Here is a 57,671-nt window from a genome sequence, read left to right on the forward strand (position 1 = left end):
AACGCCACAGAATCGCTTGAAGGCTTCTGGCTTTAAACTTTGCACTTGTTCGTAAGTCATCAGTTTTTCCTCTCTATAGCAATCCTAAGTGATTTTCTAGATCTGTAAAATCTGAAAGTCTTGCTATACAAGAAGTCTAGGAAGACAAGAGGGCGTTGTGTTGTGAGACTCAGATCGGATTGCTATATCACCTTACTATTGCCCTTATTGGGGACTTTTGCAAGAGGTCTGTTGAATCGGCTCGCATCAGTCCTCGCTCCACCACATAGACCGTGACTAGCTGAATAGCCGGATGAGATTCCGTCGTGCTTGCCGGCGTATCGAGGTTGTACGAACCACGCAACACTTTACCATCCATCGCAATCGTTTCCCCAGCCAACGGCTCGATCACAAAAAAGTCGGCTAAGCAACGGCTATAGGCTTCATAATCAATATTTAATAATACAGGTCGAATCGTGCTGTAGGATGGCAATCGTGATTTGGCTGGACTAAATAACTCAAGTAATTCACGACGGTAGCCTTTGAGCCAATCACTGATTGATAAAAAGCCCCGACATCCGGCACTGATCGCCAATGTAAATAGTGCTATACATAGCGCTTGGTCATGTCGTCGCCCCGCACCACGTCGGGCATCGGGCAATCCGGAAAACGCCGCAACAATCGCTAAACTACTCATACTTATAGCCTTTCTCAGAAAGATGAGGTACAATAACAGCAGTGTGTAAACCAGTTAAAAATATTTAATGATGTAACTTGACTGAACGCCCACTCTATGGCTTTGGCTAATTCTTGATAATTAGTAGTCTTGATAGAACGGAGAATAATTTTAAGCTTTGACCAGAGATTCTCAAAAAGTTAAAAATCTCGTGAATAAGGAGATAAGTATATTAATTTTGCCCCTTTTTTTTCGATCGCTTTTTTCACTTCTTCTCCCAAGTGAATGGGACAATTATCCATGACTACACAAGCACCTTTCCATAGTTTTGGCACAAGTTTTATGATAATAAAAGCTTCAAATGTAATTGCATCAGTTCCGCCTATTAGATTAACCGATGTCAAAATTTCCTTGACTGACATTGCTCCAATTATTGAGACATTTTTGCCACGCGCAAGTTGGTTTTGCCCCCGGGCTCTTTGACCTTTCAAAGCTCTAGCATATAACCTAACCATTGCTAAATTAACTCCAGATTCGTCAATGAATATTAAGTGTTTCAAACCTTACTCTTTAATTGTTTTCCAGAACTCACATCGCAGGAGTTGAACTCGATCTGTGCCTTTGTCCGAGGGGAAGAGAGTTTTTTTTTGACAGTAATATCTAAGAGTTTTATCATTCTTGCTATTGTCGCTCTACTAACGGAAAATCCAATTTTCCCATAAAGTAAATAACGAAGTTCTTCAAGAGTAGCATCATTGTTTAATTCAATCAATTCCCCCAATATGAGTAGTTGCTCTGCATTCAGTTTGCCTTTGACTCCACATCGGTGAGTTCGGGGAGTAATGTTTTTTGTTTCACGATATTGTTTAAGCAATTTTTGTACAAAGCTGAGGGCTACAGAAAAACGCTTAGCTATTGCTTTTTGTGAAATCGGTTCAGTATGATAAGTATCAAGAATTTTTTGCCTAAAATCAATCGAATAAGTTTTCATTTTTAACAATGTATGAAGAGGAGTACAAGTAAACGTGTTGTAAGTCAACCAGATTGTGCTGTCAGAAAAATGCTATTATGTGTGCTATCGCTTTCGCGTGGCTTTACTGAACCATATAATTATAGTTCATTCGATCGTGTGTTCTCTGTTTGACCCTCATGAATGAGTGTCAGTAACATCATACCTCATCTTTCTGAGAAAGGCTATAAGCGTTTAATGGGAATTAGACAAAGGCGGGTTAGTCGCAAGCAAAAGGGAAGCAATAATCGCCGTAAAGCTCAACTTAGGGTGAGTAAATTACATAACAGGATTCAACAGCGACGAGAATCTTATCAATGGGATGTGGCTAATCGAATTGTCCAAAAACCTGATGCTGTTACCGTTGAAGATTTACAAGTTAAAAACATGATGAAACGGTGCAAACCCGTCAAGTCTGATACTGGTAGATTTTTATCTGGCGTTGCTGAATTAGGATATGATGAAGTGGTCGTGCGAGTACCAAAAAATAACACTCATTAAAATAAAATCTTATGCAATGCCCTGAATGTCAGTCAAATAATATTAATAAAAATGGTCATAATAAAGGCCAATAAAATTATATTTTTGTGAGATGTAAGAGACAATTTATAGCTGAGGCTCGACTTCAAAAATGCTACTCCGAAGAAGTGAAACGTGAATGCCTAAAAATGTATGTTAATGGCATGGGTTTTCGAGCAATTGAAAGAGTCAATAATGTGCATCATACTACAATTATTAATTGGGTAAAACAAGCAGGGAAACTCTTGCCAGATTTTTATGAGCCACAAATAAATCCACAAGTGGGAGAATTAGATGAATTACAAACATTTGTCGGTTAAAAAAAACAATACCTGGATCTGGACAGCAGTAGACCACTTTAAGCCAGGTATTTTAGGATGGACTTTAGGCGACCATAGCGCCAAAACTTTTGAACCACTATGGAATCTTATTAGTAAATGGAAATGCTATTTTTATGTGACAGATGGCTGGAAAGTTTACCCAAATTTTATTCCGGAGGGAGAGCAAATTATTAGCAAAACCTATATGACAAGAGTTGAGGGTGAAAATACAAGACTAAGACACTACGCAAGCTCGCTTAAAAAGAAAAACTCTTTGTTATTCTAAGTGTCAACAAATGCTAGGGTATTCAATTAAATTACTAATTCATTATCTAAAATTTGGAGATGTGCCAATTCCCCATCAAAATCCCAGAAATCATTTTCGACTCCCCTCTCGTATTTTTGCCCGTATCATACCCTAATTCAGCAACGCCTTTTATCTAATGGTCAATCAGCTAAACGGGGGGTGAATCGTTCTCTGGCTGATGCAAGTTGGTATGGCTTAACTCAAAAACTTGAATATTTGGCTGCGAAGCTAGGCAAGAAATTGTATAAAGTTAATCCCAAATACACCAGTCAAACTTGTAGTAAATGTAGGCACGTCGATAAAAATAGTCGCAATGGTGAAAAGTTTATTTGCACCAATTGCGGACATACTGATGATGCTAATTTACAAGCTGCCAGGAATGTAAAAACTAAGGCAATAGAAACCTACGGGTTAAATAGTGTCAAAATGATTGAATCGAAAAAGGTAGGGCGGGACTCGTCGAAACCAGTACAAACGACTCTTTTTAATGTCGGAATGTATGAACGCTCGTCAGATAATACGCTGCCTCAAAAAGGCAAACGGCGTGTGGGCGAGAACCCAGAGTAAAAGCAATTGTCTCTTTGGGATATTTAGGGCGAAATTCCTAAAGAATCCCATCCCCTGAAGGGGTGGGAGTGTCAAATGGTGAACACGCTACCTATTACTTGCTCTTTGCCAGATGAATGTCTATTTCCTGCTTCAGTTCTGTCGGTCAAATTCAGCAACCTGTTTTTGATCAAGGGATGTAATTGCTAAGACTAAAACACTTAACGTAAGGCATAAAATCGCATAACTCGGTAGTGAAAAAATAGTTACTTTAAACAAATAAGGCAATTCCCCCCCTTCCAGTTCCACCGCTTTCCTAGAAACACCAACAGCCCGCCATGAATTACAGCGGTTTGCACCATGACACAGCCAACGCCCAATAACCAAACCGACATTCTTTGCCTAGAGAAGGCACAATTTTTAATCTGAAAACATAAATCATTCAGCCAAAAAACCACCGCCGGTGCTAACATCACAGAACTGGTGGGCTGTGAATAGTTGATAGCAATACTCAAAGTAGAAATTAGCACCATTTCAGATAAGTCAACTTTTTTTGACCAAGCATTGCGAGATTGTTTTTTGTAAAAATACCAACTCACTAAACCAACTAGCAACAGAATAATCAAGTCAGAAAATAGCTTCGCCACGAAGGGACTATCGGGGAAAAATCTCGGCCCCATAACCCTTAAATCAAGGCGACTCATAGAAATATAAGCATTATTCGATGGATCGTTGAGCCAGAGTGGAAATCCACGAGTCGCATCCTGTATAAATCCTGTTAAGGAATTGCCCGTTACAGCTAGACCTATAACTGCCAAAAAAGTTACCGTGACTAGACATATAAAAACTAGCTGAAACCGTCTTCTGATTAAAAAATAAGGAATAAATAATATAACTAAAGTGGGTTTTATAATGGCAAGTCCTAATGAAATTTCGGCAATTATATCCTGATTTTTTCTAGCATAAATAAACATCCATAATAGCAAAGCAGCAATAAACGTTGCCACATTTCCAACTTGAAGATCGAAGACAAAACCGTAGAGGAATGCAACTGATATACTACAAATAGTCCTAAAAGCTCGTGAGTGCGACACCAACAAGATATTCGCTCCCCATAAAACAAAACCTGTGGCAATAAGATGCAGCCAAGTCCAGATTGTGAAAGCAGTCTTCATCGGGAAATAGCCCACAAACCACAGCGGAGGAATGATATTAGGTGGATAAACAAAAGATGGAATAAACCCACACACTTTAGTGATGCTACAGAAACCGATGTTAAACACCTCGACATTAAAGGGACTCAAATGCTGATGGGCTAATCTACTCGCTACATAAAACCACTTAAAATCCCAGTAAGGCGGATCGGGCCGAGTAGTCAGATTGTAAACCAACCAACCGGTATAACAGAGAAATCGGGTGACAACTAATACAATAACTGCTTGCAAAATAAAGTTAACGATAGGTTGACTAAAAAACTGAGTCAACCTTTGGATCGAAGGATGTTTTAAAAACAAAGAATCTTGGCCTGCTGCTTTTTCGCCATCTAATCGCCAATTAAAGTTGAGAAACAAAGCGACTGTAATTAGAATAATTACATTCCAGAATCCAAAGCTAATCATAGAAAATAATTTTAATAAAATTACTATTTGATGATATCACAACCAGAAATTATATCATGTCCGATCGATTAACCATAATATCCCGGTCGGGGCGGGTTTTTGAGATGGTCAATTATTGGCAGGTATTGTTAGTGAACCCGCCCCTACAAAAATCGCGGTTGCTCGACCGGACATGATATTATCAACTAAAACTAAGCCTTTAAACCTAGAATCTAGACGTTTATTCCTGGTTTCAACCTAACTCTCTCTTCTCTCTTTTCTCTGCGTCCTCTGCGCCCTCTGCGGTTAGAAAAAAAAATCTTATTCACAAACGAAATAGCATTGCCATCTAAAAGCCCGTGAAGCGCAGCTATCCCGTAGGGAATCGCACATTTGCGCCTTATAATCCTGTTCACCCCCAAACATATGCGTTACCCTAGTTGACTAAAGCTTGTACCGCACTCCCCAACTAAATTCATGCTTCCCCGCATCAAAGAATTAGCCGCCACCCTAGCACCCCGCTTAATAGAAATTCGCCGCCACATCCACTCCCACCCCGAACTCAGCGGCCAAGAATATCAAACTGCCGCCTACGTAGCCGGAGTTCTCGCATCCAGCGGAGTCCGCGCGATCGAAGGAATCGGCAAAACAGGCGTCATCGGCGAACTCAAAGGCAACAGCAGCGAGTCCCGGTGGCTGGCAATTCGCACCGATATGGATGCTTTGCCGATTCAAGAACGCACAAACTTAGAATTTGCCTCCCGCAACGAAGGAGTCATGCACGCCTGCGGCCACGACATCCACACCACCGTCGGTTTGGGCGCAGCAATGATATTGTCTCAGCTAGAGGAAAAACTGCCCGGTCACGTCCGCTTCTTGTTTCAGCCGGCGGAAGAGATTGCCCAAGGTGCTCAATGGATGATTAAAGACGGGGCGATGCAAGATGTTGACGGCATCCTCGGAGTGCACGTTTTTCCGACGATTCCCGGCGGTTGCATCGGTATCCGCCACGGGGCACTGACGGCGGCGGCGGATGACCTAGAATTGATTGTGATGGGCGAATCAGGCCACGGTGCGCGCCCCCACGAGGCGATCGACGCAATTTGGATTGCTTCTCAGATTATTACTACTTTGCAGCAGGCAATTAGCCGCACGCAAAATCCTTTGAGGCCACTGGTTTTGACGATCGGGCAAATTAACGGCGGACGTGCGCCGAACGTAATTGCCGATCGGGTAAAATTATTGGGAACCGTGCGATCGCTGCATCCGCAAACCCACGAAGAACTGCCGGCTTGGATCGAACAAATTGTTTCTAGTGTTTGCGGGACTTACGGCGCTAAGTACGAACTCACCTACAAGCGCGGCGTGCCCGGAGTCCAAAACGACCCAAAACTCACGCAATTGGTCGAAACTGCGGCTTTAGAAGCTTTAGGTCGATCGCGCGTCCAAATTTTACCAGAACCATCCCTCGGCGCGGAAGATTTTTCGATGTACTTAGAACACGCACCGGGAACCATGTTTCGCTTAGGAGTGGGACTGACTGACAAACCGAATTATCCCCTCCATCACCCGCAATTTGAGGTCGATGAAGCAGCTATAGTTACGGGCGCTGTCACCTTGGCCTATGCCGCCTATCAATATTGGAAACAGCATCCAGGTTCACACTAATAGTTTTGGACGTATGGGTGGTCAGCTAACTAACCGTAGGGTGCTTACCCGGAAAATTGTTTTGTCGCTGGTAAAAACATTCAGGCGTGACCCACCCTACAGTAACTACAAAAACTAAATTAGAAAATTTTATGAACCTAGATTTTGATCGATTCTGCGACGCCTGCAACCCCAGTCACTCCCTAATATTGGGCAATGCCGAAGATCAGCGCTACTACATTGATTTTGCTGAGGTGCGCGGCGGAAAAGTTATTAACATACTCAAACGGACAATTACCCGTCTGGCACGAGATAAACCGACTTGCCAATTGTTTACCGGACATATTGGTTGTGGCAAGTCTACTGAATTGTCGCGATTGGAAAAAGAGTTGACAGATGAGGGGTTTCATGTAGTTTACTTCGAGTCAACACAAGACCTCGATGAAATGGATCTCGATTTGACAGATATCATGTTAGCGATCGCACGGCGAGTCACCCAAAGCTTGGAAGAGGGCAAAATTTCCTTGCAGCCCCAGCGCTTTAAAGAATTCTTAAAAAATAGTTGGGATTTTTTACAAACCCCTGTGACCTTAGAAGCTGAAGGAGAACTTTTTGGCAGCAAATATAAGGGCAATACAGACGGAAATCTGGAAGTTTCTCTGCCTTTAGGCATCGCCAAAATTACTGCCAAAATCAAAAGTAATCCCGACTTACGATCTAAACTCAGACAGTACATGGAACCGCAAGCTAATAAAATGTTAGAACTGATTAATCAAGAAATTATTGATGTAGCAATTAATCAGTTAAAGCAGCGGGGTAAAAAAGGATTGGTGGTGATTGTTGACAACTTAGACCGGATAGTTTCTCAATCCAATGCCTCGGGGCGACTGTTGCCAGAATATATCTTTATTGACCGGGGCGATCAGTTGCGGAAACTGAATTGCCATTTAGTTTATACCCTGCCACTGGGATTGATTTTTGGCAATGAAAGTGAAATTTTGAAAAATCGATTGGGGGGCGGAGTTGACCCGAAAGTTTTGCCGATGGTACCAGTAAAGAATAGAGACGGCAGCGAATGTGTTGAGGGGATGAATTTGCTGCGGCGCATGGTGATGTCGCGGGCTTTTCCCGATGTGTCGCCAGAGAAATATATTACATTAATTACCGAAGTTTTTGACAGTCCTGAAACTTTAGATGAATTGTGTCGCGTCAGCGGAGGTCATTTGCGAAACTTGATGGGGATGCTGTTTGGTTGCTTGCAGCAAGATGACCCTCCAATTTCCCAAGATGTGTTGCAATCGGTGATTCGGAATTCCCGCGACAGTCTGAGTCGCGGCATTGATAATGATGAGTGGGAATTACTCTTTAAGGTGGTGAAAGAACAAAAGATTAATGGAGATCGAGAATACCAAGATTTGCTGCGAAATCTGTGGGTTTTTGAATATGTAGACAGTCAAGGAAATTGGTTTGCGCTGAATCCGCTGTTGATGGAAACTGACAAATTTAAGCTGTGGCAGCAGCAAAATTCTTGAGATTATGGTAAACTCAAATCTAGCCGAAGATATTGCAGCAGAAAACGAGCGATCGCTCTCTACTTTAGTACGGACAATCGCCCGCTTTCAAGGAAGTTTTTCTTTAACTATAGTGCGCTGCAATTATGCTAGTTTGCGTTCGGAAATGCTGGAAAAATTGCGCGCCCGATCGACTGTTGAATATCAAGAATTAGTCCTCGAACCTGCGACTAAAACACTTTATCAAACCATTCTCAATACCGTCCAAAAGCAACCGCCGAAAGCTTTGATAGTTGTCGGTATCGAGTCGGTGGTGGCGATTGATGACCTGCTAGCTGGGGCGAATAGAGCGCGAGACCAATTCAAGCAAGATTTTGCTTTTCCTTTGATATTATGGGTGACGGATGCTGTACTGTCTAAATTTAGTCGATCGGCAAATGATCTGAAGTCTTGGGCTCCTTCTCCAATTCAGTTTACTATGCCACCCGATGATTTGATGAATTTGTTGCGGCAAAAAGCAGACCAAGCTTTTGCTAATGTTGATGACTTCAAATTAGATGACTGTGAAATTGAGTCGCTGGAGAATTGCCTGCCAAATTTGGGAGAAGAATTAGACTGGGAACTGAAATCTAGTTTGAAATTTATTCGGGGTTTAGTTGAATATCATAAAAATAAAATAGATTTAGCACTAGAACATTATCAGCAAAGTTTGGCATTTTGGCAGCCAAATTGCCAGTGGGAAAGGCAAGGAATTGTCTGCCACAAAATTGCCCAAGCTTACAACCGCAAAGCTGAATTGCACCGGGCTGGAAGTCAATATAATTGGCAAGAATCTAGAAAGTATTTGCAGCAATCTCTGGAGAGTTTTGAGCAAGCACAGCGACCTGATTTAGCTGCCAAATGTATTAGCCAACTCGGCGAAGTTCTGCGACTTTTACAAAATTGGGAACAGTTACAAAAATTAGCTATTAAAGCCTTAACAATGCACATGACTTGCGGGACTGCGAGTCAAGTAGCTGAAGATTACGGATTTTTGTCTGAGGTGGCGCTGCAAGGTTTTCAGTGGGAAAAAGTTTGCGAATTAACTAAATTAGCACTATCGGTTTTAGAACAAGCAGGAGTATCTCAACAAGAGAATGGTTTATATCTGTTACTTTGGGCAAAAGCGCAGCGAAATCTCAGTCAACAGTCGGATGCTGTTAAGAACTTAGAAGCGGCTAAAGACAATACGCAGCCTCAAGATGATGTGCAGCTTTATCTGAGGATTTTAGAAGAGTTGAGAACGCTTTATTTTGATCGAAGCGAATATTTAAAAGCATTTTACATTAAACTCGAACAACAAGCAGTTAAAAGCAAATATCGATTGCAAGCTTTTATCGGTGCCAGCCGCTTGCAGTCGCCGCAACAAATAATTGATATCGGTTTAGAATCCGGTAAGTCAAAAGCTGAAATTATTGAGGAAATTGAAGCAGCTTCCGGCAGAGCGAGCGATATTAAAGAGATAAGTAAACGGATACGTACACCTGCTTGCAAGCTGACGATCGTTCACGGACAATCTGGGGTTGGAAAAAGTTCGATAATTCAGGCATGGTTAGTTCCGGCACTGCAACTGACAACTTTTGAAGCGCGGGACATATTGCCTATTTTATTGCAATCATATCATGATTGGGTGAGGGATTGCGGTGAGTGTTTGAAAGCAGGAATTGAACAATTAAAAGGTGTGAAATTGTCATGGGCGATCGACACCCCAACAGCTATTTTAAAACAGTTGCGACTGAATCAAGACCGTAATTTATTAACTGTATTAATCTTTGACCAGTTTGAGGAATTTTTCTTTGCTTATCGAGATCCAATTGCTAGGCAAGAGTTATATGATTTTCTGGCTGAATGTTTAAATCAGATTAGCGACCTCAAAATTATCCTGTCGCTGCGGGAAGATTATCTTTTCTACTTGTTAGAGTTCAATCGCGCCACCAATTTATCAATTATTGATAACGACCTTCTCACGAAAAAAATCTGCTATTACTTGGGAAATTTTTCAATTTCAGATGCGAAAGCTATTGTTCAAACTTTAACAAAAGGATCTCAATTTTACTTGGACGATGATTTGGTAAACGCGCTGGTAGAAGATTTAGCAGGTGAAATGCGGGAAGTGCGGCCGATTGAGTTGCAAATTGTGGGAACGCAACTAGAAAAACGGCAGATTACTCGACTGAGTGAATATCAGCAACTTGGCAGTCAGGCTAAGGTCAAACTGGTTAAGGAGTTTTTAGATGAAGTTATCGCAGATTGTGGTAAGGAGAATAAAGATATTGCCAAAGTTGTCTTGTATTTACTGACGGATGAAAAGGAAAATCGTCCTCAGAAAACTTTTGCTGAATTAGCAGCAAATTTACGAATAGAGTTAGTAGAATTAGAGTTAGTTTTAGAGATGATAGTTAAATCGGGACTGGTATTAGAAGTGCCGGGAACTCCGAAACGCTACCAACTTGTTCACGATTATTTAGTGCCTTTTGTCCGCAAATGGGACAAGGCTAAATTACCAGAAATAAGGGAAAAGTTTGAGGAGGTTAAAGCTTTATATCAGAGCGCAAAAGAACTCCAAAAGGACTTAGAACAACAGCACGATCAAATACAAGAGCAATCAGAAGATTTGTTAGCAAGACTAAATAAAAGTGACAAAATACAAGAGCAATCAGAAGAGTTGTTAGCAAGACTAAATAAAGATTACAAAATTCTGGCTATTTTTATTATTATTAATATATTATGTTTGGCATTAGAGTGGTCGATATCATTATAAGGGGAGTAGCGTAACAACAACTAAACCAAGCATAGAAATTGATAAAATTAGAGCGATCTGCAAGTGATGCTTTGAGACTGTTTGAGTTGGGAAATAATCAAATAGAGCGATCTAACACGCAAGCTGATACAAGAATGTGAACTACCCGCCACTAACCGCAAGCGGCTTAATGGGGGCTTCTGTACTCACAGGCGAATGCCTCAAAACAGACTGACGCCCGCTATGAGGTCTTACTTCCCCTCCTACAGCAGAAACGGCTGTTCCATCCGTCTGTAGCATTCTGATTCCTTCTGTTCTAATATTTGCAGCAGCGTTTCCATCTCGATCGTGATGAGTGCCACAATGGGGACAAGTCCAGTCCCTTACATCAAGCGGCATTTCATCTATTTGATAGAAACAATTAGAACAGAGTTTGGAACTAGGGAACCATCTATTTATCTCTACTAACTTTCCACCCTTACGTTCTAATTTATAGGCTAGAAAATTAGTGAATATTCCCCATCCACAATCAGATATTGCTTTCGCTAAGTTATGATTTCGCACCATGCCTTTGACATTAAGATTCTCTACTACGACAACTTGGTTTTCGTTGACTAGCTTATGCGAAAGCTTGTGTAGAAAATCTTGACGTGCGTTTGATACTCGCTCGTATACCCTAGCGGCTATTTTTTTTGCTTTGAACCTTGAGTTACTACCATCTTCTTTTCTGGCTAATTTTTGCTGTTTCCTCTTGAGATTTTTTTCATGCACAGCTAAATGTTTGGGATTGCTATATTTAGATACTTTCTCTCCATCGTGAGTTACTGCAAAGTCCTTAACGCCTAAGTCAATACCTATTACATTGCCCTCAGTTGAACTCCGTGGCTTTTCTCCTTCCGTCTCAAGTAATATGGAGGCAAAATATTTTCCAGCAGGTGTTTTGCTCACGGTAACGGTTTTCACTTTTCCATCAATCTGTCGATGAATCTTAGCTCTCACTTCCCCGACTTCACCAGGAATCTTAATAGTGTTATTGGCTAAGATTTTGACGTTTTGAGGGTATTGAATAGATTGCTTACTTTTCTTTGACTTGAATCTCGGAAATCGGCTTCTACCCTCAAAGAAATTTTTATAAGCTGTAACTAATTTGAGAGTAGTAGCCTGCAATACCTGACTGTAGCAATCAGCCAACCAAGATGTTTCTTCTTGTTTATTGAGTTTGGGCAATATGGCATTTAGCGCTACTTGTCCTATTCCTTTACCTGTTTCTTTGTAAGTCTCGATCGACTTATTTAGGGCAAAATTCCACCACCAACGCGAACACCCAAACGCTTGAGCCAATTTTTGTTCTTGGCTTTGCGTTGGATAGATTCTAACTTTGATAGCTTGGTATTGCACGAGATATTTTGACGACTTCTCTATGTTGAATATAAAATTACTGTGTAGCATTGTCAAGCACAGGGTTGTTTTTCGTTTTTTGGTCGCTCCATACCTTCGTAACTTTGGGGAGATCGGGGAATTAATTCCCTGGCGGTTGTTTGGTTAGAGGTTATTTCTCGGCAGGATTCCCAGACAAAATTTTCATGCCTTTTCATAGATCGATCGCCTTCAATACTCTCTTTAAAGTAGTCGTAGGGTGCATCGCGACAGAAAATCCCCACCTTGCATATCGACTTTTCTAGTAGCGACGCACCTGTGCCTAAAGTTGGGATAGTTTCAGGGCTTCTCATGGGAGGCTAGAAACCGGGTTTCTACGAAATTTTGTGTTTAGTAGCGAGAAATCTACGAAGAAACCCGGTTTCTGAGAGCACAACTATTTTGCAAGGTGCGTCGCTGCGAGATTGTCGCTTTTTTTTAGGGATTTATCGCAGGCGATACACCCTACGGCTAGCCCAAGCTTATTGGCCTATCTTCCGGAATTCCCCTATACCAGCCACCAAATGTGCTAACGTACGATCGCAAATCCCCAAATTTCAACTATCGGGAGATAGATAACTGTGTCCGCTCAAGCACCTCCAACTCCCAATTACAAATGGTTTAGCTGCGTTTCTAGCACTGTTTTCGCCGCATTGTGCCTGTTGCCCCTTTTCAGTGCTGCGGGATACGCCCAAACTCCCCAAAATCGACCCATCAAAATCGGCGTAGTGCAGCGGTTTGGCACCAAAGCAACCGACAAACTGACGCTGAAAGCATTACCGGGTGACAGCTTAACATTGAGTTACAAAACTCCTCAAGGCACAGAAACCAAAACTACTGCCAGCATCAAGCTAGAAATAGCTAATAAACCTCTGGAATCGCCATTAGTAGAAGAACGAGTTGTTCTGAGCTCCCACCGCAGTTTTGAGAGTGCAGAAGATAGCGCCAATCAGTGGCGGGCTAAGGGAATTGATGTGGAAGTTGCTCAACCTTTGCGCTGGCAAGTTTGGGCAAAAAGAGATACTTACAACTCTCCTATAGTGCGACGCTGGCTGTTGCAAAGTTTGCAAGCTCAAGGTAACACAACAGCTTTTTTGGATTCCAAAGTTATCAAACAAATACCCCAGGCATTTTGGGTTTTAAATGGCTTTCGTTTCAACCGCAATGAGTTGGATGTGACTGCTGGTAAAAACGTGATTGAGGTATTGGAACAAACTACCCAAGAGGCGACAGCTACCGAACCTGAAAAAGCTATTCAACAAACTCGCCGTTATGGCGGCAGTTTGCACCTACAAAAAAATGCTTACGGCACTTATACTTTGGTAAATAAAGTGCTGACCGAAACTTATTTGCGGGGTGTTGTTCCTCACGAAATAGGGGCTTTTTCGCCTTATGCTTCGATTGTCGCTCAAACTATTTTGGCGAGAACCTACGCCCTGAGAAATTTGCGCCGGTTTGCTGTGGATAATTATGAGTTGTGCGCTGATGTTAACTGCCAAGTTTATCAAGGTTTGACCGAGGTTTACCCGCAAAGTGATAAGGCGATCGCCCAAACGAGCGGTTTGGTGCTAACTTATCAAAATCAGCTAGTAGACGCGCTCTATTCCGCATCTAGCGGCGGCGTGACAGCGACTTTTGGCGATGTTTGGCATGGCGCGGAACGTCCATATTTGCGATCGATCGTCGATTCCCCTAATAAGGTGTGGGATTTGTCCAAGCAGAGTTTGTCTGACGAAAACAATTTCCGCCGCTTTATCAGTTTGGAAAAAGGGTTTAATGAGGAAAAAGAAGACACATTTCGGTGGCGCGAACCCGCTTCTTTGACCGCGATTGCTGGATTTCTCAAACAGTATCTTCAGAAGAAACAGCACCCGCTGGCTAATATTAAAACTGTCACTCAGGTGGAAGTGGTAGAAAGGTCGCCTGCAGGTCGAGTTTTGCAAATGAAGGTTCAAACTGACTTGGGCCCGATTGATATTGACAAAGACGAGATTCGCAATGCTTTTTACCCGCCGATTAGCACGCTTTTTTACCTAGAACCAATTTACAATCCAGACAAAACTCTCAACGGTTATGCTTTTGTCGGAGGCGGTTTCGGGCACGGGGTGGGAATGAGTCAGACTGGTTCTTACAATTTGGCTAATTTGGGCTGGAATGGATCTCAAATTCTGGGCTTTTATTTTCCCGGCACTCAAGTTGTGCCGCTCAGCGATAACATTACATTTTGGCAACCCGAAAATTAAACTCCCAAAATTCAGTGAGGACTTGCGTAAAAACTATCGAATGCAAGCAGGAGCAATGCAATCTCAATCCCGGATTTTTCCGAATCTTTAGGGCAAGTCCTAAAATTTTGAGATTTGAGATTTTAGATTCTAGAATGATTTTACGAGTTAACTAAAATCTGCTATCTAAAATCTCAAATTATTCGGTCAGCTATCGCCTCAAACTACTATTAATCAATAGCTTGGAGTTAGAGCAGATGGCTGACGGCTCCTTTTTTAGTACAGCTCTTCTTCTTTGTGAGTTTCTATCGTGCAGTCAGACTGGGGATAGGCGACGCAGGTGAGGATCATTCCGGCCTCGATTTGGTCGTCGTCCAAGAAAGATTGGTCGGATTGGTCAACAGTGCCTGATATGATTTTGCCGGCGCAGGTGGAGCAAGCTCCAGCGCGGCAAGAGTAGGGGAGGTCAAGTCCTGCTTCTTCAGCAGCATCGAGAATGTAAGTATCTTCATCAACGTCAATGGTCTGGTTAATTCCTTCGGCTTCGCTGATGAGGGTAACTTTGTAAGTCGCCATGCACTAAATCCTCTCAAAAATTCAACAATATTGATAATTTTTCCTAATGCAACCTTCAAGGCTCTATTAGCTTTGAGGTTAGGCATTAGGTTCGTTCCCTCTATGATAGTAGGGGATAGAAGGGAGGTGGACACACTCATTTACAAAACATTTGAATGGGATTAGTTATAACTTTTTTAAATTTCATCTTGATTACTTATACATACTAAAGTCGGATTTAAATCATCGGCACTACACAAACAAAGTCCGCGCAACGCGAGACTAAATATCAGTCGTAAAACTTTTAGATTTTAGACTTTGGATTCTAGATTGGTTTCACAGTTAATCTAAAATCTGCCATCTAAAATCTAAAATTATTTGGTCAGCTATCTGCTCAAACAGCTACGAATTCATAGATGGGAGTGAGAGACTGCTGGCGGCTTTGTTGCAGTGTTAGACACAGAAACCCGGTTTCTTAACATAATTGCCGTATTTCAGCTTAATTCTGGAAACGAGCAACCGGGTTTCTTAGGGTATCACGCAGAGCGTCCTTTCTTAGTAGAGCTCTTCTTCTTTGTGAGTTTCGATCGTACAGTCAGACTTGGGATAGGCGACGCAGGTGAGGACAAATCCGGCCTCGATTTGGTCATCGTCCAAGAAAGATTGGTCGGATTGGTCAACAGTGCCTGATATGATTTTGCCGGCGCAGGTGGAGCAAGCTCCAGCGCGGCAAGAGTAGGGGAGGTCAAGTCCTGCTTCTTCAGCAGCATCGAGAATGTAAGTATCTTCATCAACGTCAATGGTCTGGTTAATTCCTTCGGCTTCGCTGATGAGGGTAACTTTGTAAGTCGCCATGCACTAAATCCTCTCAAAAATTCAACAATATTGATAATTTTTCCTAATGCAACCTTCAAGGCTCTATTAGCTTTGAGGTTAGCTCTTAGGTTTGTTCCCTCTATGATAGTAGGGGAAAGAAGCAAGGTTGCAACACTTATTTACAAAAAATTTGAATGGGATTAGTTATAACTTTTTCTAATTTCATCTTTATTACTTATACCTATGTTGGGTTCAGCCGTGTGATACTGTTGCCGCAAGACTTGCGCTAAATAATCCGGTTTCTAGGAAAAATCCTGTTTTGAGCCCTACAGCACAAAAACCGGGTTGTGGGTATGCGGTGTGTCGATCGAGTTTCAGCAAGACTTGCTGCAAGGCAAGTCCCAGCAGGCGGTGAAATGTATAGTTAGATCGACATCAAGACTTGGGTGTTGAAGGCTCGATCGCATAAATCGCACCACAACCACAGGTTAAAATCGGGGCCATAGAACCCCTAAACCCCTGCACCGCAAGTCTGTAACTATCTAAAATCTTAAATCTCAAATCCCATGACTAATATTGATACTCGCTTTGGTTTTTCAGTTAATTCTCCAATTCGCGTGGGGATTGTGGGTACTGGTTTTGCCGCTAAGTTGAGGGCCGAGACAATTCAAGCTGATGGGCGATCGCACTTGGTAGCGGTTGCGGGCCACAGCCCGGAGAAAACCGCAGCATTTTGTCAAGGGTTCGGGGCAGAAGCTGCGGTTTCCTGGCGCAAGTTGGTAGAAAGAGACGATTTAGATTTGGTAATTGTCTGTACGGTGAACCGGGATCACGGGGCGATCGTCCTGGCCGCGCTCGAAAATGACAAGCACGTTGTGGTGGAATATCCTCTATCTTTAGATGTATCTGAAGCAGAAAGGGCGATCGAACTTGCCACCCAAAAGCAAAAACTCCTCCACATCGAACACATCGAACTGTTAGGCGGTTTGCACCAAGCGATCAAAGAATCTTTGCCATTAGTCGGTAAAGTTTTTTACGCCCGCTACATTACTATGAGTCCTCAACACCCAGCGCCACAGCGGTGGACTTATCAACATTCCCTCTTTGGCTTTCCGTTAGTTGGTGCAATTTCGCGACTGCACCGATTTACTGATTTGTTCGGGGAAGTGACAAGCGTTAACTGTCAAGCTCAATTTTGGGACAGTCAGCCGGATTTCTACAAAGCTTGTTTGTGCAATGCACAGTTGCGCTTTGCCAATGGCCTTGTCGCTGAAGCTGTTTATGGAAAAGGAGAGACTTTTTGGCAGTCGGAAAACATTTTTACCATCTACGGAGAAGCAGGAACGCTGGTTTTTACTCCCGAATCCGGTCAATTAATTCAGGGAGACAATCGGCGCAACATCAAAGTAGGAACGCGGCGCGGCTTGTTTGCCAAAGACACCGATATGGTGTTGGAATATTTGTCAAACGGTACGCCTTTGTACGTGAATACTGCCAGTAGTTTGTACGCTTTGAAGGTGGCAGATGCTGCGAGGCGATCGAGCGAGATTGGGCAAAATATAGCGATTCGTAACTTACCATCGGACATAATAAGTTTGCAGTAAGGAATTCAGTCCTCAGTTGATGCTTTTAGTCAATTAAGATTCTTCGTACTTACTACGAACAACTTTTATTTATGTGCGATACTAATATATCGAGGTTGATTTTTTACTCGCTCGATCCAAGTTTGAATTGCCGGAAATCTAGTTAAATCAAATCCGCCCTCGCCCGCAACGTGAGTGTAAGCAAATAAACCGATGTCAGCAATAGTATAGCGATCGCCAACAAAAAAAGCATGGTTTGCTAAATGCTGTTCCATCACCCCCAAAGCACCATAACCCGGTGCTTGTTTTTGTTTAAGTGCTTCTTGATATTCTTCAGCTTTACCTGTCAAATACCAAAAACGAGAAGTAGCAATAAAAGGTTCGTGGCTGTACTGTTCAAAAAATAACCACTGCATGACTTGAGCGCGTTCAACTTTATCACTGGGGAAAAACTCTGTTCCTTCGCTCAAATAAAACATAATTGCATTAGATTCAAATAGAAAATGATCCGGTTCTATTTCTAAAACAGGAATACGCCCGTTAGGATTTTTAATCAAAAATTCAGTAGTTCGGCTTTCTCCTTTTATAATATCAATTTCCCGTCGCTCGCAGGGAATGTTAAGCTGAGTTAAAAGCAAGCGGATTTTGTAGCAATTTCCAGAGATAAAATATTCGTAAAGTTTCAACATTAGTTTTTTTTTAGATACCGCAAAGAACACTGAACACGCAGACTTAAGAAAGAAAAAAAACAAAGAAAAAAAGAAGTTCACAACTCATTATTGTAGCAGCATTTGGGGGCAAGAGCAGCATTGCTACCTTCAGAAGTAATATGGGTTAGGTGCAACCCAGAGCACCCTAAATTCATCAATATTGGAGAATCAATGAAATTATACGGGAAAAATCCTCCCTTAAATAGCGTTAGGGAAGGGGCACGGAAATGGAAGATGAGCTTCAATAGTGGTATAAAAGTAATGATGGCGATGGAGCTCGCCGAAACCGCCCTGCGTTATTAATAATCTTCATAACGTTTAAAAGGCTGATGGCTCCTACTGTTCCGACTTGTGGCGGAAGGGTAGGATGGTGCGAATGCCTCGATCGATCTTTCCCCTACAAGTCACGTTCATCCATTCAGCTTCAAGGTGGCGTGATGTTAGAAAGTATGATCTGGATTTTATTAATGGGCTTTTTTGTCGGGCAGATTGCTCGACGGCTGAAAGCTCCAGCACTCGTAGGTATGGTGCTGGTGGGCATTTTATTAGGCCCGCAACTGGGGAATGTCATTAGCCCAGAGGTTTTGGGCGCAGCGAATTCCCTTCGCACCATTGCCGTGATGGTGATTTTAATGAAGGCGGGGTTAGGACTCGATCGCGAAAAGCTATCCCAACAGGGAACCGTGGCGCTGCGATTAGGCTTTCTGCCTGCAGCTTGCGAGGCTATCTCTATTGCTGTCGCTGCGATGTGGCTACTTCAGTTTGATTTTTTGACGGGGCTACTGCTAGGCTGCATCATTGGCGCAGAATCTCCAGCAGTAATTGTTCCCGGAATGCTGCGGTTAAAAAGTCTAGGTTGGGGAGTAAAAAAAGGAATTCCCGATGCGATTCTGACGGGAAGTGCCTTGTCAGATGTATTGCTGTTGCTGGTGTTTAGCCTACTGCTAGCGTTTCTGTCCCAAGGGAAAGCTACAACCATTACCTTACTGGGAGGAATCATCCTCAGCCCTCTGCAATTGCTGCCCTTTCAAATCATCATCCAAATTACCTTGGGGGTGCTTTTGGGATGGGTGACTGCTCGAATTTTGGTATCACTATTAGTCAAGCAAAACTGGACTCAAACTGCGGTTCAGGACTCCCTAGTCGCTGCTGGCTTTGCCCTAGGGCTGGTAGTATCAGCCGAACATATTCCGGTTTTCTCTGGCTATTTGGCTGTCATGGCGGCGGGGTTTTTCCTGATTGAGTTGGATGCACCTTTAGCACGAAGATTGCGGGGTGGCTTTGATAGTTTGTGGACGATCGCGGAAATTATTTTGTTTGTGTTGCTGGGAGCCAGTATTCAACTTAATGTATTAGGCAATACCTTACTGGTTGGTCTGTTGGTGTTGGCGATCGGGACTCTGATTGGGCGATCGCTCGGTTGGTATCTTTCCACCTTGGGTAGTAATTGGACTGGGAAAGAACGGCTGTTTTTGCTAGCAGGAAATTCCGCTAAGGCAACGGTGCAAGCGGCGATTGGGGCGATTCCTCTAGCTCAGGGGATTGCTGGTGGCGAGACGATTTTGGCGATCGCAGCCCTCTCAATTTTAGTAACCGCTCCCTTGGGTGCATGGGCAATTCCCACTTTTGCTCCCAAACTATTAGAAAAAGGCGAAGTTGACCCGACAAAAGTAGCTATTTCCGGTCGTCCAGTTTTTCTCGCCGCCGTAGACACTTCCCCCCTAACAACAGATGTTTTAACTAAGGCCGCAGACTTAGCTCGGCGCAGTGACGGGGATGTGATTGTTTTGTATGTGGATAACCTGGGAGATAAAAAGGCGATCGCCCAATTACAACAACAAGCACAACGAATCTTATCAGATATTCGCTATGAGTTCCTGAGTCTTTCTGGTACAGTGCCAGAGGAGATTATCCGCGTGGCGCAAGCTCGGCAAGTGACATATATTGCGATCGGAAAACGAGGGCATCAACCTTGGGAACAAGTGCTAGTAGGTTCAGTTTCTCAAGCCGTATTAGAAACCAGTCCTCTTCCTGTCATCTTGGTAGAATCTAGTTACAAGTAATCCCAAATATGGGTTTTATATCCCCTTGATCCTCTTCTCCCCTCTCTGTGTCCTCTGCGCCCTCTGCGGTTCATAATCAAGGCGCTATTTAACGCCAATTTAGGCTCGATCGCAGCGAGCCTAAATTTATCCAAAAGAATCATTTCTTATGAAACCTATCCCTCAATTTCAGCAGTTCACAGTCATTCCGCAACTCAGCAAGTGGTTCATTGTCAGTTTAGGCAGACCAAGATTCGCGAAAGTCAGCATAGAGGGTCAATCCACCATCAATATAGAGCGTTTGTCCCGTAATGTAAGCCGCTTCATCTGATGCGAGAAAGGCAACAGATGCCGCCATTTCCTCCGATGTGCCTGCCCGTCCCATTGGGATATGGCTTTCCACTACTGCCTTTTGTTCTGGATTGTCAGTCCAGCTTTCATTAATCGGTGTAATTGTTGCACCGGGCGCAATAGCATTGACGCGGATGCCTCGGTTTGCGTATTCCAACGCTAGGGTTTTGGTTAAATTACCCATGCCACCTTTGCTGATGGAATAGCTGATATACATCGGGCGGGGAATGATTTCATGCACACTGGAAATATTGATAATCACCCCAGGGCGTTGCTGACTCAATAGGTGCTTAATAGTTTCCCGCGCACAGAGATATGCACCTCGCAAATTTACTGCAATCACGCGATCGAATTCATCGGTTGGCACTTCATGGGATGCGCTTTCTGTTTGAATCCCAGCATTATTAATCAGGATATCGAGACTACCAAATTTCTCAATGACAGTATTCAGCATACGAAGGATGTCGTCTTCTTTGGAGACATCTCCCTGAACTAATAGCGTTTCAACCCCGCATTCCGATGCTTGTCCACAGGCTTTTTGCAGAGCAATTTCTTCAGTATCTTCTGCCTCTTCTAAGCTTTTGCGATAGTTAACGGCAATGTTGCAACCTTCTTGGGCGAGACGAATGGCGATCGCCTGCCCAATGCCTGAACTCGCTCCAGTAATGAGTGCGTTTTTTCCCTTTAAACCTTTCATAATTTCTCTTCCAGATATTCACAACAAAATATCTTAACCGAAACCTCAAGCCAACTAGCTTCAACATCAACCAGAAGGTTGTTCTGTCTTTTCGCCACGCATTTCATCAATATCCAGAAGACTGATCACCATGCCCGCGATCGGGAGGGAGCATCTCATATTTGTAAAAACACTTATTCGGGCTCCTTCCTTCTTCCTCTTTCCCCGCAGCAAGAGAGCCTCAAAACTCCTGCCTCAAAACTCCAATTTATAGCTGGGCTGCTTTCATTGAGATGCTCCCAGTGCTAAGCTGTTGTGCATTTAAACTGAATGTCACAAAACAATCCCCTTGGGGTGGGGTGGGCGTCCCGCCCGCCCAGAATATGCAATTTAAATGCGTGACAGCTTATATACCTTCTTGATTTGATTTATGCTTACCTAATTATTGAAGTTTCCCCGCAATTAGACCAACAAGCACAATCAGACCTAATGCTCTACGAAAGTAATTAACGCCTTGAAATAATTCTTCCCAAGCCCAAGTAAACAAAGAGCCAAAGGCGACTAGCTCCAATCCTAGATTAACTTTTCCTGTTGTAACAATGAGCGTTAATAAACTAGCTATAATCCCGACACTCAGTGGTAGATTTGGCATCTGAGCTATAACAATTTGGCCTTCGCTGTCGCGGAATGTGCGATCGAACAATGTGTTTTCCATGAGTTTCTCGTGTCAATGTAATAAATATAACCAGGTTGACATTCAATACAGTTGGTTTTTTGGGGGATGATACTACAAGCTTTAGAGGGCAAGGAACATAAAAAAGTCGAATTAAATGCAAGTCAGGAGTGGAGATGACATTGATTTAATTATCCACCGGGGTTCAAAGTCATAGAAAATTAGCCATTGGGTCCTAGAAAAATAGTCCGCACTATTGAACAGTGCAATATAGGATTTATCCTGGATCAATTTTTTTTTTATTCCCTGTCATGAATTTATTCGGCTTGTTTTTTCCCTTGTTTTAAGTAGTTTTATGTGAGTGGCTAGAGGGTATTATTATAGTAAATTTCCCAAAATCAAAAATCATCTCTCGCTTGGAAGAGTTTAGAGTAAAAGGTGATCTATAATTGGACAGACATCATCGTTTCTCTAGTATCGCATCAAGAGCGATCGACCTCATGCTCAAATCCAAGGTTAGCAATTCACAGGTCTAAACCTTTTCGTCAAGCAGGATTGAACCTTGGCAGTGCAGTAATTTCGGTTGACACTGCTTGAATTGATTGTGTAGCTGCTATTTCTGATCGATCGCTCTCAGCATTCTGACTCACAAAAAATGTAGGCAGCGTTGCTGTCAAATAACCGCATAGGGCGATCGCACACAACGCCAGCAAAAAACAAAGCACCCGCCCTTGGGCTGTCTTCGGAAAGTAATCAGAGCCGATCGTACTCATCAACATTCGCTTCCACCACAGCACAGTGCCATAGTCATTAATGCCAGCACTACCATTAGGAAATTTGCGCTCAAACGCATAAATTCCAGCCGCGCCAATTAGACTGACGATCGCTATCACATTATGCAAGAGGAGCAAACCGCGCATAGTGTCAGCCTATAAGGGCTCAAAAGCTAGAGTGGCACTAAGCGCGACGGAACTCACCATATTCACCCAGAGAATCTGCACGGGCAAAATTGGCAAGGTGGTACCAGCCAAGATTCCCACCACTATGGTCATCGCCTCTCCACCGTTGACGGGTAGGATAAGCCCAATGGTTTTCAGCAGGTTGCCATAAACGGTGCATCCTTCTTCTACGGCGGCTTCAATGGAGGCAAAGTTATCATCTGAAGCACTCAATCGCTCGGTAAACTCCCAAAAAAAACTAGAGACAATCGCACTACCATCACAACGGAATACGCTTAAAACAGCTTGCGATGATAAGTCTTTCAACTCGGTTTTCACCTCGTCAGCTAGGAGTATAACCAGCAACTGGTTTATACTTTCAAGGAGTAAGATTCAGGAAAAGCCGACCCTTAGCAGGGTTTGATCTTGCCTGTAAATAGAAACGCAACTATCAGGGATATAAACTTAAAGACGCGCAAGTTTATTCTCACAGATTTAGGCTCGTTGTCACTAGAGAGCGATGGTTACAGCCAGCGCATGGCAATTGAAGAAAGGTTCCGAAATGGTAAAGCTCGATGTTACAATGCGCGAAGGAACTAGCTTAAGGAGAAGCCAAATCATTAAAATCATGTTGTTAATAACCCTCGCCTAAAGTTGTGCTGTATTTAAATGCGATAAAATTCATAAAATGCCGATATCAAAATATGTATGCCGCCCTCTCAATAACAGACAAAAAATTATCGCATACGGAGTACATGAAGGCGTTGGTTGAGATGGAGACCCCTGGGTCAATGATCTGGCTCAATATTCAGTAGATGTGCAAGAGTTAATGAACCTAACTCCAAATAAACTTTGCTTTTCTCAACAGGGTATACAACCTGCCACCCTTATTTAGTCTAGTTCCTAGGCCTCTTTGTGACACTCCCAGATGAGTCAGTTACAATAGTTCTGACACTTTGGGGTAAAATGGCTGGAATCGTTGATTTTTCCTGAGTTTTGACTTGGCTCAAACCCTAATTATGCCGGTGACAACCAAAAACTGTCCGAAGTATTGAGTGAGTTACACAAATGAAACTGTGAAATCAGGTATCAGAATTAATGAACCTGCGGTTGATGAAGAAACTAACTTACATACAACTCAATTAGGGATAATTGAGCAATTGCATAAATGTAGATAAACTTTGAAATTAGATAAAATTCAAATGAAATCTTTCAGCAGAAAACTTGGGTTGGTAGAAATGTCGATGGCCCTAGGCCATGATGTGGGAGGTGGGCTAATTGTAAATGTTGTCTCTCTGGAAGGGATTTTAACATCGGATGTTGTTCAACAAGCTCTTAAATTAGTCCAACAGCGTCATCCCATGCTCCAAGTTTACATTGTTGAGTCTGAGGATGGATTATATTTTCAATCGACAGGTATAACAGAAATTCCCGTACAAGTTATCTACAAACAAGATGAAAATGAAGCAATTAAAATTGCTGAAAAAGAACTACATACAAAATTCACACCAGGGAAAAATCCTCTGTGTCGTTTAACTCTTTTGTATTCTCATCAACATCAAAATACCTGTGAAATGATTATTACCTTTCATCATGGAATTGTAGATGGCATATCATGTATGCGCTTTATTGATGATTTGTTATTTTATTATCAGGCAATTAAAGAAGGAGAGAATATATCTCAAGTAGAATCACTAGAATTTCTTTCTCCCATAGAAAATGTACTTACTTATAAGATTCCCACTCAACACCCAAGAGAAAATCCTCAACTCGCAAATGAACAACAAACTCTACCACCACAATTAATTATTGAACATCAAGCATCCGCAAATGAACGTTTGACTCGGATGCTACCGCGAATGCTTAGTCAAGAAAAAACTAAGATACTCATTGATAAATGCAAACAAGAAAAAACAACTGTGCATGGTGCTATGTGTGCGGCTATGCTATTTGCTGCTGGCAAATTACTATCAATAGATACACAGGTAAATTTCTCCTATGGTTTACCTGTAAATTTGAGAAAATATTGTGAGCCTGAAATCACAGGCCAAAATCTAGGTTGTTTTATATCTGTGCTGGGGTTTAATCAGTTAGTTGAGCCAAATACATCTTTTTGGGATTTAGCTAGAGAATGTAAATCCCAAATACATGATTCTTTAATTAGCGGTGTCCATATAACTAGACTACTACAAAGTAAATTACGTAATCTTGACATAGATACAATCAAGGAACTCGTTATTAACTCTATAGTGAGTAAAGAAGATACTATGGGAAGGAATAATCTTTTTGCAATTTCCAATCGAGGCAAATTTAAATTTCGATATAAAGCCGAAAAGCTAAAAATCAAGGAATTATACTTTGCCACTCCTCAACATATTGGTGGTGATTGTTTTTGGTTAGGTGTTCTCACGCTAAATGAGCAGTTATTTTGCAACTTTATTTATGTAGAACCTGTCATCAGCGATCGAACAGCACAGTTATTTGCTGATGATGTGATGACAGTCATAGAAAAAGTGTGTATCAATCAAAAAACGACGTTAACAATGTTGTGTGAGTCAGTGACACAAAATTAAATCCTCTTGATTTCGGAAATTTATTTGACAAATATCTAATTTTACTATACAATATCTATGTCAAAATTTGGAATAGTCAAATAATATGAACTGGGACAATAACTCAATTGTAATTTATTCCAATTTTCCATTTCATCTAGAAGATTGGTCTCCTCTATCTGTGAATAAAGGTATTGGCGGAAGTGAAGAAGCGATTATTTACTTAAGTCAAGAATTAGTTAAATTAGGCTACCAGGTTACTGTTTTTAATCGCTGCGGTGATATGGAAGGGGAATATAAGGGAGTAGTTTATCAGTCAGTTGAGAAATTCAATACCGAAGATAACTTTAATGTCTTAATCTTTCATCGTGTTTGGACACAACCTATGCGTATGAAAGTGAAAGCTCGAAAAACTGCTGTCTGGATGCACGATAACCCGAAATTATTTCCTCCTGTAGAAGAGTCTCAGCGTTTAGAATTTCTGGCAAGTTTTGACAAAATTTTTATGTTGTCAAATTTTCATAAATCTCTGCTCCCAGACTGGATTCCTGAAGACAAGATTTTTTTAACAACCAATGGGATTAATCTCGAAGATTTCAATTTAACAGGAATTGCTAGAAATCCCAAAAGGCTAATTTCGATTAGTGATTATGCAAGAGGTATTGAAAATTTACTGACTCAATGGGATCAAGTTCTCAAAGAAGTGCCTGATGTTGAATTACATATTTTTTATGGTTGGCAAGGAATTGATGCTTTAATTAATTCACCTTATATTGATAAATTTCCATACTTACCAGATAAAAAGCAAAAACTTTTACAACTTTTCGAGCAAGAAAATGTCTATGAACATGGCAGGATTGGACACAATGAGTTAGTGGAAGAATTATTCAAATCAGGCATCTGGGTTTATCCTTGTCATACTGCGGCGGAGATTTTCTGTATTAGTGCTTGGAAAGCGCAAGCTGCTGGTTGTGTTCCTGTGGTGACAACTTATGCAGGTTTAGATGACACTGTAAAATCAGGTATCAGAATTAAGGGGCCTGCGGGCGATGAGGAAACTAATAATGCTTTGGTTGCAGCAGTGATTGACTTGCTAAAAAATCCTGAGAAACAAGACTCTTTAAGACAGGAAGCATTAGCTCTTAAAGATTCATTTGGATGGGATAGAGTCGCTCAACAATGGCATCAGGAGTTTATATCGGCTGAAATTAAGTAGAAAATAATGAATCAGCAACCCGCATTTTGAATGTGGTTCAGGGTTCAGGTGATTAAGCAGACGTACCATACAACCGCTATCTTTAAGCCGTCAAGATAGTAAAAAAATCCTGCTTATTTACCATTTTTTTGACGAAATGGATCGAAACCAGCCACTTCTGCCAGCGTATAAAGTGGCCGGCCCTTCACCTCCTCGTAAATCCGCCCTATATACTGGCCCAAAATTCCAATACTCACCAACTGCACCGCACCCAAAAAGAAAACCGCCATCATCACAATTGTCAAACCAGTTAAGGCAGAACTTGGATAGAAAAGCCGCCAATACAAAATCAAAAAAGCCATTAACACAGATATAAATGCAGCAAATAACCCCATATAAATCGAAAGTCTGAGGGGAACTTTTGAAAAAGAGACTAAACCATTCATCGCCAAACTTAAAGATTTTCTGAAGGTATACTTAACCTCGCCTGCAAAACGCGGATCGCGTTCAAACTTAACCGCCGTTTGTTTAAAACCAATCCAAGCCCGCAGTCCCCGAATGTAACGATTGCGTTCTGGCATGGCGTTGAGGACATCCACGACGCACCTATCCATCAAACAAAAATCTCCGGTATCTATGGGTATATCAACATCAGCAAGATGGCGCAAAATGCGATAATACATATAAGCGGGCAACCGCTTAAACCAACCTTCTTGACGGCGTTGAGTGCGTTGAGCGTAAACAACTTGATAGCCCTGCCGCCACTGTTCTACCATATCTATAATTAGCTCTGGCGGGTCTTGTAAATCGCCGTCCATGATAACTACAACTTGACCTCTAGAAAAGTTTAAACCAGCAGTTACAGCTATTTGATGACCGAAATTGCGGGCAAAGCTGAGGTAACAAATTCGCGAGTCTTTTTCGTGCAATTCTCGCAAAAGTTCGAGAGAGCGATCGCGACTGCCATCATTGATTAAAATTAATTCTACTGGGCCGTCCATTCGATCCATCACGGCCCTAATGCGCCGATACAATTCAGCGAGATTTTCTTCTTCGTTATAGATAGGAATTACCAAGGAATACTTAGGTGTATCGTTCATTGCAGTTTCTGTTTAAGAATTGGCTTTTCAACCGTTAAATCAAAAGTTTATTTTTCCCAAAACACCCTGGCTGCTTCACGAGAGAGGTTCGGCACGTAATTTCGCTCTTTGAGCCAGACAACAGCAGCCGACAAAATAGCAGTGTACCAAAACTTATCTATTTTCTTAAATACGAAAAATAAAAGACACCATAAGACTGACGCACGCCCAACGAAAATATCTGTTATCATAGATGTTTAGTCAGACTATAAAAAATACAATCATAACCCATCGATTCAAAATTGCATGACAAATTCCAATTATCTTTGGCAAGCCAATCAAGACTTAAGCGAAGCTTGTCTGCAACATCCCTTTGTCAGAGGCATTGCTGACGGCAGCCTCCCCCAAAATAGTTTTGCATATTACATTGCACAAGACGCATTTTTTCTGGGAGCATTCGCTCGCGCTTACAGTATCGCTGCAGCAAAAGCACCCGACTGGGAGGGGTTTGAAATTCTCCACAATCTCGGTAGCGGCGTTTTAGAAGAACTTCGTTTGCATCAAGGATATGCAGCCAAATGGGGTGTAAACTTGCCAGAGGCAAAACCGGGAATCGCTACCCGCCGCTACACAGATTTTTTATTAGCGACAGCCTGGGGAAGTGGTGTAGGTTTGACAGCAGCCGCGATGACTCCTTGCTTGCGGTTGTATGCTTTTTTGGGACAGCAGCTAGCTAAACCTGATATACCGGAACACGCATTTAGCGACTGGATTTCCACCTATAGCAGCCCGGATTTTGAGATTTTAGCAAAACGGCTGGAAAGTTTGGTCGATCGCTACGCAGAAGCTGTGCCAGAAGTAGAAGCAACCTATCGCTACGCCATGCTGTGCGAAAGAGACTTTTTTCAGGCAGCTTGGGAAATAGAGTAAATTAAGTTTGGGCAAAAGATATTAAGAGCGATCGCCCCTAAGCTACCCACAGCCAACTAGCAAATTTCACGGAAAAGCGCAGCAGATATATACCAAACAATCCCATCAACCCGTAACCCCAACGAGGCCTAGCCGCCAATAACAAGCCGACACCTATTGACAGTGGCAAAATACCGTAAGCGTAGCGCTCTACCGAGTGTAAAGCTCCCGAAGTAACCAGCAGGGCCAAAGAGCAAAAACCGAAGCAAATGATTGTAATGCTCAACCTTTTTCGTAAATACCACAACAAAAAGCCACCGCCAAAAACCATCCCAACTTTAGTAGCAGCGTACAAGCTGAAACTGAACAAGTCCTTAAATATCTCCCACCAAGTAGGCTGAGGCCAGTGTTTTTGGATGTGAATAAATGCTAAAGGATCTCCCAAATTAATAGCACAATATAAAATAAATGAAAAAAACCCGATCGCGCTAGCAAAACCAGCAGCATAAGCGAGGGGAGGTCTTTTTTCCCTCCAAGCTGTCAGCAAAAAAGTAGGTATCAGGGCTAATCCTGGGCCTCTAGTAGCAGTCGTCAAAGCTCCCCAAAAAGCCGCCCAAATATACTCGCCCCTTTCAAAAGCTCGTAAAGCCGATGCTGTCAGGAACAAAAACAATCCTTCTGTGTATATGACAGTGCAAAATAGTGAGAACGGACACCAAGCTAGCACAGCAGTTGCCCACTTTGCTGCACCAGCATCGTATCGCTCCTCCACCCAAAAGTAGACCACGGCTAAGGCACCCAGAAAGGCCAAACTATTGATGAGTACCCCTGCTACTTCCACTTGCATTCCCAGAGTCGTCAACCCACGCATCAGCAAAGGAAACAGGGGATAAAAAGCCACAGAATGGTGCGGCCCGTCATCTGCATAGGTGTAGCCTAAATTAGCGATTTGGACGTACCATTTACCGTCCCAGTGCGAAAACAGTTCCCAGCCACTTTTGGGAAGGAAGCCACTGACAAAACTTAGAGGGGCCCAATTCTCTGGCGGGAGGGAGGCTAAAGGAGCAATTATCTGCATCCCGATCGCAATTACCGATCGGCTCAGAAACCACATAGCAATTACAAAAATTAACCCGTCCCTGCTTTTGGAACGCGGACGGTGCGGAATTACTTCTAACCCTAAATCAGTATTTGTCATGCCTAAAACAGCGCAAGACTGTAGATTTAAAATTAAAGTATAGTCCGCTCCCGAGCGATCGCCAAATATATACGTAAGTACAGGCGTACTGCTAATTTTAACGTCCGAGTTTATTGGGAATCCCTTCGCAGCCACCGGGAATAGTCTCTCTCGACTTCGAGCCACACCAAGCGCAGCAGTAATAGCGCTGCTCGTCCGACAGCCGCTTGACAGCGGTGAAATCAGCGCGTTCAACCACAGCGCCGGTATGTTCACCCGTTTGATAGTTGGGAAATTCGGTACGGCTGCGGGGGGATGCAGTTTGTGCCGAGCCGTAGAATAATGCGGCCGCTCTCATGTCGGCGCGAGCGAGATTGGCGTCGTACAAGACAGCGCGCGAGAGGTTGGCTTTCACTAAATCGCACTTGCTGAGATTGGCGCGGACGAGGTTGGCTTCGCTCAAATCCGTCCACCGCAAATCGGTGCCAGCCAGGTCAGCACCCGCTAACATGACATTGAGATCGATAACGCGGATACCGTGATCTCTATCTTCAGCGTAGCCGCCGTCGCCGTCAAGGATGGGGCGGCCTAAAAGCCGATCGCGCTTCAGAGGAGTAACCAATCTCGACTGCGACAAAAACCGCAGAATTTTAGCTTTACCTTCAGCATCTACACTGCTCATAATCGCAGCGGTGCGGCCTTCTGCGATCGCCCTTTCCTGCGGCCAGTCTTCCAAAAACCCTTGTTCGTCAAGGGCTAAGTCGGAAACCCCTTGAAAATAAGCATCGATCGTTTGCTGCTGCGTAATTCGATTTTGCTGAATCGTCAAATCTTTCGAGATCACGTACTGCCGCCAAGCCACGTAAACGCCCAAAATCGCGATCAAAATTTGGCCCAAAGCGCCGATCAGCTCGCCGAGAGCGCCGATGGCGTCCCAGTTGATTTGGATGTTGCGGCTTCCCGGTTCAGTATTACTACCGCTGAGCATCAGCAAGCCAACAATCCCAGCTAAAAGCCCGAAGCAGGCGACGATCAGAGTGCGCCAAGTCGGCGGAATTACCTGCGCCCAGATTTTGCCCCAACTCGGCCACATCAACCGCAGCGATACGCCGATCGCACCGACAGCGCCCATTAAGCCCAGCCAAATGTTGTCATTGGCGAGCCCAAAAATCATCGCTGCGATCAACCCCAGCGTCAGCACCGATCCCGACTTCTCAGTAGTCGTTTGTTCCGGCTGCTGTGGCAAAAAAACCTTGCGAGTTGGAGGCGGCGGCACCGGTTTTTCCGGTTCCGCAGTAGCGACGATTGTCCCTGATTCTGGTGCCACAGTAGGGTTCGCACCGTTCTGACTTTCTACAGTCACGTTAGACTCAGGGCGATTGGGTTGAGAAGAGTTGTTTTCTGGTGTCATGCGTTGAGGCAAATTCTAATTTTAGCCGGTCACTAAAACGATTTTAACTAACCAAGCAGGATTCTAGATAATATTACAATATAAATCTCCACCAATTGCAGTCAAAAAGGTAACATAATATGACACTAGTGCTGCCCAATCTGCAAGGCAAACAAATGGGTCAAGTTCTTACAACAATCACCGTAACGAATCGCATCGATCAAGTCCTAGCTGAGCGGGGGTTCATTCCTGCGGGTGAAATTCGTTCATTAACTCTCGATAAAGTTTTAGTAGATACCGGAGCCACTCTGCTTGCCTTACCAGCTTTCATTATCAGCCAGTTGGGTTTAAGCCAGCTTGGAGAAACCAATGTAGAAACTGCTGCGGGAATCAGAAAAGGGCGGATTTTTCAAGATATTATGCTGGAAGTTGAAGGGCGACAAGCAGTGTTTGACAGCCTTGAAATGCCCGCAGGAGTTGATGCGATTTTGCTGGGCGTGATTCCGATGGAAAGGCTAGGCTTAGAACCCGATTTAAAAAATCAACGGCTGCGAGTATTGCCGATGAATGAAGAACAAACATATCTGATGGTTTAATATTCGAGCGGACGAAACAGCCCAAAAATGTACCATAAAATGCACTCAAAGAGGTAACATAATTATGACACTCGTACTCCCCAATCTGCAAGAAAAACAAATGGGTCAAGTAATCACTACAATCAGCGTCACGAATCGCATCGATCGAGTTATGGCGGAACGGGGATTTATTTCTGCTGAGGAAGTGCGCTCTGTTATCCTCGATAACGTTGTTGTCGATACGGGAGCAACTCTGCTTTCCTTGCCAGCTCGCATTATTAGGCAGTTAGGCTTAATACAAGTAGGAGAAAGAGATGTAGAAACATCAGCGGGCATAAAAAAGGGTAGAATTTTTGCCGACGCTCAAATTATTGTAGAGGGGAGAGAAGGCAGATTTGATTGTTTAGAATTGCCCGAAGGCGTTTCTGCTGTTTTGTTGGGCGTGATTCCAATGGAAGAACTAGGATTAGAACCAGATTTGAAAAATCAACGGCTGCGAGTATTGCCGATGAACAATCAGCAAACATATTTGATGGGTTAGTCGATCGGCGTTTACCGTAGCACAAACCTCTGGCCTGTGATTCCTATTATGTCCAGTCAATCGATTTTAGATTTTAGATTTTAGATTTTAGATTTTAGAATTGAAGCATTGAAGCATTGACTTGCGCGAGATAAATACGTTCGGCAAGTTTCATCGGATACAGGTTTTTTATTTCTGGGTCCTGAGTCTGCTTTCGTAATGAATCCGGCGGCTTATATCCTGGATGCTTGATTGTCAATTAGCCGCCCTCAAAAATGTTTATAATGAGGACTAAAGTCCTCAAAGTTATATGACGAGTTTAGTCCTGACTACAAACTAATTTTTTTTCTTTGGTAGTGAGGACATAATATCATCTGGTCTTAATTTTTATTAATACAAAGAAACTGGGTCTTTGGGTAGATGTAAGTTTTTGGCGCTACATCTAGCGAGCCAAATAAGCCTTGAGCAAATACACGCCAACCGTCCCAAACATCAAAACAACTAACCCTAAAAGTAACTCCATACTCAACCTTGGAGCATTGCCCAAAGCGACAAGAATTTGCTGCCGCACCACAAACGCCAACAGCCAGCAAATCTCCGCCTTCAGCCAAACCAAAAGGCCTCGCCCCAACAGATATTGCCGGCGAGCGTTGTCAGAAGTAATCCGTACCGGATAATTACAAGTATGCGGATAGCGCGATATCGCAGTTAAAACCGCAAAAATAATGGCAGCAACCGCCGGCAATATCCAAATCGTCACCTTGTCGCCCCAAGCATCAGCCAGCCCCCCCAAGCCGAAATGAATCGGAATTTGATCGGGCAAAACGGCCCAAAACTTGACGATGAGCAAAACAGCCAGCAAAATCGCGATCGCACCTAAAAGCTCTACCGCCACTAAAACAGGCGAAAGCCCCAGAGAAATAATCGGCTGTTGGTTTGGTGGGTTTCCAGTCATGGCTACTTAACTAACAAGCGGGAAGTCCCGCACTCTAATCGTAGTCCGTTGAGTGCCGATCTTTGCAGATCGGCAAAACCTTTGATATAATATTTATTATTAATAGCAATTAGCAGTAAGTAAATGCTACGCAAAGTTGTCAAAGTTCGTTTATACCCTACCGATAGGCAGTCCCAGCATCTGGCACAGAGTTTTGGTTGCGCTCGTTGGTGGTGGAATTACGCGCTTAATAAGTCCATTGAAGTCTATCAAGAGACTGGCAAAGGGCTTGGACAATCTGCATTAAATGCTTTACTGCCAGCACTAAAAAAGGAATATGAATGGTTAAGTGACTGCTACAGTCAAGTGCTACAGGCGGCTACGCTTAATCTCACGACTGCCTATAAAAACTTTTTTGACAAAAGAGCTCAGTTTCCTAAGTTCAAGTCAAAAAAGCATAAGCAGTCGATTCAATACCCCCAAAATGTTCAAGTCGTTTCTGACTCTGAACTCAAGTTCCCTAAACTTGGAGTAGTCAAAGCAAAATTACATAGACCGATTGACGGAAAAATCAAAACTGTCACAGTTAGCCAAAACCCTTCGGGTAAATACTTTGCTGCAATTTTATTTGAGATTGAAGGTGAAAATCCAGAAATTTCTACCTCTGGGAAAATCGTTGGGATTGACTTAGGATTAAAACACTTTGCGATCGTTGCCGACGGCACTAAGATTTCTAAGTTTGAGAATCCTCAACATTTTGTAAAATATCAACAAAATCTCAAGCGTAAGCAGCAAAAGTTAGCGCGTAAAAAGGATGGTAGTAATTCTCGCAAAAAAGCTAAAAAATCAGTTGCTAAGGTACACGAACGGGTAGCCAATAGTCGGCTGTATTTTCTGCATAAACTCAGCGCAAAGCTGGTCAACAAAAACCAAGTTGTCATAGTAGAAAATCTTCATGTTAAAGGCATGGTTCGTAATCATTGCTTAGCTAAAGCTATATCTGATGCTGGCTGGGGAATGTTTTTCAATTTCCTGAGCTACAAATTAGACCGCAAAGGCGGTAAGTTAGTAGAAATTGATCGATGGTTCCCTAGCTCCAAAACCTGTTCAGTTTGTTTGCATCAAGTCTCGGAAATGTCTCTAGATGTGCGCGAGTGGACTTGCTCTCACTGTGGCACTCATCACGACAGAGATGGCAATGCTGCAACAAATATCAGGAATGAAGGTATCAGAATGCTAAAGACGGATGGAACGGCCGTCTCTGCTGTTGGAGGGAAGGTAAGTCCACAGGTGGGGCGTAAGTCCAATCTGAGGCACTCCCCTACGAAGACAGAAGCCCACGCTGTATGCGATAGCATCCGCGCTGGGTAGTTCACAATTAGATTAATATTGGAAATAATAGTATTGGTTCCAATTTCCTCCCCCAACAGCTTTCGTTGGGGGTTTCCAAACATCCCGCGAGGTTCTATGACGGCTCAGGTCTTGATTGAAAAGAAAAAGTTAGAAAAACCGCCCCTAACAATACACACATTAGGCGATCGCGTCCTGCGGCAGCCAGCCAAGCGCGTCAAAAGCGTCGATGCAGAAATTCGGCAGCTAGTCCGAGAAATGCTGCAAACAATGTACAGTGCCGATGGCATCGGTTTGGCCGCCCCCCAAGTCGGAGTCAACAAACAAGTAATCGTGCTCGACTGCGACCCGGAAAACCCCGCCACACCCCCAATGGTTTTGATCAATCCCACCATCAAAAGTAGCAGCAGCGATATCTGCATCTTGCAAGAAGGGTGTTTGAGCATTCCGGGAGTTTATTTAGAAGTCAAACGCCCAGAAGTCATTGAAGTCTCCTACCGCGACGAATACGGCCGCCCACAAACCCTGATAGCAACAGACTTACTGTCGAGGGCAATTCAGCACGAAATGGATCACCTCAACGGAGTGCTGTTTGTAGACAGAGTAGAAAACAAGCTGGCACTGAATGAAGCATTAGTCAAGCAGAAATTTTCGCCAAAGGCAGTAAAATCAGTATGATGGCAGGAACTCCGAAAAGTGGTTTACTCTTAGCTCTTTCGTGCATCACTGCGATCGCGGCAGTCGGCTCCATCTTTGAGCTGTCATCGGGAGAAGCTCAACTTGGCAATTTAGTCACGGGCATCATCCTCGCCCTGAGCGTACCGCTAACTGGCATATTTTTCTATGCAGCCGTTCAGGATGCCAGGGCAAATCTATAAGCAGAGTTATTAGTCATTAGTCATTAGTCAGCAGTTAGGAGTAATTAGTAATTAGTAATTAGTCAGCAGCTAACAACAAATAACTGTGGAATAAAGACTGCTCAAAAATAACATCAGCTAACAGATCGCGAGCTCATGACCAATGACTAATGACTGATGACTAATGACTCATAACTCATGACTAATGAAATCGGATTTCTGCGACAAGTGCCAGCCAAAGACGCTGTGGGAACCCCAGCATCCAAATACCAACTTTCTGAAGATGGGGAATTGGTCATCGGACGCGATCGCAATTGTCAAATAGCTTTAGAGTCGATCGCCCACGGCATGGTTTCCCGTCGCCACGCCCTGATCCGTCCCCTAACTCAGGGTACTTTGACGAGATGGGAAATTTGCGACCTCAACAGCGCTAACGGAACTTATATCAACGGAAAAAAGCTCTCAGGCCGCCAAACTTTAGAAACAGGCGATCGCATCAGTCTCGGCCTTGAGGGCCCTGAATTTATATTTGAATCTCCCCTAACCCCTTACCAAAATCAACCCGGATTAAGAGCACCACAAACGGGCAATTTTGCTGGTAGCGAAAAAGACGCTCTCACTTTAACTCAATTATTCCCGATCGCCTCCACTGGCAAACAATTAAGCCAAAAAGCTTACTTATATCCAGGTATCGCCACAGTTATTGTTGTCGTGTCGATGTTTGTCGCCGTTGGAAATTCCGCAGCATTCAACTTGCTGCTGTCAGCTTACCTCGCCGGTGCGGCTTACTACTTTATCTATCAACTGTGTGGCAAACATAAGCCTTGGTGGGTATTGCTTGGTTCGGCTTTAGCTACAGTCCTGATTGTGATCAGCCCCTTATTAATTGGATTTATATTAGTATTTAGAGAAATTTTGCCCGGCCGCCTGCCAATGGAAGGCGAAACAATCAGTTTTTTGCCTTTTTTGACCAGAATGTTTTTCGGGGCGGGTCTAATGGAAGAATTGCTGAAAGCCCTGCCCGTTTTGGGAGCGATGTTGCTGGGAAATTGGCTGAAAAATCCGTGGCGCGATCGAATCGGCGTGTGGGAACCTTTAGACGGAATTCTGTTAGGAAGTGCCTCAGCAGTCGGGTTTACACTGTTAGAAACTCTGGGACAGTACGTTCCCAATGTCATCCAAAATGTCACCCTGCAAGCAGGGCCCGACGCCGGACAATTAGTAGGATTGCAGTTGCTAATTCCCCGCATTTTGGGTTCCGCTGCCGGACACATGGCTTACAGCGGCTATTTGGGATATTTTATCGGTTTGAGCGCCCTCAAACCTAGGAAGCGCTGGCAAATTTTGGGCGTAGGTTATTTCAGCGCTTCCACACTTCACGCTTTGTGGAATGCGTCGGGAGCCGCCAGCGTACTTTTGCTGGCGTTGGTGGGAGTTTTGTCCTATGCGTTTTTGGTAGCCGCGATTTTGAAAGCTAGGGCTCTGTCTCCCAATCGAGAGCAAAATTTTGCAACTCGAATATTCTTTGAAAAGTGACTTCTGACTGGTTAATTGTTGAGGTGCGATCGCACTTCAAACTGCCATTTTTTTCTTGTGTTTTAACCAGGTTAAACCTGCCAATGCTAAAGCTGTGCCCCCAACGGCGAGAGGTTCGGGAACTGGTTCGGGTTCGGTATCGACTAGGGTGTAAGAAACATGGGCATCGGAGGTGATATATCTACTGTATATCTCATAGCTATCGGTGATGATCGATCCATCCTCTATATAGGATTGATAGTTGATCTTTCTGTGCACAGTCTCATTAGTCGAGGAGTAATAGGTAAATCCTATAGACCAAGATTCGTAGATCTCATGCACCCAGTAAAAAGCCCCTCCTGGCTCGTCTGGAGGACTGATATATTCTCTAATCACATTGTAGCCGCCGCTTGCAAACAGTCCGCGAAAATCTCCTTGCTCAAAAGAAGCTGTAGCCCCTGCCAAATTGTAATATTTTTCGCCTCCTTCCAATCTTCCGTCGGAAACGGCAATTGATTCAAATCCTATTCCTGTAAGCGAGGAGTTATTCAACTTAAAAAACCCGCTACGTGAACTATTTTCCACTTGGAAATTGTAGGTGAGTACGGCGGCTTGTGCTTGGTCAACTCCTGCTAATGACACCGCTGCATAACTTAAAATTGTGCTAGCGAGCGCACTTCCTAATCAGGGTCTTAGTTTTTGACACATTGTTTTTTATATTAAGCTTTACGTCAGTCTAGTTTATTTGAGTGAGCAATCGCCCGTAATTATCCGCATTCTTAAAGTAAATTTTTTTGAAGTCAAAGATTGCCGAATGTAAATAACCGAAGTAATACGGATGCGTCCTCTGTTGTATTTGTATAATTTATGGCTTTAACTATTACTTTTGAACAGAAACCAGAAAAATGTTTGATCGTAATCGCCAAATATTCCGACAGGTTTGTGTTGTTGCGATGCTGCGGACGATCGTCCCGGTGCTTATACATACTTAATAAATTTTGTCAATACGCAGTTTCCAGAAACTTTACGCCAGTATTCTGCCCTTGTGTATAAGTAGCTTCTGCTTAATTGCCCGATGGGATAATCGCAACTGAACTTAGAAATTCTTCACAAATAGTTTGACTGTGGTACTATCTGGATGGCTGTGAGTAGCTGAGGGAAGCCAAGGGGCTTGATTCCTGTGGTGGTGGAGGAGAATCCAGGAGTGCTAGATAGGATGTCATTGGGATACGCAAACGTTTTCGCCCAGCGAAGTCAACCTGAACCCCTCCGCATTGGGGTGATTGGGGTTGGCAATATGGGCCAGCACCACACGCGAGTTCTGAGCTTGCTAAAAGATATCGAACTCGTCGGTGTTGCAGATATAAATGTAGAGCGGGGAATAGATGTAGCAAGCAAATACCGGGTTCGCTTCTTTGAAGACTACCGAGATTTGCTCGCCCACGTAGATGCAGTTTGCGTCGCCGTTCCAACTCGCCTGCATCACCCTGTGGGGATGTCTTGTCTCCAAGCGGGTGTTCACGTTTTAATTGAAAAGCCGATCGCGGCCAGCATTGCCGAAGCCGAATCTTTGGTCAACGCGGCTGCTGAGGCCCACCGGATTTTACAAGTGGGTCACATCGAGCGCTTCAATCCAGCTTTTCAGGAACTCGGCAAAGTGCTGAAAACTGAAGAGTTACTGGCATTGGAAGCTCACCGGATGAGTCCCTATTCCCAGCGGGCTAACGACGTATCGGTAGTTTTGGATTTAATGATCCACGACATCGACTTGCTTTTGGAATTGGCAGATTCCCAAGTGGTGAAGCTGACGGCTAGCGGCAGCAGGGCATCAGATTCAGGTTATTTAGACTACGTGACAGCGACGTTGAACTTTGCTAACGGCATTGTCGCCACCCTTACTGCCAGTAAGGTGACACACCGCAAACTCCGTTCAATCGTGGCTCACTGCAAAAATTCTCTGACAGAGGCAGATTTTCTCAACAACGAAATTTTGATACACCGGCAAACAACCGCCAATTACGTGACGGATTACGGTCAGGTGCTTTACCGTCAAGATGGGTTGATCGAGAAAGTTTACACCAGCAATATTGAACCGCTCCACGCAGAATTGGAGCATTTTATTAATTGCGTGCGGGGTGGAAATCAGCCTTCTGTGGGAGGAGAACAAGCTCTCAAAGCTCTGCGGCTTGCGAGTTTGATCGAGCAAATGGCTCTCGACGGTCAAGCTTGGTATCCGAAAGAGCTAGAGTCTACTTTGCAAGTTAGCTAAATCGAGACAAATCTTGTCGTTTCCGGGTGCTTTTACAGTTTGGGTTTGTTGTTCGTTGAAGACGGTAACTGTTCCCATGCAACCGGATTCGATCTCAGTCGATTTGAGATTGGACAATTCGGGATGAGAAGTTCGGCGAGCGCGCGCGTCGAGTTGCGCTCAGTCGAACGATTTTAGACTTTAGATTGACAATCAAGCATCCAGGATACAAGCCCCCGGATTCATCCGTCCAGAAATAAAAAACCTGTATCCGATGAAACTTGCCGAACGTATTTATCCGTGCGGTCAAGGCTTTAATCTAAAATCTAAAATCTAAAATCTAAAATCGATTGACTCTGCAGATGAATCTGGGGGCTTGAACTAAGGTTTAAACTTTTTTGCTCTCGACAACAGAAGTCGTGGGCAAGTATCCCTCTTTAGCTGAAGTCACGATTTATGCCAAAAAAGAGCGACTATTTGACGAAGGATGGTTTTGCTAACTAGCTGATTTCCTTGAGGACTCAGGTGAATGCTGTCTCGATACAAAGTTGGAAATTCGGCCGCACAATTGAAAATGGGAAGAAAATCTATGTAAGTAATTTTCTCTGTTTCTACGAGTTCGGCGAGACGCGCTCTAGCTTTGACTTCCCAGTCGCGAGGGCCCGGGCCGCCGAGTTCGCCCCGCTTGGGCGTGACGGCTAGCAAAAACTCGATGTTGGCGGATACAGCTATTTTCTGGATTTGGCGAATAGCTTCTAAGTTGCAGCCTACTACATCGCCACTTGTGGCTCCGGGTGCTGCCAATTGGCGAGTCGGCACAGCAGGTAGCAGGTAGCGGCTCAATAACTCTAGCGTAGCCGATCGGGGTTTGTGATCCGGGTAAGATCGATCGCGCCCCACAACCAGATCACAAGGAGCCGATGCAAACAAATCGTCCGTATTGAGCAGCAAAACCACAGCCTTTGCCCCAAAAACACCGAACCGCTTGGCGTAAGCAAGTTGATTCCTCGGCCCCCAAGAATTGGCTGAGGCGTTGAGAACTTCAAAATTTGAATAGTTGACTTGTGAACCTAATTGTGCAGGGAGCGCCAGATTCTGTACTAGCAGTCTCAAATTCCGAGCCATAATTTCCGAGATCGTATCTGTCTGATGTGTCCACCAACCGCCGTTGGCGACAGAATCTCCCAACAGCAAGACGCGCAGAGTTTCTGGAGGGGGTACCGGGGCGATCGCTCCGCTACGCATCGAATACTCGTTAATCTCAATCCGGTTGCCCAAGCGACGCACCTTCTGGTTGGGCGCCAACAAATAGCCACACTCGGCATCGGCAATGTAAATCAAGGGATTACCAAAACCCAGCAGCACCCGCAGCAGCACTTCGATTGCTGCCCCCACTCCTGCGGTGACAGCCAAAATTATGAGAACAACTTCCACCACTTAACCTCGATAGAGAAGGAAAAACCCCTGCCGACACCAAGGTATAAAAAAGAATGCAACTGCAGTCAAGCTTTCAACCCCGATTGTAGTGAGTCGATTAAAGATTAAAGATTAAAGATTAAAGCATTGACTCCACAGATGAATCTGGGACAGATCCGTGATGTCTAAAATTTTTTGCTGTCGGCGACTTTTGTCTTCTAGCTGTTTATCCGTCTTTGAGTCAGGTAAGTAGTAGGTGGCAATTGCAAAATCTAAAATCTAAAATCTAAAATCTAAAATGGCATGGCTTCGGGCTTTTACCGACCTGACCGCGCGATCAAGTCATCCGAATCGCCCCCGTGGATTTGACGTACTCCCCGGCAGACCAGCGCGGGGATTCTTAAAGGCTGCTTGAGGGTGGGCCGGGGCCACACCCTCAAGCTTTCTTCTTCTTGCTTCCGCGACTCTTAACTAGACCGTTGCCAGTCCCCGTCAGACCGTCTCCACAAGCATTTTCTTTAATGTCCAAGAAGCGTCCCTCCTCAGACAATCCGCGATTGCGGATAACTTGAGCTGCTGCTACGTCTCTATGCGTCGTGTAACCACACTCAGGGCATTGGTGGAGTCTTTCTTTAAGCTCCTTTTTACCTGTGTGCGTATCGCATTGAGGGCATACCTGCGAGGTGTAATCTTTATTCACCTTGCCAAAATATACGCCTCGTTTCCAGCAAACCCATTGCAGTATTGACACGAATTGGGCAAACCCAGCATCTAGCGTATGCTTGCAAAACATCCCTTTAGCCCAAACCCTGAAATCGATATCTTCGACGAATACCATTCCGGCCTGGTCACAAATATGATTAGCTTGCTTAAAATGCCAATCTTTGCGGGTGTCGGCAATATGCTGATGATGTCTAGCTATCTTTCTGTTTAGCTTGTGGCGGTTGTTAGACCCTTTTTTCTTGTTCTTTAACCGACGTTGCAGCAATTTCAGCTTGCGATGTTTGGTCTTCAAAAACTTGGGACGTTTAACTACTTCACCATCAGATGTTGCCAAGAATTGATCCAAACCAAGATCGAGCCCTATTGGATTTCCCGATGCTACAGGGTCGGGCACGTTAACATCACACCTCAGTGACATCACGACAAAATACCCTGAAGCCTTGCGAACTATCCGAGCTTGCTTGATTACAAATCCGTCTGGTATCTCCCTAGACTTAATGAACTCCACTTGACCCAGTTGGGGAAGCTTAATCGAATTCCCTTGGATGCAATTTTTAAGCATTTGGGGGAATACAAACGACCTCATCCGATACTGGTTTTTAAACCTTGGGAAACCCATTCCTTTGCGCTGCATATCCACAAAAGCTGTCTCCAGTCGTCTTAAGATTTGTTGGAGTACTTGAGCGTTCACAGTTTTTAGCTCTGGGATTTGCTCTTTTGCTTCTGTCAATGATTTGCTTTGCTGGAAATAATTTGGGTAAGCTGCATCAAGCGGAATGATGTATTCCTTAGAAATCGAGCAAGCATTGACCGCACATTTACGAGAGTTGATCCAGTCCTTGCGTTCCCGCAAAGCGTAGTTCCAAACCTTGCGACAAACCGTTAGAACCCTCTCAATTTCTTGAGCTTGCTCTGCGGTTGGCTTCAATTTGTACTCGTAACTAAGGTTTAACATTGCTCGTTTTCCCTGGATCTACAAAATAGAGTAGCATTTTGTAGAGTCAACGACAAGCAAAGCAATGTAAGGTAACTTGCAGGCTAAAGCCTGCCTCTAGCTTTCATCCCCGGTCTAAAGACACGGGGTTCTCAGCATATTTGCTATAGAATTCTAGAATATACCGTGACTCATCCGCCGTCAGCAGTCAGTGAACTTGGTGGTTTCAGGAAAATCCGTGGACTTAAAACAAATATTCAAAACGCCGAATCCCATAATCGGTGTCGTACATTTACAGCCTTTGCCAACTTCTCCCCGCTGGGGCGGAAACCTCAAAGCTATTATCGGAAGAGCCGAGCAAGAGGCTACAGCGCTGGCTTCTGGTGGCGCAAACGGTATCATTGTCGAGAACTTTTTCGACGCTCCTTTTGCCAAAGACAGCGTAGATCCGGCTGTGGTAAGTGCCATGACTCTGGTAGTTGAGAGGCTAACAAATCTCGTGACGCTGCCGATCGGCGTTAATGTGCTGCGAAACGACGCCCACAGCGCGATCGCCATCGCCTCCTGCACAGGAGCTCAATTCATCCGCGTCAACGTCCTCAACGGCATCATGGCTACAGACCAAGGCTTAATTGAAGGCCAAGCTCACCAGCTACTGCGCTACCGCCGGGAATTGGGCAGCGATGTCAAAATATTAGCAGACGTGTTAGTCAAGCACGGGCGACCCCTAGGCAGCCCCAACTTGACCACAGCCGTCCAAGAGACGATCGGGCGAGCTTTAGCCGACGCCGTAATCCTTTCCGGCTGGACAACTGGTAGCCCTCCCAATCTCGAAGACTTAGAACTCGCGAGTGCAGCAGCAGCGGGAATTCCAGTTTTCATCGGCAGCGGCGCCTCGTGGGAAAACATTTCCACCCTTATGCAGGCCGCTGACGGCGTAATCGTATCGAGTTCCCTGAAACGAAACGGCCGCATCGAGCAGCCCATCGATCCGATCCGCGTCAGTCAGTTTGTAGAAGCTGCCCGCCGCAGTTTGTCACAGAAAGAGCGCGAACAGGAAAATAGAGATGCTAATGGCTCAAGAGGGCAAACACCGGAACCGGGCAAAGTCACAAGTAAAACGTAAAATGGGAATTGTTGACTGTTGGCAGTAGTCAGTTGGCAGTTGGCAGTTGGCAGTTGGCAGTTGGCAGTTGGCAGTTGGCAGTTGGCAGTTGGCAGTTGGCAGTTGGCAGTAGTCATTAGTTAACAGTCATTAGTTAACAATCATTAGTTAACAGTCAACAGTCAACAGTCAACAGTTAACAGTTAACAGTTAACAGTTAACAGTCAACAGTCAACAGTCAACAATTCCCAATTCCCAATTACCAAATCAAAAAATGATTCGCCGACGTTCAACCCCTTGGATTCATCGCTGGTCGAGAACTGTGATGGCAGCGATCGCAGCCATAGGCGTCGTAGAAACGGCCTATCTCACGATCGCTAAATTCACGACTGGCTCGGTCATTTGTCCCACCAGCGGCTGTGACAAAGTTCTCAACAGTCCCTACGCTACAGTCTTTGGCACAGTGCCTTTAAGCTTGTTAGGCTGTCTGGCTTACCTGAGCATAGCAATCCTGGCATTGGCTCCCAAAGCCGTCAATCCCGCCACCAATAAAGGACTGCACTCTCAACTAGAAAACAAAACTTGGCAAGCGCTATTTATCATCACCGCTGCGATGGTAATTTTGAGCAGCTATCTGATGTATTTGATGGCTTTTGAAATTCAGGATCTGTGCATTTACTGCATCACTTCCGCCCTATTTGCACTGTCGCTGTTTGTCCTGGTGCTAGTCGGGCGCGAGTGGGAAGATATCGGACAGTTGGTGTTTACAGGCATTTTAGTGGCAATGGTGAGTTCGATCGGTGCCTTGGGACTTTATAACAGCGTCAACTCACCTGCTCCTACTGTCTCTACCCCCGGAATTGTACCTCCTGCCGTCACTACAACCTCCGGCCCGGCACAAATTGCTTTGGCCCGCCACCTCCGACAAATCGGTGCTAAAGAGTACGGCGCTTACTGGTGTCCCCACTGCCACGACCAAAAACTGCTGTTCGGCAAAGAAGCAGCCAAAATAATTGATTATTTTGAATGCGATCCCAAGGGGCAAAATTCACGCGCTGAAATTTGCCAAGCTGCTGCTGCGAATGTTAAAGGTTTCCCGACTTGGGAGATTAATGGTCAGTTTTATTCGGGGACACAATCTTTGGATAAACTCGCTGATTTATCGGGTTACACCGGCCCGCGCAACTTTCAAAACTAACAGAAAAGTTGGAGATTATAGATGACAGATTTTAGATTGATGGGCAGGAAATAGCCTGGTTTTTAACTTAGTTTATCCTTTGCCAGTGCAGCGAAATCAATCTAAAAATTTGCATCTATAATCTATAAAGAAATAGTAAAAATTCGTGAGAAAGAAAAATTTTAAAACAAGTTGTGGGTTTCTAGTATTTAGATCGGTGAATAACTACTAAAGCTTTTACATAAAAATGCAAGAAACCGGGTTTCTGCTTCCAGAATGATTGTTGAAATGACATATTTTGGTTGCGAAACCCGGTTTCTGCTCTTGCTGCCCGATCGCACCCAAAAACCAAAAAATTGGATAATCTAAAATCTAAAATCGACTCGCCTGCACCCAAAAACCAAAAAATTGGATAATCTAAAATCTAAAATCTAAAATCTAAAATCCCCCCGATCGCCCCGGAGATGTAAAACCTATATGTAGTAGTAGTTTAGATGTTCAAAGGGCGAGGCAAAAATCCCCAAAATATGCTAAAAACTATCAAAAAATGGGTCGATCAAGAACGCCGAGTATTGATTACTGCGAGTGCCGTTGCTAGTACGGTAATTGTAATGCGCTGGTTAGGATTTTTTCAGGTGTGGGAATGGGCTGCTTTCGACCACTTTGTGCGCTGGCGGCCGGCCGAACCAATTGACTCGCGCATCGTCATTGTAGAAATTAAGGAAGCTGACTTGCAAAAATACGGCTACCCAATTTCGGATGCTGTCTTGGCTCAATTGCTGCAAAAATTGCACGCTGGCAAGCCGCGGGCGATCGGCCTCGACGTTTACCGAGATTTGCCAACTCAACCGGGTAACGCCGAATTGCTCCAAACTTTTAAAACTATTCCCAACTTAATCGGCATTGAGTTGATGCCAGACGAAACCAGGTTCGGAGTTCGGCCACCTCCGGTACTTGACAAGCTCGATCGAATCGGTTTCAACAACGTTGTTATCGACGCTGACTCAAAAGTCCGGCGAACTTTGCTCTACGCTTGGCCCGGAGACGGCAAAACTCATCAAAGTTTCGCACTCAGACTGGCTTTGCTTTACCTCAAAAGCGAAGGGATTTCCCCTCAACGAGCCAGAGTCAATCCTAAATACTTGCAGTTAGGCAAGGGGGTTTTTCGGCCTTTTCAACCGAATGATGGTGCTTACGTTCGATCAGACAGCCGTGGCTATCAAATTTTGACCAACCTGCGCGGCCCGCGAGGCAGTTTTCGTACTGCATCGATGGGCGATGTGCTTTCTGGCAAAGTACCTGCTGATTTTGTACGATCGCGCATTGTCTTGATCGGCTCCAATGCCCCCAGCCTCAAAGACTTTTACCAAAATTCTTACAGTTCCGGTTGGTTTGGTCCTCCCCAGCAAATACCGGGAGTCGAGCTTCAGGCTCATTTTTTGAGCCAAATTTTGAGTGCAGCTCTCGACGGGCGCGGGGGTATCAATGTCTGGCCAGAGGCTGCGGAGTTGATGTGGATTTTGCTGTGGTCTTGGGCGGGAGCAAATGTGAGTTGGAATTTGCGATCGCTGGGTCGATCGGCTTATTGTTTGTCAAGTATCTTTCTCGGTCTGAGTGCCAGTTTATACTTAGCCTTTTTAGCCGGTTGGTGGCTACCGTTAATTCCTCCAATCGTCAGTCTTGTGGGTTCTGGTGCTGCTGTTGTGGGTTATCTGGCTCACTTGCAAGAAGAATTAAAACGGTCTAAAGAATTTTTACAATCGCTAATCGATACAATTCCCGACCCCATTTTTGTCAAAGATCGAAATCACCGCTGCGTAGTTTTGAATCAGGCATATTGTCGGTTTATTGGCTATCCTTTAGAAATTTTAACTTGCCGAACCGATTACGATTTATTTCCCCAAGCCGAAGCCGAGATATTTTGGCAGCAAAACGAATTAGTATTTCAAACTCACCAGCCGCGAGAAAATGAAGAATATTTTACTGACGCTCACGGAATTACGCATCTGATTGCGACTAAAAGATCCCTGCATAAAGATGCTGCCGGCAACCTATTTTTAGTCGGAGCAATCAGAGATATTACCGAGCGCCAACTCCGCGCAAATGCCCTAGAACAAAAAAATGCTGAGCTCAGCCACCAAGCTTATCACGATGCTCTTACCGGTTTGCCCAACCGCCAGATGTTCTACGAATGCTTGCATCGGTCTCTAGAAATAGCCTCCAGCAATCAGGAATTGGTAGCTTTACTGTTTTTAGATTTAGATGGATTTAAATCAATCAACGACACTCTCGGACACAATGTGGGTGATTTACTCTTAAAAACAGTTGCCAGTCGGCTCAAAAAATGTTTACGCGGCAGCGATATTATTTCGCGGTTGGGCGGCGACGAGTTCACAGTCATTCTGCCCGCCATTCCCGGTCGCGAGGAAGCTGCCAAAGTAGCGGAAAAAATTTGCGACGCCATCATGCAGCCTTTTATTTTAGAAGAACATACAGTTTCTGTAACTACAAGTATTGGCATTAGTTTATATCCCATTGACGGTCACGAGCCAGAGATGTTAGTTAAGAATGCCGATGTTGCGATGTATCGTGCTAAGGAACGCGGAAAAAATCAATATCACTTTTATTAATTAAGAGCAGTTAAAAACATAATGCAACTTTCAGTTGACAGTTGACAGTTGACAGTTGACCTGGGATAGCGATCTCTACCTGGAAGTAAGAGGATTGGAGTAATGAATAGTCTTCTTTGAATTTCTCCCTAAAAGCGAGAGGCTTTAAACCAATTATTTCTCGTAAGTAAAGCTCTAAACCACTAGCTTTATAATTTATTCCTAATTCTTCAATTATTCAATTCTTTAATTTAAAATCTCAATACTTCGGACAAAATTTGAGCAAGTTTTAAACCTCAAACCCTAATTGAGTCGTAGGGCGATATTATTTTCAGGCGTCAGATGTGCCGCTAACTTTGAAAAATAGCTCTATCCTGAAACTGTAAGCCCTGTAAGCTTTTTGAAACCGTTCAAAAAAATAAATGTCCAATGTATTAAAGTCTGAACTCCTACTATTTAAAATGTATAATCTGTCATCTGTCATTAGATAGAGTTATAAAAATATAAAAGTTATTACAGGAACTTGCCGTCTCGTCTAAATGTTACAAAATATTAAAATAAATCACAACATGAAACCAAATTCAAATCGCCAAAAAGCCTTAATGTAAAAAAATTTATGTAAACTTACGAAAGTTAATTAAAGTAAATGTAAAGATATCAGTGTAAATACGGAAATTGATAGATATAATAGGTGGTACAGACGTGGATCTATTGCGGTGATTGGAATAAGGCGGTGAATACTATGCGTACTTTGATTCAGCTCACAACAACGGCAACCCTGGCTGCCTGCCTGCAAGTGAATGTAGTCGGCACTGCAAATGCGGCTCGACTTACGAGCAGCTCAACTAGCAATTTCACAAAAGCCCGTAGCGCGGGCAAGATCCGGACGCCATCGACCCCCAGAGTTGGGACAGTTACACCAACCTCTAGCTTGGCAAATCCCCAACAATACGAACCACCCCCTAACGGGAGCCCCGAAAGTGACGGTACGGGAACGCGCTGACCCCAAATTTTCAATAAATTTTCAATCTTCTATTCGCGGAGATTTGTACCAATTTGATTGGTTAATTAAAGTATGGCTGCACCAATCCGGATCGGTGAGGGGATAGTCCACCCGGTAGTGACCGCCGCGACTTTCAGTGCGAAACGCAGCACTTTTGACAATTAAATAGCCGATATCCAATAAATTCCCCACTTCTCCCCAATTTCGTAAAATTGAGCTATTCTCCGGCTCAGCAGGGGAAAAATCAATAATTTGTCCGGGCCGTAAATTATCAAGCGTTTGACTCAAAGGCAACGAAGCAAATTCTTGCCGCCAAATCTCAAGTTGGACGATCGCACTTTCCAAATCGCGTTGTCCTCGGCAAATTCCCGCACTCTGCCACACCAAATTCCGCAATTCGACCCGCAACCTTTCGATCGCCTCAATGTCCTGTTCAGAAATCGATTTTTCCCAGATTTCTCCCGCCTCGAACTCATCTGTGAGTGCCTTGGGCGTTCCACCTTCTAGCTGCAAAAGTCCCATCTGCGCCCCAAAAACCAGACATTCCAGCAGCGAATTGCTCGCCAACCGGTTAGCGCCGTGTACCCCCGTGCTCGCAGTTTCTCCCACCGCGTACAAACCCGGAATCGAAGTTTGGTTAAACTTGTCAGCGACAATTCCTCCCATCCAGTAATGCGCCGCAGGCGTCACCGGCACCGGTTCGGAAAAAATATCAATTCCCCAATCAGCGCACACTTGAATAATATTGGGAAACCTGTAGCGCAGTCGATCGACCGCAATTGGCCGCAAATCCAGCCAAACATGAGGTTCCCCCGTCTTCTGCAAGTGGCGGAAAATAGCGCGACTGACAACATCCCTAGGGGCGAGTTCCCCGCTTGGGTGAGAGTCAAAAGCAAAGCGATATCCCTTACTGTCAACCAAATGAGCTCCTTCTCCCCGCACCGCTTCGCTAATGAGAAACCGAGGCGCGCCCGCTGTGCTCAGCGCCGTCGGGTGAAACTGCACAAATTCTAAATCTCGCAGCAGCGCCCCGGCGCGCCACGCAATTGCCACCCCGTCCCCGGTACTTACCGACGGATTGGTCGTTTGAGCAAAAACCTGTCCGCCGCCGCCTGTCGCCAGCACTACGGCTTTGGCCTGCAGCCACTTGACTTGTGAGCCACAAATCGAGCTAATCCCCTGGCAGCGCCCGCTTTTGTCTAGCCACAGACTCAAAGCAAAGGCAGGGGATACGAGTTGAATGTTTTTGCGGCTTAATACTTTTGCTGTCAGCGTACTGATCACGGCTTTGCCCGTAGTGTCGGCGGCGTGGAGCACTCGGCGGCGGGAGTGGGCTGCTTCTAGGGTGAGGGCTAAATCTGGGCCGGTGCGATCGAATGCAACTCCCATTTTCACCAGGGAGTCAATGCAAGCACCAGCTTCCTCGACTAAAAATTTCACCGCCTCCAAATCGCAAAGACCCGCTCCTGCAGCCAGTGTATCCTGAACGTGCAGCGCTGCGGAATCTTCAGGGGCGATCGCTGCGGCAATCCCTCCTTGAGCCCAATCGCTGGCAGAAACAGGTAGGGTATTTTTATTGATCAAGCCCACGTGCAAATGCTCTGGCAGGCAGAGTGCTGTGTACAAACCCGCCGCGCCAGCACCTATTACCAATACGTCAAATTTGTCAGTCATAAGTCTGCCGCCAGTCAATTTTAGATTTTAGATTTTAGATTTGAGAATTGAGTCTACAGATGAATCTGGGGACTGGAACTAATGTCAGTCAAGGGATTTTAGATTTTAGATTTTAGATTTTAGATTTTAGATGAATCAGGGGAACCCGCTTATTTCAATCTAGCGAATTTGGGTCGGCTTTTGCCGAATGGTGATTGAAAGTAAGTCTTGAGAAATTAAAGGCAGAAGTCATCAGCCTATAGAAAAAAATCTTTTCTTTCTGCCGAATGCCTTCTGCCCAATGACTTCTGACTTCAAATGAGACCCGCTGCTACCTAGTCGTATAGACCATTATTCAACCGGTTGTCTCCTTCAATAAAGACTGATTCAACATCAGTTACGGTGAATTTGTCCATGTTAGCTTGCAGCACTTTTTTCTGAGCTTCCGTCAAGTCTGAAATATTGAGTACGTCCTCAACATTTTCGTAAGGAGCATTCTTAATAATTAGTCGAGCTAAAGTGGGATACAACCCTCGAAATTCCCGAAAGTCCCGGACGGCGCTGTTGTTCAAATCAAGTTTTTTGCCGTATTCTGTGGCAAGCTTCTCATCAGCGCGATTGGTTCTAGCCGGAGCTTCAACAGCTAGGAGCGAGGAGGATGGCAAGAGGATACGGCTTAATGACGCCGCGATCGCGCTTTGGTCTCCAGCCCATGCAAAGCAGCCCAGCACTAAGCCCAATACTGCCAATAGACGACCCAATCGTTTCATGAAGTTTTGTCTCCCAATTTCATACACAGCATTTATGTAGAGACTACCATTTTGCTTATGCAGTTTTTCAGATAAATCCGCAATAGGTAGAGGGCTGTTATAAACTTTCCATTGGGGTATTGACAACGCAGGTTATATATGATATATGCTGACTTTTAAGCATCGCAGGCAAGTTTATAAAAGGCACTCCAAATTAAAAACTCGGACTGCGATTTTAAGGGGTTAATTTTTGCCCCGCACCCACTTTTCTAGCTATCAAGAACTTTTTCCTTTTGTTTTGAGAAAAGCGTTCAAGTCAGCATAAGTACCGCCGTAAGTCACGGTGGGATGGTCGTAACCCTTTAAAGCAACGGTGTGCTGCTCGAAAGCGCTCTGGGCCCCCAATTGCGTCAGATATTTGTAGGTAGTTTCTCCCACAGCGATATCCTTGCCGAGTTGCTTGGTGCAAGATTCCAGGCGAAATGCTGCGTTTACAGTATCTCCCAAGGCAGTATAGTCCGATCGGTCGCTGCTGCCAGAATTTCCCACCATTGCATAACCGGTATTGATGCCGGCCCCGACTCGCAAAGGAAAAGGCAGGGGGTAACGGCTGCTGAGTTCGTCTGTTGCCTTGTGCAGTTCGCTCAAAGCTTGGCAAATCCGCATCATTTCCTCGCTGCTGACACCGCTGGTTTTGTGGAACCAGACTGCCATGATGGCATCGCCGATGTATTTGTCCACCCAACTGCCGTGTTCGCGAATGATCTGTCCTGCTTTGCGGAACCAATTGCCGATGACTTCCGAGAGGAGGGTTTCGTCTAGCTGCCTAGTCAAAACTGTAAAGTCTCGGATGTCCATTACCATGACGCTAATCAGGCTACGCACCGTCAAAGTCGCCGTAAAATCTTCAGAGTCTGTCTCGTGTATTGGATCGTGTCGGTGGCCGGCGGTTGGGTTGTAGAAGTCCAATTCGGTTTGACCGAAAATAATCCGATCGCCATTTCTGAGAGTGACAGGAATACTGACCCGCCGCCCGTTGACAAAGGAACCATTGCGGCTGCCCAAGTCGATCAGGTAGAACTCTCCTGTCTCCATTTGCTGTAACATCGCGTGATTACGGGAAATCCAGCGATCGGTCAGTACAAAATTATTGTCATCGCTCCGCCCTACTGTCCAGCAATTGCTGCCGGAGAGCGGCAAGTAGCGATTGCCGCTTTTCTCTGTACGAAGTACCAAATGTGGATTGGCTTGCAAAGTCACCACAGCCCTAAAAACGACATCAAGTCAACCGGTTTGAGGTTTTAAACTTTAAATTTTAACTTTACCGCGCGGCTTATGACTGAGATTGCTGCTAAAAAACCTCAAATCGGCCGTTCTCAAATCTAAAATTGTTTAGTCGATCGTCGATGCACCAAACCATACAGGATTGCCGAACCACAATTCGATCGCCAGCAAAGGTAGTTATGGTTCGATCATAAGCGAAATTGTCATATTTTTCACCCCACAGTTCTATCTGGGGAGTTAAATTTAGTGCTTTTTTGCTGAAAATATAACTATCTACCAATATTCTACCTAATGTCACGGCTCCCACTGCCCGCCAAATTTTATTTAGACTAACGGGGCATAAAAAAACTGAAAAATGGCTCTCCGGCTCCGATCGAGAATTGTTAAACACAAGGTATCTTTAAGATTTGTTGCTTAACTTCGGGTTTTTGAAGATATCAACAAAGCCTTTTCCTCGCTGCGGCGGTCAATAAGTTGGAAATACGAGAATTTTATGTTGTCGAAAAGAATTTTGCCTTGTTTGGATGTGAAAGCCGGTCGCGTGGTCAAAGGTGTCAATTTTGTCAACCTTCAGGATGCTGGCGATCCGGTAGAAATGGCTCAGGTTTACAACGATGCCGGTGCTGACGAGTTGGTGTTTCTGGACATTACGGCGACTCACGAAGACCGGAATATTATGATCGATGTGGTGTACCGCACGGCCGATCAAGTATTTATCCCTTTGACGGTGGGCGGCGGCATCCAATCCTTAGACACAATTAAAAGTTTGTTGAGGGCGGGCGCTGATAAGGTGAGTATTAATTCGGCGGCGGTGCGCGATCCGAGTTTAATTGACAAAGCTAGCGATCGATTTGGTAATCAGTGCATTGTAGTGGCGATCGACGCTCGCAAACGGCAAGACGCAGATCATCCTGGTTGGGACGTGTACGTGCGCGGAGGGCGAGAAAATACCGGAAAAGATGCGATCGCCTGGGCCAAGGAAGCCGAACAGCGCGGCGCCGGCGAAATTCTGGTGACAAGCATGGACTCGGACGGCACTCAAGCCGGTTACGATTTGGAATTAACTCGCAGCATTGCCGAAATGGTCGAAATTCCCGTCATTGCTTCCGGCGGCGCCGGCAACTGTCACCACATCTACGAAGCCGTGACACAGGGCAAAGCAGAAGCAGCCCTACTGGCTTCCCTGCTGCATTACGGGCAACTCAGTGTAGGAGAAATTAAAACTTATCTAGCAAAATTTCAAGTTCCCGTGCGACAGCAGCAGCCATTAGTTAAATAGGTAGGCGCTGTAAAAGACAATTATGTAAACGATTGTAAAGTATCCAAATGCCCTAAGCATGGCTAAGTTAGCCCTGTTTACATACTGTTACATAGCTGTGTTTAATCCCGCTTACCTACTTATTAGTCATTAGTCAGTCGATAGTCTGGCGCATCTCATATCTTGCAAAATTTTCAACAAACCGCTCTGCCGGTTCACTCAAGCGCCCTCTCACAATGCAAACAGGCTAAATAAACCCGCCCCCACCCCACGACAAAACCAGTTACTGACATTCATACCGCTATGTGAGGCGCATCCGAAGGCACTTATAGAGAATTTTTTTGATTCTACACAAGTGCCTTCTACATAAATGTCTTGGGGCGATCGACTCCTGTCAACTAGAAATATTCCCTGAGAAGGATTTCAAATCCCAGCTTTTTCAGCTAAATATTATATATTAGCTTAATTTGAAAGAGAGCAAAGGTTGCTTTTCTCAAACTTGAGTTAAAGATTGTGCAGAATTTGAGTGAGCTTCTGCCTGTTAACAATCTTAGCGATCAAAACTTCTAAAAACGGAGAAATTTTGTATGTCTTTTATCAGCTTTAACTTCCCTGCCAAGCGTTTAGTCCGCACTTTAATAGCTGTTTGTTTTTGTGCTTTGATGTTTGTTTCTAATGCTTTCCCGGCTTTTGCAGTTACTAGCAGCCCCACCAAAGGTGAAGACCAACTTTTAGGAATTGAAAAAGAATCTCAAGAAGCTGTACTGAAAAAACCAATGTCTTTGGAAGAAACTCAAGAAAAAGCCAGCAAAGGGCCTAACGAAGTTCAGGGAGACGCTGACATTGAAAAAATGAAAAATCCTTCCAATACACAAGCTACATCCTTTGAGCAACAAGTCAAAAAAGCTGTCAGCAAAATTAAAGACTAACTCAGCGCGCAGTAGTCAGCGGACAGTTGTCAGTATAAAAGATTAGGGACACGGCGCGGTGCCGTGTCCCTAGATTTTTTTTTGTAGAGACACCGCACCGCGCCACATCCTTGGAAAGGCAGTATCCAATCTAAATTTAGCTTGAGTTTTCAGAATCGATCTTAGGAATGAGAATTAAATAACTTCCACAAGTCTGTGGGATGGGCGTCCCGCCCGTCCTTTTTGGACGGGCGGGACGCCCATCCTACAATAACAATTAAAATTGTAAGTTATTTAATTCGCGATCCTTAGATGGAATAAAAAAGTGGAAAGGACTTGGCATCTTTCGGCTTTACGAAGACTCTTTGCTGGGGCTGCAAGTTCAAGCTATCGAATCTTTCTCTAGTCAAATTAGCGTTTACTACTTGACCGTCATCTAAGGTTAATTCTACCTGAATTTCCCATCCCAAATGAATCAAGCGACTGATTCTTGCAGGCACTGTTGCACTATTTTCTGTAGTTTCAATTACTACGTCGTGAGGGCGCAAGAAAATCTCTGGGTTGGCTGAGTCAAAGCCGTTGTCTTGAAACATTCTTGAACTGCTGGGCAATACATTGACGGGGCCGATAAAACTCATTACGAAGGCACTAGCGGGATGGTCGTAAATTTCTGCGGGTGTGCCGACTTGTTCGATTTTACCTTTATTCATTACTGTAATTCGATCGGCAACTTCCATCGCTTCTTCTTGATCGTGCGTCACAAAGACTGTGGTAACGTGAACTTCGTCGTGCAGTCGCCGCAACCAAGCACGCAAGTCTTTGCGAACTTTGGCATCGAGAGCTCCAAAAGGTTCGTCTAGCAGTAACACTTTCGGTTCCACAGCCAGGGCTCTGGCGAGGGCCACCCGCTGCCGCTGGCCTCCTGAAAGTTGCGACGGGTATCTATCGCCCAATCCTGCCAATTGCACTAAATTCAACAATTCTTCTACCCGCGATTTGACTTTCGCGGGCGGTGTTTTCTGAATTTCCATCCCGAAAGCGATGTTTTTTCGCACTGTCATGTGCTTGAATAGCGCGTAGTGCTGAAACACGAACCCTATTTTGCGGTCTTGGACGCTAGTATTTGTGGCATCTTGCCCTGTCAGCCAGATTTTGCCGGAGTCGGGCATTTCTAAACCGGCAATCAGTCGCAGCAGGGTGGATTTGCCGGAACCAGACGGGCCCAGCAATGCGACTAGGGAACCGGATTCGATTTCTAAGCTGACTCGATCGAGTGCTTGGAAACTGCCAAACTGTTTTGATACGTTTTCTACAACTATGCCCATAGGTAGGAAGAAGGAAGAGGTTCGAGGGAAGACGTTCGAGGGAAGACCTTCGAGGTTCGAGGCAGGATACAGGAAGCAAGAGACAAGAGGCAAGAGGGAAAAATGTTAATCTCCGGTTTGTGGATGGGTTAAGGTAAGTTTTTTTATAGCACGATCGCACATCAGTTTGTTAATTTTAGGATTTTGGCGATCGGTCAGTCGATTTTAGATTTTAGATTTTAGATTTTAGATTGGAAGAATTTTAGATTTACTCTACAGATGAATCAGGGCTCTTCCACAGGAGTCTAAAATTTGGGGCGGCGAACTTGGGTCCTGCGGGGGCTGACCTCCGTTTTTGGGCGGGTCAAATACCGGAAAATTAACAAAAATGCACTTCCAAAACAAAACAACACAATTCTTTGCCACCAAAGTTGACGTTTGGTACTACAATGCAGCAAAAGTTCAAGCGTTTTTGACTTCAACGGCTGAGGGGATAAAGGAAAATGGGAGATGTTGGACGTGTGCCTGTAGGAATTATCGGCGCTTCAGGGTACGGCGGCGTGCAACTTGTGCGACTGCTGGCGGACCACCCGGCGGCTGAAGTAGTTTATTTGGGCGGGGATAGCAGTGCAGGAAAACCTTATTCCAGCCTTTACCCGCATCTGACTAACTGCATTGATTTGACAGTCCAGGCGATCGACCTAGACCAAATAGCGGCAAAATGCGAAGTTGTGTTTCTGTCGCTGCCGAACGGTTTAGCTTGCAAAATGGCACCGACGCTGATAGAAAAAGGCTGCAAAGTCTTGGATTTGTCGGCTGATTACAGATTTGAAAATCTGGAAACTTACAAAGCTTGGTACGGGGGCGAGCGATCGGACTCTGCTTTAGCTGCAACGGCTGTTTACGGTTTGCCAGAATTGTATCGCGATCGAATTAAAGACGCTCAGTTAGTAGGCTGTGCCGGCTGCTACGTCACTGCTAGTTTATTAGCCCTGGCACCTTTGCTCAAACAAGGTCTCATCGTGCCAGAAACAGCAATTATCGACGCCAAATCCGGTGCTTCGGGAGGGGGCCGCAAAGCCGAAGTTAATCTCTTGTTGGCTGAAGCAGAGGGTTCTCTGGGGGCTTACGGCGTTGGCCGCCACCGCCACACGCCAGAAATCGAGCAAATTTGCAGCGATTTAGCGGGACACGATATTAAAGTTCAGTTTACTCCCCACCTAATTCCGATGGTGCGGGGAATTCTGGCGACTGTGTACGCAACTTTGCGCGATCCGGGTTTGGTGCGGGAAGATTTAATCACAATTTTCAGCGCTTTTTACCGCAATTCTCCTTGGGTAAAAGTGTTACCTGCTGGAGTTTATCCGCAAACAAAATGGGCTTGCGGTACGAATCTGTGTTACATCGGTGTGGAAGTCGATCCGCGTACTGACAGGGTGATTGTGCTGTCGGCGATCGACAATTTAATTAAGGGACAAGCCGGCCAAGGCATCCAGTGCATGAACTTGATGATGGGTTGGGAAGAAACTTTGGGTTTGCCACAATTGGCTTTCTATCCTTAATTGAGGATCGGTAATATCCAGATTTAACTGGTTCCCGGGCTCTGCCTGGGAACCGATATCCAGAGGCTCTGCCTCGAAGACCCCAGGAAAATTGGAGGCAGAGCCTCCGGATCTGCGTCCCCAGGCAGAGCCTGGGAACGAGGATTGTCGATTACCAAGTGTTACTTTGGCCCGTAACCGATCGACCCAGCATAAATTGCTCGATCGCCCAATTGATCCTCAATCCGTAACAAACGGTTGTATTTGGCAACTCGTTCGCTGCGACACAAAGAACCAGTCTTGATTTGGCCGGCGCGAGTCGCTACCGCTAAATCGGCAATTGTGGTATCTTCAGTTTCACCGGAACGGTGGCTGATGACGGCTCGATAGCTGTTCCGTTTACCCAGGTCGATCGTATCCAAAGTTTCCGTCAAAGAACCAATTTGATTCAGCTTAATCAAAATCGAATTGCTAGCTTTCAAATCAATTCCTTTTTGCAGCCGCGTGCGATTAGTAACAAACAAATCGTCACCCACCAATTGAACTTTGCTGCCCATTTTCTCAGTCAGCGCTACCCAACTGTCCCAATCGTCTTCATGCAAACCATCTTCAATGGAAATAATGGGATATTGACTCGCCAAACCATCCAAATAATCGATTAATTCTGCAGGCGAATGAGCCACACCGTCGTAAGTGTACTGCCCATCTTTGTAAAATTCGCTAGCAGCAACATCCAAAGCCAAAGCAACTTGTTCACCCGGTTTGTAGCCAGCTTTTTCAATAGCTGCAATCAACAAATCCAAAGCTGCTTGATTAGATTTAAGATTAGGCGC

Annotated in this window: 46 protein-coding genes, 3 pseudogenes and 1 riboswitch (1 of these 50 running past the window's edge); of the genes and pseudogenes, 25 read left to right on the forward strand and 24 right to left on the reverse strand. The window is 44.5% G+C overall.

Annotated elements, in window-relative coordinates:
• Window positions 1-187: 187 nt before the first annotated feature.
• Both QUB08_RS16405 and QUB08_RS16410 read right to left on the reverse strand, forming a co-directional pair.
• Window positions 188-676, reverse strand: a complete 489-nt coding sequence (locus QUB08_RS16405; protein ID WP_333225708.1) for a transposase family protein — start codon at window positions 674-676, stop codon at window positions 188-190.
• A gap of 14 nt (window positions 677-690) precedes the next feature.
• Window positions 691-1,646: pseudogene (locus QUB08_RS16410) on the reverse strand (IS630 family transposase).
• A gap of 216 nt (window positions 1,647-1,862) precedes the next feature.
• On the opposite strand from QUB08_RS16410, the gene QUB08_RS16415 reads away from it, so the two are divergent.
• The 3 genes and pseudogenes from QUB08_RS16415 to QUB08_RS16425 all read left to right on the forward strand — a co-directional run bounded on the left by QUB08_RS16415 (window position 1,863) and on the right by QUB08_RS16425 (window position 3,377).
• Window positions 1,863-2,165: a transposase gene (locus tag QUB08_RS16415; RefSeq protein WP_333225761.1), complete on the forward strand. Its 303-nt coding sequence runs from the start codon at window positions 1,863-1,865 to the stop codon at window positions 2,163-2,165.
• A gap of 11 nt (window positions 2,166-2,176) precedes the next feature.
• Window positions 2,177-2,925: pseudogene (locus QUB08_RS16420) on the forward strand (IS1 family transposase).
• A 44-nt stretch (window positions 2,926-2,969) separates the two neighbouring features.
• Window positions 2,970-3,377, forward strand: a complete 408-nt coding sequence (locus tag QUB08_RS16425; RefSeq protein ID WP_333225709.1) for a transposase — start codon at window positions 2,970-2,972, stop codon at window positions 3,375-3,377.
• A 245-nt stretch (window positions 3,378-3,622) separates the two neighbouring features.
• Here QUB08_RS16425 and QUB08_RS16430 read toward each other — a convergent pair whose 3' ends face one another.
• Window positions 3,623-4,975, reverse strand: coding sequence for a glycosyltransferase family 87 protein (locus QUB08_RS16430; RefSeq protein ID WP_333225710.1), 1,353 nt, complete (start codon window positions 4,973-4,975; stop codon window positions 3,623-3,625).
• A 456-nt stretch (window positions 4,976-5,431) separates the two neighbouring features.
• Between QUB08_RS16430 and QUB08_RS16435 the strand changes: the two genes are divergently transcribed.
• The 3 genes from QUB08_RS16435 (at window position 5,432) to QUB08_RS16445 (ending at window position 10,912) form a co-directional block, all read left to right on the forward strand.
• On the forward strand, window positions 5,432-6,622 hold the full coding sequence (locus QUB08_RS16435) for a M20 family metallopeptidase (protein WP_333225711.1): 1,191 nt from the start codon (window positions 5,432-5,434) through the stop codon (window positions 6,620-6,622).
• A gap of 131 nt (window positions 6,623-6,753) precedes the next feature.
• Entirely contained in the window at window positions 6,754-8,133 is a 1,380-nt protein-coding gene (locus QUB08_RS16440) for an ATP-binding protein (protein WP_333225712.1), read from the forward strand.
• 4 nt (window positions 8,134-8,137) lie between these two features.
• Window positions 8,138-10,912 carry an nSTAND1 domain-containing NTPase gene (locus QUB08_RS16445; protein ID WP_333225713.1) on the forward strand — a complete coding sequence of 925 codons (2,775 nt, stop codon included), beginning with the start codon at window positions 8,138-8,140 and terminating at the stop codon, window positions 10,910-10,912.
• Window positions 10,913-11,053: 141 nt separating this feature from the next.
• On the opposite strand, the gene QUB08_RS16450 is transcribed toward QUB08_RS16445, so the two are convergent.
• A complete protein-coding gene (locus tag QUB08_RS16450; RefSeq protein ID WP_333225714.1) occupies window positions 11,054-12,289 on the reverse strand; it encodes an RNA-guided endonuclease TnpB family protein in 1,236 nt (411 codons plus the stop codon).
• A 599-nt stretch (window positions 12,290-12,888) separates the two neighbouring features.
• Between QUB08_RS16450 and QUB08_RS16455 the strand changes: the two genes are divergently transcribed.
• On the forward strand, window positions 12,889-14,550 hold the full coding sequence (locus QUB08_RS16455) for a SpoIID/LytB domain-containing protein (RefSeq protein ID WP_333225715.1): 1,662 nt from the start codon (window positions 12,889-12,891) through the stop codon (window positions 14,548-14,550).
• Window positions 14,551-14,805: 255 nt separating this feature from the next.
• Here QUB08_RS16455 and QUB08_RS16460 read toward each other — a convergent pair whose 3' ends face one another.
• Both QUB08_RS16460 and QUB08_RS16465 read right to left on the reverse strand, forming a co-directional pair.
• Window positions 14,806-15,105, reverse strand: coding sequence for a ferredoxin (locus QUB08_RS16460; protein ID WP_333225716.1), 300 nt, complete (start codon window positions 15,103-15,105; stop codon window positions 14,806-14,808).
• 534 nt (window positions 15,106-15,639) lie between these two features.
• Complete coding sequence (locus QUB08_RS16465; RefSeq protein ID WP_333225717.1) at window positions 15,640-15,939, reverse strand: ferredoxin; 300 nt, start codon at window positions 15,937-15,939, stop codon at window positions 15,640-15,642.
• A 527-nt stretch (window positions 15,940-16,466) separates the two neighbouring features.
• Between QUB08_RS16465 and QUB08_RS16470 the strand changes: the two genes are divergently transcribed.
• A complete protein-coding gene (locus QUB08_RS16470) occupies window positions 16,467-17,504 on the forward strand; it encodes a Gfo/Idh/MocA family oxidoreductase (RefSeq protein ID WP_333225718.1) in 1,038 nt (345 codons plus the stop codon).
• 65 nt (window positions 17,505-17,569) lie between these two features.
• Here QUB08_RS16470 and QUB08_RS16475 read toward each other — a convergent pair whose 3' ends face one another.
• On the reverse strand, window positions 17,570-18,172 hold the full coding sequence (locus QUB08_RS16475; RefSeq protein WP_333225719.1) for a glutathione S-transferase family protein: 603 nt from the start codon (window positions 18,170-18,172) through the stop codon (window positions 17,570-17,572).
• Between the two features lie 278 nt (window positions 18,173-18,450).
• Window positions 18,451-18,539, forward strand: a riboswitch (Fluoride riboswitch).
• Window positions 18,540-18,630: 91 nt separating this feature from the next.
• On the opposite strand from QUB08_RS16475, the gene QUB08_RS16480 reads away from it, so the two are divergent.
• Window positions 18,631-20,256: a cation:proton antiporter gene (locus QUB08_RS16480; RefSeq protein ID WP_333225762.1), complete on the forward strand. Its 1,626-nt coding sequence runs from the start codon at window positions 18,631-18,633 to the stop codon at window positions 20,254-20,256.
• Between the two features lie 217 nt (window positions 20,257-20,473).
• Here QUB08_RS16480 and QUB08_RS16485 read toward each other — a convergent pair whose 3' ends face one another.
• The 4 genes and pseudogenes from QUB08_RS16485 to QUB08_RS32175 form a co-directional block, all read right to left on the reverse strand.
• Entirely contained in the window at window positions 20,474-21,283 is an 810-nt protein-coding gene (locus tag QUB08_RS16485; RefSeq protein ID WP_333225720.1) for an SDR family oxidoreductase, read from the reverse strand.
• Between the two features lie 421 nt (window positions 21,284-21,704).
• A complete protein-coding gene (locus QUB08_RS16490; RefSeq protein ID WP_333152057.1) occupies window positions 21,705-21,977 on the reverse strand; it encodes a hypothetical protein in 273 nt (90 codons plus the stop codon).
• Window positions 21,978-22,480: 503 nt separating this feature from the next.
• Window positions 22,481-22,855 (reverse strand): ion channel, encoded by a 375-nt coding sequence (locus QUB08_RS32170; protein WP_445300926.1) that lies wholly within the window; start codon window positions 22,853-22,855, stop codon window positions 22,481-22,483.
• Window positions 22,856-22,870: 15 nt separating this feature from the next.
• A pseudogene (locus QUB08_RS32175) lies at window positions 22,871-23,098 on the reverse strand (hypothetical protein); the annotation flags it as partial.
• Window positions 23,099-24,054: 956 nt separating this feature from the next.
• Here QUB08_RS32175 and QUB08_RS16500 point away from each other — a divergent pair.
• Both QUB08_RS16500 and QUB08_RS16505 read left to right on the forward strand, forming a co-directional pair.
• Window positions 24,055-25,446 carry a condensation domain-containing protein gene (locus QUB08_RS16500; protein WP_333225721.1) on the forward strand — a complete coding sequence of 464 codons (1,392 nt, stop codon included), beginning with the start codon at window positions 24,055-24,057 and terminating at the stop codon, window positions 25,444-25,446.
• 85 nt (window positions 25,447-25,531) lie between these two features.
• Window positions 25,532-26,641, forward strand: a complete 1,110-nt coding sequence (locus tag QUB08_RS16505; protein ID WP_333225722.1) for a glycosyltransferase family 4 protein — start codon at window positions 25,532-25,534, stop codon at window positions 26,639-26,641.
• A 113-nt stretch (window positions 26,642-26,754) separates the two neighbouring features.
• Here QUB08_RS16505 and QUB08_RS16510 read toward each other — a convergent pair whose 3' ends face one another.
• Entirely contained in the window at window positions 26,755-27,720 is a 966-nt protein-coding gene (locus QUB08_RS16510; RefSeq protein WP_333225723.1) for a glycosyltransferase family 2 protein, read from the reverse strand.
• Between the two features lie 285 nt (window positions 27,721-28,005).
• Here QUB08_RS16510 and QUB08_RS16515 point away from each other — a divergent pair, with 285 nt between their 5' ends.
• Window positions 28,006-28,629, forward strand: coding sequence for a TenA family protein (locus QUB08_RS16515; protein ID WP_333225724.1), 624 nt, complete (start codon window positions 28,006-28,008; stop codon window positions 28,627-28,629).
• 37 nt (window positions 28,630-28,666) lie between these two features.
• Here QUB08_RS16515 and QUB08_RS16520 read toward each other — a convergent pair whose 3' ends face one another.
• Window positions 28,667-29,806, reverse strand: coding sequence for a mannosyltransferase family protein (locus QUB08_RS16520; protein ID WP_333225725.1), 1,140 nt, complete (start codon window positions 29,804-29,806; stop codon window positions 28,667-28,669).
• Between the two features lie 97 nt (window positions 29,807-29,903).
• Entirely contained in the window at window positions 29,904-31,196 is a 1,293-nt protein-coding gene (locus QUB08_RS16525) for a pentapeptide repeat-containing protein (RefSeq protein ID WP_333225726.1), read from the reverse strand.
• A gap of 119 nt (window positions 31,197-31,315) precedes the next feature.
• Between QUB08_RS16525 and QUB08_RS16530 the strand changes: the two genes are divergently transcribed.
• Together QUB08_RS16530 and QUB08_RS16535 are read left to right on the forward strand one after the other, a co-directional pair.
• On the forward strand, window positions 31,316-31,771 hold the full coding sequence (locus QUB08_RS16530; protein ID WP_333225727.1) for an aspartyl protease: 456 nt from the start codon (window positions 31,316-31,318) through the stop codon (window positions 31,769-31,771).
• 64 nt (window positions 31,772-31,835) lie between these two features.
• A complete protein-coding gene (locus tag QUB08_RS16535) occupies window positions 31,836-32,291 on the forward strand; it encodes an aspartyl protease (RefSeq protein WP_333225728.1) in 456 nt (151 codons plus the stop codon).
• Window positions 32,292-32,712: 421 nt separating this feature from the next.
• Here QUB08_RS16535 and QUB08_RS16540 read toward each other — a convergent pair whose 3' ends face one another.
• Window positions 32,713-33,225 (reverse strand): DUF1648 domain-containing protein, encoded by a 513-nt coding sequence (locus QUB08_RS16540; protein WP_333225729.1) that lies wholly within the window; start codon window positions 33,223-33,225, stop codon window positions 32,713-32,715.
• Window positions 33,226-33,348: 123 nt separating this feature from the next.
• Here QUB08_RS16540 and QUB08_RS16545 point away from each other — a divergent pair, with 123 nt between their 5' ends.
• From QUB08_RS16545 to QUB08_RS16560, 4 genes are all read left to right on the forward strand, one after another.
• Window positions 33,349-34,575, forward strand: a complete 1,227-nt coding sequence (locus QUB08_RS16545; protein ID WP_333225730.1) for an RNA-guided endonuclease TnpB family protein — start codon at window positions 33,349-33,351, stop codon at window positions 34,573-34,575.
• Between the two features lie 96 nt (window positions 34,576-34,671).
• The gene (gene def, locus QUB08_RS16550; protein ID WP_333164427.1) at window positions 34,672-35,232 is read left to right on the forward strand and encodes a peptide deformylase; all 561 of its coding nucleotides are present in this window, start codon (window positions 34,672-34,674) and stop codon (window positions 35,230-35,232) included.
• Window positions 35,232-35,432: a hypothetical protein gene (locus tag QUB08_RS16555; RefSeq protein ID WP_199292547.1), complete on the forward strand. Its 201-nt coding sequence runs from the start codon at window positions 35,232-35,234 to the stop codon at window positions 35,430-35,432. The genes def and QUB08_RS16555 overlap by 1 nt, the downstream gene beginning before the upstream one ends.
• A 177-nt stretch (window positions 35,433-35,609) precedes the next feature.
• Window positions 35,610-36,947, forward strand: a complete 1,338-nt coding sequence (locus QUB08_RS16560) for a PrsW family glutamic-type intramembrane protease (protein ID WP_333225731.1) — start codon at window positions 35,610-35,612, stop codon at window positions 36,945-36,947.
• 36 nt (window positions 36,948-36,983) lie between these two features.
• Here the strand turns inward: QUB08_RS16560 and QUB08_RS16565 are convergent, their stop codons facing one another.
• On the reverse strand, window positions 36,984-37,568 hold the full coding sequence (locus QUB08_RS16565) for a PEP-CTERM sorting domain-containing protein (RefSeq protein WP_333225732.1): 585 nt from the start codon (window positions 37,566-37,568) through the stop codon (window positions 36,984-36,986).
• Window positions 37,569-38,142: 574 nt separating this feature from the next.
• On the opposite strand from QUB08_RS16565, the gene QUB08_RS16570 reads away from it, so the two are divergent.
• Window positions 38,143-39,195, forward strand: a complete 1,053-nt coding sequence (locus tag QUB08_RS16570) for a Gfo/Idh/MocA family protein (protein ID WP_006635844.1) — start codon at window positions 38,143-38,145, stop codon at window positions 39,193-39,195.
• Between the two features lie 426 nt (window positions 39,196-39,621).
• Here the strand turns inward: QUB08_RS16570 and QUB08_RS16575 are convergent, their stop codons facing one another.
• Together QUB08_RS16575 and QUB08_RS16580 are read right to left on the reverse strand one after the other, a co-directional pair.
• Window positions 39,622-40,608 carry a GDSL-type esterase/lipase family protein gene (locus QUB08_RS16575; RefSeq protein WP_333225733.1) on the reverse strand — a complete coding sequence of 329 codons (987 nt, stop codon included), beginning with the start codon at window positions 40,606-40,608 and terminating at the stop codon, window positions 39,622-39,624.
• A gap of 418 nt (window positions 40,609-41,026) precedes the next feature.
• Window positions 41,027-42,268: a transposase gene (locus tag QUB08_RS16580; RefSeq protein WP_333152092.1), complete on the reverse strand. Its 1,242-nt coding sequence runs from the start codon at window positions 42,266-42,268 to the stop codon at window positions 41,027-41,029.
• A gap of 217 nt (window positions 42,269-42,485) precedes the next feature.
• Here QUB08_RS16580 and btpA point away from each other — a divergent pair, with 217 nt between their 5' ends.
• From btpA to QUB08_RS16595, 3 genes are all read left to right on the forward strand, one after another.
• A complete protein-coding gene (gene btpA, locus QUB08_RS16585) occupies window positions 42,486-43,373 on the forward strand; it encodes a photosystem I biogenesis protein BtpA (protein ID WP_333225734.1) in 888 nt (295 codons plus the stop codon).
• A gap of 253 nt (window positions 43,374-43,626) precedes the next feature.
• Window positions 43,627-44,550 (forward strand): vitamin K epoxide reductase family protein, encoded by a 924-nt coding sequence (locus tag QUB08_RS16590; RefSeq protein ID WP_333225735.1) that lies wholly within the window; start codon window positions 43,627-43,629, stop codon window positions 44,548-44,550.
• 473 nt (window positions 44,551-45,023) lie between these two features.
• Window positions 45,024-47,159 carry a CHASE2 domain-containing protein gene (locus tag QUB08_RS16595; RefSeq protein WP_333225736.1) on the forward strand — a complete coding sequence of 712 codons (2,136 nt, stop codon included), beginning with the start codon at window positions 45,024-45,026 and terminating at the stop codon, window positions 47,157-47,159.
• Between the two features lie 1,003 nt (window positions 47,160-48,162).
• Here the strand turns inward: QUB08_RS16595 and nadB are convergent.
• From nadB to QUB08_RS16615, 4 genes are all read right to left on the reverse strand, one after another.
• Window positions 48,163-49,815, reverse strand: coding sequence for an L-aspartate oxidase (gene nadB, locus QUB08_RS16600; protein ID WP_333225737.1), 1,653 nt, complete (start codon window positions 49,813-49,815; stop codon window positions 48,163-48,165).
• Between the two features lie 314 nt (window positions 49,816-50,129).
• Window positions 50,130-50,564, reverse strand: a complete 435-nt coding sequence (psbU, locus tag QUB08_RS16605) for a photosystem II complex extrinsic protein PsbU (protein WP_333225738.1) — start codon at window positions 50,562-50,564, stop codon at window positions 50,130-50,132.
• Between the two features lie 255 nt (window positions 50,565-50,819).
• Window positions 50,820-51,806, reverse strand: a complete 987-nt coding sequence (locus tag QUB08_RS16610) for an adenylate/guanylate cyclase domain-containing protein (protein ID WP_333225739.1) — start codon at window positions 51,804-51,806, stop codon at window positions 50,820-50,822.
• An 88-nt stretch (window positions 51,807-51,894) separates the two neighbouring features.
• Window positions 51,895-52,125, reverse strand: coding sequence for a hypothetical protein (locus tag QUB08_RS16615; RefSeq protein WP_333225740.1), 231 nt, complete (start codon window positions 52,123-52,125; stop codon window positions 51,895-51,897).
• Window positions 52,126-52,320: 195 nt separating this feature from the next.
• Here QUB08_RS16615 and hisF point away from each other — a divergent pair, with 195 nt between their 5' ends.
• Window positions 52,321-53,106, forward strand: a complete 786-nt coding sequence (gene hisF / locus QUB08_RS16620; RefSeq protein WP_333225741.1) for an imidazole glycerol phosphate synthase subunit HisF — start codon at window positions 52,321-52,323, stop codon at window positions 53,104-53,106.
• A 566-nt stretch (window positions 53,107-53,672) separates the two neighbouring features.
• Complete coding sequence (locus QUB08_RS16625; RefSeq protein WP_333084133.1) at window positions 53,673-54,014, forward strand: low temperature-induced protein; 342 nt, start codon at window positions 53,673-53,675, stop codon at window positions 54,012-54,014.
• A 287-nt stretch (window positions 54,015-54,301) separates the two neighbouring features.
• On the opposite strand, the gene QUB08_RS16630 is transcribed toward QUB08_RS16625, so the two are convergent.
• A complete protein-coding gene (locus QUB08_RS16630; protein WP_333225742.1) occupies window positions 54,302-55,318 on the reverse strand; it encodes a sulfate/molybdate ABC transporter ATP-binding protein in 1,017 nt (338 codons plus the stop codon).
• Between the two features lie 482 nt (window positions 55,319-55,800).
• Between QUB08_RS16630 and argC the strand changes: the two genes are divergently transcribed.
• Window positions 55,801-56,859: an N-acetyl-gamma-glutamyl-phosphate reductase gene (argC, locus tag QUB08_RS16635; protein WP_333225743.1), complete on the forward strand. Its 1,059-nt coding sequence runs from the start codon at window positions 55,801-55,803 to the stop codon at window positions 56,857-56,859.
• Window positions 56,860-57,020: 161 nt separating this feature from the next.
• Here the strand turns inward: argC and eno are convergent, their stop codons facing one another.
• Window positions 57,021-57,671: the 3' portion of a phosphopyruvate hydratase gene (gene eno / locus QUB08_RS16640; RefSeq protein ID WP_445300927.1), read on the reverse strand. 630 nt of this gene lie beyond the right edge of the window; the window shows 651 of its 1,281 coding nt (coding positions 631-1,281); its start codon lies beyond the right edge, outside the window; its stop codon occupies window positions 57,021-57,023.

The sequence above is a fragment of the Microcoleus sp. BR0-C5 genome (assembly GCF_036705045.1).
GTDB lineage: Bacteria > Cyanobacteriota > Cyanobacteriia > Cyanobacteriales > Microcoleaceae > Microcoleus.

What these genes read in the sequence shown, in the direction of transcription:
- QUB08_RS16515 (WP_333225724.1), top strand. Translation starts at nt 28,006, where the DNA reads ATGACAAATTCCAATTATCTTTGGCAAGCCAATCAAGACTTAAGCGAA.
- QUB08_RS16535 (WP_333225728.1), top strand. Translation starts at nt 31,836, where the DNA reads ATGACACTCGTACTCCCCAATCTGCAAGAAAAACAAATGGGTCAAGTA.
- QUB08_RS16555 (WP_199292547.1), top strand. Translation starts at nt 35,232, where the DNA reads ATGGCAGGAACTCCGAAAAGTGGTTTACTCTTAGCTCTTTCGTGCATC.
- QUB08_RS16510 (WP_333225723.1), bottom strand. Translation starts at nt 27,720, where the DNA reads ATGAACGATACACCTAAGTATTCCTTGGTAATTCCTATCTATAACGAA.
- QUB08_RS16445 (WP_333225713.1), top strand. Translation starts at nt 8,138, where the DNA reads ATGGTAAACTCAAATCTAGCCGAAGATATTGCAGCAGAAAACGAGCGA.
- QUB08_RS16520 (WP_333225725.1), bottom strand. Translation starts at nt 29,806, where the DNA reads ATGACAAATACTGATTTAGGGTTAGAAGTAATTCCGCACCGTCCGCGT.
- QUB08_RS16540 (WP_333225729.1), bottom strand. Translation starts at nt 33,225, where the DNA reads ATGACTGGAAACCCACCAAACCAACAGCCGATTATTTCTCTGGGGCTT.
- QUB08_RS16625 (WP_333084133.1), top strand. Translation starts at nt 53,673, where the DNA reads ATGTCTTTTATCAGCTTTAACTTCCCTGCCAAGCGTTTAGTCCGCACT.
- QUB08_RS16505 (WP_333225722.1), top strand. Translation starts at nt 25,532, where the DNA reads ATGAACTGGGACAATAACTCAATTGTAATTTATTCCAATTTTCCATTT.
- QUB08_RS16545 (WP_333225730.1), top strand. Translation starts at nt 33,349, where the DNA reads ATGCTACGCAAAGTTGTCAAAGTTCGTTTATACCCTACCGATAGGCAG.
- QUB08_RS16590 (WP_333225735.1), top strand. Translation starts at nt 43,627, where the DNA reads ATGATTCGCCGACGTTCAACCCCTTGGATTCATCGCTGGTCGAGAACT.
- def (WP_333164427.1), top strand. Translation starts at nt 34,672, where the DNA reads ATGACGGCTCAGGTCTTGATTGAAAAGAAAAAGTTAGAAAAACCGCCC.
- nadB (WP_333225737.1), bottom strand. Translation starts at nt 49,815, where the DNA reads ATGACTGACAAATTTGACGTATTGGTAATAGGTGCTGGCGCGGCGGGT.
- QUB08_RS16470 (WP_333225718.1), top strand. Translation starts at nt 16,467, where the DNA reads ATGACTAATATTGATACTCGCTTTGGTTTTTCAGTTAATTCTCCAATT.
- QUB08_RS16530 (WP_333225727.1), top strand. Translation starts at nt 31,316, where the DNA reads ATGACACTAGTGCTGCCCAATCTGCAAGGCAAACAAATGGGTCAAGTT.
- QUB08_RS16440 (WP_333225712.1), top strand. Translation starts at nt 6,754, where the DNA reads ATGAACCTAGATTTTGATCGATTCTGCGACGCCTGCAACCCCAGTCAC.
- psbU (WP_333225738.1), bottom strand. Translation starts at nt 50,564, where the DNA reads ATGAAACGATTGGGTCGTCTATTGGCAGTATTGGGCTTAGTGCTGGGC.
- hisF (WP_333225741.1), top strand. Translation starts at nt 52,321, where the DNA reads ATGTTGTCGAAAAGAATTTTGCCTTGTTTGGATGTGAAAGCCGGTCGC.
- QUB08_RS16480 (WP_333225762.1), top strand. Translation starts at nt 18,631, where the DNA reads ATGTTAGAAAGTATGATCTGGATTTTATTAATGGGCTTTTTTGTCGGG.
- QUB08_RS16560 (WP_333225731.1), top strand. Translation starts at nt 35,610, where the DNA reads ATGACTAATGAAATCGGATTTCTGCGACAAGTGCCAGCCAAAGACGCT.
- QUB08_RS16570 (WP_006635844.1), top strand. Translation starts at nt 38,143, where the DNA reads ATGTCATTGGGATACGCAAACGTTTTCGCCCAGCGAAGTCAACCTGAA.
- QUB08_RS16415 (WP_333225761.1), top strand. Translation starts at nt 1,863, where the DNA reads ATGGGAATTAGACAAAGGCGGGTTAGTCGCAAGCAAAAGGGAAGCAAT.
- QUB08_RS16465 (WP_333225717.1), bottom strand. Translation starts at nt 15,939, where the DNA reads ATGGCGACTTACAAAGTTACCCTCATCAGCGAAGCCGAAGGAATTAAC.
- QUB08_RS32170 (WP_445300926.1), bottom strand. Translation starts at nt 22,855, where the DNA reads ATGCGCGGTTTGCTCCTCTTGCATAATGTGATAGCGATCGTCAGTCTA.
- QUB08_RS16630 (WP_333225742.1), bottom strand. Translation starts at nt 55,318, where the DNA reads ATGGGCATAGTTGTAGAAAACGTATCAAAACAGTTTGGCAGTTTCCAA.
- argC (WP_333225743.1), top strand. Translation starts at nt 55,801, where the DNA reads ATGGGAGATGTTGGACGTGTGCCTGTAGGAATTATCGGCGCTTCAGGG.
- QUB08_RS16525 (WP_333225726.1), bottom strand. Translation starts at nt 31,196, where the DNA reads ATGACACCAGAAAACAACTCTTCTCAACCCAATCGCCCTGAGTCTAAC.
- QUB08_RS16460 (WP_333225716.1), bottom strand. Translation starts at nt 15,105, where the DNA reads ATGGCGACTTACAAAGTTACCCTCATCAGCGAAGCCGAAGGAATTAAC.
- QUB08_RS16490 (WP_333152057.1), bottom strand. Translation starts at nt 21,977, where the DNA reads ATGGAAAACACATTGTTCGATCGCACATTCCGCGACAGCGAAGGCCAA.
- QUB08_RS16580 (WP_333152092.1), bottom strand. Translation starts at nt 42,268, where the DNA reads ATGTTAAACCTTAGTTACGAGTACAAATTGAAGCCAACCGCAGAGCAA.
- QUB08_RS16430 (WP_333225710.1), bottom strand. Translation starts at nt 4,975, where the DNA reads ATGATTAGCTTTGGATTCTGGAATGTAATTATTCTAATTACAGTCGCT.
- QUB08_RS16485 (WP_333225720.1), bottom strand. Translation starts at nt 21,283, where the DNA reads ATGAAAGGTTTAAAGGGAAAAAACGCACTCATTACTGGAGCGAGTTCA.
- QUB08_RS16475 (WP_333225719.1), bottom strand. Translation starts at nt 18,172, where the DNA reads ATGTTGAAACTTTACGAATATTTTATCTCTGGAAATTGCTACAAAATC.
- QUB08_RS16595 (WP_333225736.1), top strand. Translation starts at nt 45,024, where the DNA reads ATGTTCAAAGGGCGAGGCAAAAATCCCCAAAATATGCTAAAAACTATC.
- QUB08_RS16435 (WP_333225711.1), top strand. Translation starts at nt 5,432, where the DNA reads ATGCTTCCCCGCATCAAAGAATTAGCCGCCACCCTAGCACCCCGCTTA.
- QUB08_RS16405 (WP_333225708.1), bottom strand. Translation starts at nt 676, where the DNA reads ATGAGTAGTTTAGCGATTGTTGCGGCGTTTTCCGGATTGCCCGATGCC.